Annotated in this window: 41 protein-coding genes; 23 read left to right on the plus strand and 18 right to left on the minus strand. The window is 71.9% G+C overall.

The genetic code is table 11. The features are described from left to right. Positions 1-216 precede the first annotated feature (216 nt). Positions 217-828 (plus strand): ABC transporter permease, encoded by a 612-nt coding sequence (locus KDL01_RS11745; protein WP_307846260.1) that lies wholly within the window; start codon positions 217-219, stop codon positions 826-828. Between the two features lie 120 nt (positions 829-948). On the opposite strand, the gene greA is transcribed toward KDL01_RS11745, so the two are convergent. Both greA and KDL01_RS11755 read right to left on the minus strand, forming a co-directional pair. After that, entirely contained in the window at positions 949-1,446 is a 498-nt protein-coding gene (gene greA, locus KDL01_RS11750; protein ID WP_212528463.1) for a transcription elongation factor GreA, read from the minus strand. A 261-nt stretch (positions 1,447-1,707) separates the two neighbouring features. Continuing rightward, complete coding sequence (locus tag KDL01_RS11755; protein ID WP_212528464.1) at positions 1,708-2,172, minus strand: DUF4307 domain-containing protein; 465 nt, start codon at positions 2,170-2,172, stop codon at positions 1,708-1,710. 167 nt (positions 2,173-2,339) lie between these two features. Between KDL01_RS11755 and mca the strand changes: the two genes are divergently transcribed. After that, positions 2,340-3,209, plus strand: a complete 870-nt coding sequence (gene mca / locus KDL01_RS11760; RefSeq protein ID WP_212528465.1) for a mycothiol conjugate amidase Mca — start codon at positions 2,340-2,342, stop codon at positions 3,207-3,209. An 88-nt stretch (positions 3,210-3,297) separates the two neighbouring features. On the opposite strand, the gene KDL01_RS11765 is transcribed toward mca, so the two are convergent. Next, the gene (locus tag KDL01_RS11765; protein WP_212528466.1) at positions 3,298-5,394 is read right to left on the minus strand and encodes a hypothetical protein; all 2,097 of its coding nucleotides are present in this window, start codon (positions 5,392-5,394) and stop codon (positions 3,298-3,300) included. A 391-nt stretch (positions 5,395-5,785) separates the two neighbouring features. On the opposite strand from KDL01_RS11765, the gene KDL01_RS11770 reads away from it, so the two are divergent. Further along, entirely contained in the window at positions 5,786-6,439 is a 654-nt protein-coding gene (locus KDL01_RS11770; RefSeq protein ID WP_246576302.1) for a glycosyltransferase family 2 protein, read from the plus strand. A gap of 5 nt (positions 6,440-6,444) precedes the next feature. After that, on the plus strand, positions 6,445-6,861 hold the full coding sequence (locus tag KDL01_RS11775; RefSeq protein WP_212528468.1) for a DUF2304 domain-containing protein: 417 nt from the start codon (positions 6,445-6,447) through the stop codon (positions 6,859-6,861). An 80-nt stretch (positions 6,862-6,941) separates the two neighbouring features. Here KDL01_RS11775 and KDL01_RS11780 read toward each other — a convergent pair whose 3' ends face one another. The 3 genes from KDL01_RS11780 to rfbB are packed head-to-tail and all read right to left on the minus strand — an operon-like array spanning position 6,942 to position 9,783. Further along, a complete protein-coding gene (locus tag KDL01_RS11780) occupies positions 6,942-7,880 on the minus strand; it encodes a glycosyltransferase family 2 protein (protein WP_212528469.1) in 939 nt (312 codons plus the stop codon). Positions 7,881-7,912: 32 nt separating this feature from the next. Further along, a complete protein-coding gene (gene rfbD / locus KDL01_RS11785; protein WP_212528470.1) occupies positions 7,913-8,797 on the minus strand; it encodes a dTDP-4-dehydrorhamnose reductase in 885 nt (294 codons plus the stop codon). Continuing rightward, positions 8,794-9,783 carry a dTDP-glucose 4,6-dehydratase gene (gene rfbB, locus KDL01_RS11790; protein ID WP_212528471.1) on the minus strand — a complete coding sequence of 330 codons (990 nt, stop codon included), beginning with the start codon at positions 9,781-9,783 and terminating at the stop codon, positions 8,794-8,796. The genes rfbD and rfbB overlap by 4 nt, the downstream gene beginning before the upstream one ends. 202 nt (positions 9,784-9,985) lie before the next feature. Between rfbB and KDL01_RS11795 the strand changes: the two genes are divergently transcribed. From KDL01_RS11795 to KDL01_RS11805, 3 genes are read left to right on the plus strand one after another with little or no spacing between them, the layout of a single operon-like run. Further along, the gene (locus KDL01_RS11795) at positions 9,986-11,212 is read left to right on the plus strand and encodes a nucleotide sugar dehydrogenase (RefSeq protein WP_307846254.1); all 1,227 of its coding nucleotides are present in this window, start codon (positions 9,986-9,988) and stop codon (positions 11,210-11,212) included. Positions 11,213-11,229: 17 nt separating this feature from the next. Beyond that, entirely contained in the window at positions 11,230-12,030 is an 801-nt protein-coding gene (locus KDL01_RS11800) for a glycosyltransferase (RefSeq protein ID WP_212528499.1), read from the plus strand. Positions 12,031-12,033: 3 nt separating this feature from the next. Then, entirely contained in the window at positions 12,034-13,059 is a 1,026-nt protein-coding gene (locus tag KDL01_RS11805; RefSeq protein WP_212528473.1) for an NAD-dependent epimerase/dehydratase family protein, read from the plus strand. Positions 13,060-13,097: 38 nt separating this feature from the next. Here the strand turns inward: KDL01_RS11805 and KDL01_RS11810 are convergent, their stop codons facing one another. Further along, on the minus strand, positions 13,098-14,588 hold the full coding sequence (locus KDL01_RS11810) for a hypothetical protein (RefSeq protein ID WP_212528474.1): 1,491 nt from the start codon (positions 14,586-14,588) through the stop codon (positions 13,098-13,100). A 72-nt stretch (positions 14,589-14,660) separates the two neighbouring features. Here KDL01_RS11810 and KDL01_RS11815 point away from each other — a divergent pair, with 72 nt between their 5' ends. Then, positions 14,661-15,563 (plus strand): glycosyltransferase family 2 protein, encoded by a 903-nt coding sequence (locus KDL01_RS11815; protein ID WP_212528475.1) that lies wholly within the window; start codon positions 14,661-14,663, stop codon positions 15,561-15,563. Between the two features lie 130 nt (positions 15,564-15,693). Next, on the plus strand, positions 15,694-16,584 hold the full coding sequence (locus KDL01_RS11820; protein ID WP_212528476.1) for a glycosyltransferase: 891 nt from the start codon (positions 15,694-15,696) through the stop codon (positions 16,582-16,584). Here the strand turns inward: KDL01_RS11820 and KDL01_RS11825 are convergent. Then, complete coding sequence (locus KDL01_RS11825) at positions 16,581-17,291, minus strand: hypothetical protein (RefSeq protein ID WP_212528477.1); 711 nt, start codon at positions 17,289-17,291, stop codon at positions 16,581-16,583. The genes KDL01_RS11820 and KDL01_RS11825 overlap by 4 nt on opposite strands. 176 nt (positions 17,292-17,467) lie before the next feature. Between KDL01_RS11825 and KDL01_RS11830 the strand changes: the two genes are divergently transcribed. Beyond that, on the plus strand, positions 17,468-18,802 hold the full coding sequence (locus KDL01_RS11830) for an NsdA family TPR-like regulatory protein (protein ID WP_212528478.1): 1,335 nt from the start codon (positions 17,468-17,470) through the stop codon (positions 18,800-18,802). Here the strand turns inward: KDL01_RS11830 and KDL01_RS11835 are convergent. Together KDL01_RS11835 and KDL01_RS11840 are read right to left on the minus strand one after the other, a co-directional pair. Continuing rightward, the gene (locus tag KDL01_RS11835) at positions 18,767-19,636 is read right to left on the minus strand and encodes an alpha/beta hydrolase (RefSeq protein WP_212528479.1); all 870 of its coding nucleotides are present in this window, start codon (positions 19,634-19,636) and stop codon (positions 18,767-18,769) included. The two genes, KDL01_RS11830 and KDL01_RS11835, sit on opposite strands and share 36 nt — an antisense overlap. Before the next feature lie 31 nt (positions 19,637-19,667). Next, the gene (locus tag KDL01_RS11840; RefSeq protein WP_212528480.1) at positions 19,668-20,105 is read right to left on the minus strand and encodes a YchJ family metal-binding protein; all 438 of its coding nucleotides are present in this window, start codon (positions 20,103-20,105) and stop codon (positions 19,668-19,670) included. An 84-nt stretch (positions 20,106-20,189) separates the two neighbouring features. On the opposite strand from KDL01_RS11840, the gene rfbA reads away from it, so the two are divergent. From rfbA to KDL01_RS44515, 4 genes are read left to right on the plus strand one after another with little or no spacing between them, the layout of a single operon-like run. Beyond that, complete coding sequence (gene rfbA, locus KDL01_RS11845) at positions 20,190-21,074, plus strand: glucose-1-phosphate thymidylyltransferase RfbA (protein WP_212528481.1); 885 nt, start codon at positions 20,190-20,192, stop codon at positions 21,072-21,074. Further along, a complete protein-coding gene (locus KDL01_RS11850; RefSeq protein WP_212528482.1) occupies positions 21,071-21,667 on the plus strand; it encodes a dTDP-4-dehydrorhamnose 3,5-epimerase family protein in 597 nt (198 codons plus the stop codon). Before rfbA ends, KDL01_RS11850 begins: the two co-directional genes overlap by 4 nt. Before the next feature lie 28 nt (positions 21,668-21,695). Beyond that, entirely contained in the window at positions 21,696-21,899 is a 204-nt protein-coding gene (locus KDL01_RS11855) for a hypothetical protein (RefSeq protein WP_212528483.1), read from the plus strand. Positions 21,900-21,953: 54 nt separating this feature from the next. Next, positions 21,954-25,001: an AfsR/SARP family transcriptional regulator gene (locus KDL01_RS44515; protein WP_212528484.1), complete on the plus strand. Its 3,048-nt coding sequence runs from the start codon at positions 21,954-21,956 to the stop codon at positions 24,999-25,001. On the opposite strand, the gene KDL01_RS11865 is transcribed toward KDL01_RS44515, so the two are convergent. The 3 genes from KDL01_RS11865 to KDL01_RS11875 form a co-directional block, all read right to left on the minus strand. Continuing rightward, complete coding sequence (locus tag KDL01_RS11865; RefSeq protein WP_212528485.1) at positions 24,992-25,810, minus strand: ABC transporter permease; 819 nt, start codon at positions 25,808-25,810, stop codon at positions 24,992-24,994. The genes KDL01_RS44515 and KDL01_RS11865 overlap by 10 nt on opposite strands. Continuing rightward, positions 25,807-26,826 carry an ATP-binding cassette domain-containing protein gene (locus KDL01_RS11870; RefSeq protein ID WP_212528486.1) on the minus strand — a complete coding sequence of 340 codons (1,020 nt, stop codon included), beginning with the start codon at positions 26,824-26,826 and terminating at the stop codon, positions 25,807-25,809. The genes KDL01_RS11865 and KDL01_RS11870 overlap by 4 nt, the downstream gene beginning before the upstream one ends. A 123-nt stretch (positions 26,827-26,949) precedes the next feature. After that, positions 26,950-27,390: an OsmC family protein gene (locus tag KDL01_RS11875; RefSeq protein ID WP_212528487.1), complete on the minus strand. Its 441-nt coding sequence runs from the start codon at positions 27,388-27,390 to the stop codon at positions 26,950-26,952. 20 nt (positions 27,391-27,410) lie between these two features. On the opposite strand from KDL01_RS11875, the gene KDL01_RS11880 reads away from it, so the two are divergent. Genes KDL01_RS11880 through KDL01_RS11895 form a run of 4 tightly spaced genes read left to right on the plus strand, consistent with a single transcriptional unit; the run spans position 27,411 to position 31,096 of the window. Then, positions 27,411-29,054, plus strand: a complete 1,644-nt coding sequence (locus KDL01_RS11880) for an alpha-amylase family glycosyl hydrolase (protein ID WP_212528488.1) — start codon at positions 27,411-27,413, stop codon at positions 29,052-29,054. Continuing rightward, positions 29,047-29,331, plus strand: coding sequence for a type II toxin-antitoxin system antitoxin (locus KDL01_RS11885; protein ID WP_246576304.1), 285 nt, complete (start codon positions 29,047-29,049; stop codon positions 29,329-29,331). Before KDL01_RS11880 ends, KDL01_RS11885 begins: the two co-directional genes overlap by 8 nt. Positions 29,332-29,363: 32 nt before the next feature. Further along, on the plus strand, positions 29,364-30,347 hold the full coding sequence (locus KDL01_RS11890; RefSeq protein WP_212528489.1) for an ABC transporter ATP-binding protein: 984 nt from the start codon (positions 29,364-29,366) through the stop codon (positions 30,345-30,347). Next, complete coding sequence (locus tag KDL01_RS11895) at positions 30,344-31,096, plus strand: ABC transporter permease (protein ID WP_212528490.1); 753 nt, start codon at positions 30,344-30,346, stop codon at positions 31,094-31,096. The genes KDL01_RS11890 and KDL01_RS11895 overlap by 4 nt, the downstream gene beginning before the upstream one ends. Positions 31,097-31,155: 59 nt before the next feature. Here KDL01_RS11895 and KDL01_RS11900 read toward each other — a convergent pair whose 3' ends face one another. The 3 genes from KDL01_RS11900 to KDL01_RS11910 all read right to left on the minus strand — a co-directional run bounded on the left by KDL01_RS11900 (position 31,156) and on the right by KDL01_RS11910 (position 34,109). Next, positions 31,156-31,962 carry a citryl-CoA lyase gene (locus KDL01_RS11900; RefSeq protein ID WP_212528491.1) on the minus strand — a complete coding sequence of 269 codons (807 nt, stop codon included), beginning with the start codon at positions 31,960-31,962 and terminating at the stop codon, positions 31,156-31,158. Beyond that, positions 31,959-33,119 (minus strand): CaiB/BaiF CoA transferase family protein, encoded by a 1,161-nt coding sequence (locus KDL01_RS11905; protein ID WP_212528492.1) that lies wholly within the window; start codon positions 33,117-33,119, stop codon positions 31,959-31,961. Before KDL01_RS11905 ends, KDL01_RS11900 begins: the two co-directional genes overlap by 4 nt. A gap of 165 nt (positions 33,120-33,284) precedes the next feature. Beyond that, a complete protein-coding gene (locus tag KDL01_RS11910) occupies positions 33,285-34,109 on the minus strand; it encodes an IclR family transcriptional regulator domain-containing protein (protein ID WP_212528493.1) in 825 nt (274 codons plus the stop codon). 173 nt (positions 34,110-34,282) lie between these two features. Between KDL01_RS11910 and KDL01_RS11915 the strand changes: the two genes are divergently transcribed. The 5 genes from KDL01_RS11915 (at position 34,283) to KDL01_RS11935 (ending at position 40,058) form a co-directional block, all read left to right on the plus strand. Then, positions 34,283-35,143: a DODA-type extradiol aromatic ring-opening family dioxygenase gene (locus KDL01_RS11915; protein WP_212528494.1), complete on the plus strand. Its 861-nt coding sequence runs from the start codon at positions 34,283-34,285 to the stop codon at positions 35,141-35,143. Further along, complete coding sequence (locus tag KDL01_RS11920) at positions 35,140-35,502, plus strand: hypothetical protein (RefSeq protein ID WP_212528495.1); 363 nt, start codon at positions 35,140-35,142, stop codon at positions 35,500-35,502. The genes KDL01_RS11915 and KDL01_RS11920 overlap by 4 nt, the downstream gene beginning before the upstream one ends. 91 nt (positions 35,503-35,593) lie before the next feature. Beyond that, a complete protein-coding gene (locus tag KDL01_RS11925) occupies positions 35,594-37,060 on the plus strand; it encodes an amidohydrolase family protein (RefSeq protein ID WP_212528496.1) in 1,467 nt (488 codons plus the stop codon). 369 nt (positions 37,061-37,429) lie between these two features. Further along, positions 37,430-38,701, plus strand: a complete 1,272-nt coding sequence (locus KDL01_RS11930) for an SLC13 family permease (protein ID WP_307846257.1) — start codon at positions 37,430-37,432, stop codon at positions 38,699-38,701. 76 nt (positions 38,702-38,777) lie between these two features. Beyond that, a complete protein-coding gene (locus KDL01_RS11935) occupies positions 38,778-40,058 on the plus strand; it encodes an amidohydrolase (RefSeq protein WP_212528498.1) in 1,281 nt (426 codons plus the stop codon). A gap of 26 nt (positions 40,059-40,084) precedes the next feature. Here the strand turns inward: KDL01_RS11935 and KDL01_RS11940 are convergent, their stop codons facing one another. Further along, positions 40,085-41,428 (minus strand): RNA polymerase sigma factor, encoded by a 1,344-nt coding sequence (locus KDL01_RS11940; RefSeq protein ID WP_307846258.1) that lies wholly within the window; start codon positions 41,426-41,428, stop codon positions 40,085-40,087. Further along, positions 41,425-41,757: a YciI family protein gene (locus KDL01_RS11945; RefSeq protein WP_212528501.1), complete on the minus strand. Its 333-nt coding sequence runs from the start codon at positions 41,755-41,757 to the stop codon at positions 41,425-41,427. The genes KDL01_RS11940 and KDL01_RS11945 overlap by 4 nt, the downstream gene beginning before the upstream one ends. Positions 41,758-41,906: the final 149 nt, after the last annotated feature.

Raw genomic sequence — 41,906 nt, forward strand, 5'->3', positions numbered from 1 at the left:
CCCTAGGTCGCGCCGCACCCCACCGGCCCGACATTGCTGCGCACGCCGACGAGGAGACGCCCGAACCCGAGACCCACCCTTGTCTGTGGATGGATCGGGGCTCACGCCCCGATCTGAACACCAATCCAGCGTTTTACCAGCTCAAAGGGCTGTAGTACATTGATTCAGGGAAGCGGATCCGGTAGAATCTGAGAACAGAGCAGGTTCCTGCCCGGAATCTTCACCCAGACCCTCGCCTTCACCACCGGCACCACGGCGGTCGGGCTCGCCGACGACCTGAGCAAGGGGCTGGTGGACCGCTTCCGCTCGCTGCCGATGGCCCGCTCGGCGGTGCTGCTCGGCCGCACGGTCGCGGACTGGATCCAGAACCTGCTGGTCCTGGCCATCATGGCGCTGTGCGGGGTGGCGGTGGGCTGGCGCATCCACAACGGCTTCCCCAAGGCCGTGCTCGCCTTCGCGCTGTTGATGCTCTTCGCCTACGCGATGAGCTGGATCGGTGCGCTCATCGGACTTTCGGTGAGCACGCCGGAGACGGCGAACACGGCCGGGTTCATCTGGCTGTTCCCGGTCACGTTCGTCTCCAACGCCTTCGTGCCCACCACCTCGCTGCCCGGCTGGCTGCAGCCGATCGCCGAGTGGAACCCGATCTCCTCGACCGTGCTCGCGCTGCGGCAGCTGTTCGGCAATCCCACCGGGTACGCGCCGGGGGCGATCCCGGACGTGTTCCCGATGCGCGAGCCGGTGCTGGTCTCGTTCCTGTGGTCGCTGGTCATCTTGGCGGTCTTCGTCCCGCTCTCGGTACGCAAGTACCGGTCGGTCTCGGCCTGACGCAGCGGCCCGACGGAGCGGCCCGACCGAGCGGGGTGGACGAACGCCGCCGCCCGCAGCGGTGGCTGCGGGCGGCGGCGTGCGACGTGTCGGCCGTGAGGCGGGCGGCCGGGCGCGGGCTCAGCCGGTGTACGGCTCGGCGGAGAGCAGCTTGACCGCGATCGACTTGCCGTTGGGCAGTTCGTACGAGGTGCTCTCGCCGACCCGGCGGCCGTTGATCGCGGAGCCGAGCGGAGACTGCGGCGAGTAGACCTCGATCGGCGCGCCCGACTCCTCGCGCGAGCCCAGCAGGAACTCCAGCGTGTCGTCCTCGTCACCGTCGAACGCGATCTTCACCACAGTGCCGGGCGCGGCCATGCCGGACTGGGTGGGGGCGGTACCGACCTGGGCGTTCTCGAGCAGCTGGCGCAGCTGGAGGGCGCGGGCGTGCATCTTGCCCTGCTCCTCCTTGGCCGCGTGGTAACCGCCGTTCTCGCGCAGGTCGCCCTCTTCCCGGGCGGCCTCGATCTTCTTCGCGATCTCGACGCGGTACGGACCCTGGAGATACTCCAGCTCGGCCTTCAGACGGTCGTACGCATCCTGGGTCAACCAGGTAACGTTGTCGCTGGTCTGGGTCACGATGCTCCTCGTAGGGTCGGATGGCGGCAGCCAAGCCGTTGCGTGCGCGGGTTCCGTACAGTCCGGTACCCGCCGAAACTACGAGGCTACCAAGCACACCCGACAGATTCCTAGAAATCGAGGTCGTCGGCCTGTTCGCGCGAAGGCCCGCCCAAGGTCCTTCCGACAGTTCCCGCCGCGCCGCCCGGCCTGCTCAGCCGGTGCGCGGGCCGCCGCGGCCCCGCAGCCGCCGCCCGTCCCGCCTCCCGGCGCGCCCGGGGCTCAGCCCTTGACGCAGCTCGAGACCACGACCGTGTTGGGCGCGGCGGTGGTGTTGACGGTGGTCTGCACGTCCTCCTTGGACCGGCCGGCGCTGACCGGCACGTTCGCGGAGCCGACGATGTTGCCCTGGAGGTCCTCGGCGTCGAGCGTGCACTCGAGCATCTCGTCGGTGGGCTTGTCCACCTCGAAGGTCACGGTGACCGAGTCGGTGCTGGTGGTGAAGGACACGACCGTGGCCTGGACGGCAGGGTTGGCCTGGTTCCAGGCGATGTAGCCGACGACGCCGCCGAGCACGCACAGACCCACCACGCCCAAGGTGATCTTGCGGGTGCGCGACATGGCGGGCTTCACGCCGTAGCGCGCGGCGAACTCGGGGCTGGCGAAGGAGGTGGGGGCGGCGTCCTCGGGCCCGTCCACCTCCGTTTCACGGGTCACGGGCTGATCGATCGGGCTGTACTCGGTCATTTCTCGTCCCTCGGTCGTTCCGGGAAGTTTCTGCGGCCCGCTCGCGCTCTGGATTGAGGGCGCGGCGGAGCAGGCGGATGCGGTTTCTCGCGATCCACCCCGGGCGTCCGCCACTATAGAGACTCCGGCGAACGACGCGACGGCCAGGTACGAGGGAGCAGGGACCGGTGGAGGACAGGCTGAGGCTGATGGCGGTGCACGCGCATCCGGACGACGAGTCGTCCAAGGGCGCGGGCACGATGGCCAAGTACGTCGCCGAAGGTGTGGAGGTGCTCGTGGTCACCTGCACCGGCGGCGAACGGGGGGATGTGCTCAACCCCAGGTTGAAGGGCGATCCCGAGATCGAGGAGAACATTCACGAGGTGCGCCGGGCCGAGATGGAGCGGGCCCGGCAGATCCTCGGCGTACAGCAGGCGTGGCTCGGCTTCGTCGACTCCGGGTTGCCCGAGGGCGACCCGCTGCCGCCGCTGCCCGAGGGCTGTTTCGCCCTGGAGAAGGTGGAGACGGCCGCGGAGCCGCTGGTGCGCCTGATGCGCGAGTTCCGGCCGCACGTGGTCACCACCTACGACGAGAACGGCGGCTATCCGCACCCGGACCACATCCAGTGCCACCGGGTGAGCGTGGAGGCCTTCGACGCGGCGGGTGACCCGGACCGCTACCCCGGCACCGGGGCGCCCTGGCAGCCGCTCAAGCTGTACTACAACCAGACCTTCTCCCGGGCCCGGGTGCAGGCGCTGCACGCGGCCATGCTCGAGCGCACCGGCTCCTCGCCGTACGAGGGCTGGATCGAGCGCTGGGACGAGCGCGGGGACCGGATCGAGCGCGAGATCACCACCCACGTGAACTGCGCGGACTACTTCGAGGTGCGCGACCAGGCGCTGCTGGCGCACGCCACCCAGGTGGATCCGGACGGCTCCTGGTTCGCGGTGCCGATGGACCTGCAGAAGGCGGTCTGGCCGACCGAGGACTTCGAGCTCGCGCGCAGCCTGGTGGACACCGCGATCCCGGAGGACGACCTGTTCGCCGGCATCCGCTGAGGCCGGGCCGAACGAGCTGAAGCCGAACGGACTGACGGCCTGTCGGGACATCGTCCCGGCAGGCCGTCGGCGTTTCGGCGGGTGCGGCTCAGTTCGCGGCGGCGGAGTCCAGCGGGGCGTTGATGCCCGGCTCGTACACCACCGAGCTGATCTTGCCCGGGTTGGTCTGGGCCCAGGCGGTGAGCTTGTCCCGCAGCGGCGTGGTGGGCACGATCACGCGCAGCGGCACCGGCGTCTGGGCGATGGACACCTCGAGCTGGGCGAGGTTGTTGAGCAGCACCGGGGTCCAGTCCTGGCCGCCGGTCCCGACCGTGGTCAGGCCGTCGGTGTTGGACATCGCCGCGAGCTGCGCCTGGAGCTGTCCGGCGTCGTGGTTCAGGGTGGAGAGCAGCAGGCTCAGGTTCACGTTGTTGGCCTGGCTGCTGTAGGCGATGACCAGGGTGGGCACCCCGTCGCCGAGCATGTCCCAGCGCAGCAGGTTCTGCGAGGCGGCGATGTAGGCGGGGGAGTGCTGGCCGCTGAGCCAGTACGAGGCCCAGGTGGTGCTCGCGCCGAGCTGCCAGGTCGTGCCGGGGTTGGAGGCGGTGGTGTGCGGCTTGGCCACCTTCGCCGGGCCGTACCAGTAGCTGCCGGTGACCGCGACCGCGAGGACCGCGGCGACCAGGCCCACGCCGATGCCGTACAGGCCGCGGCGCGGCAGCCGGGGGCGGCGCAGCAGGTGTCCGGCCGTGCCCGAGGCCACCAGCATCAGCACCGCCCAGGCCTGCTCGGCCTTGGGGTAGTAGTAGCTGGTGGTCTTGATCGTCTCTTCCTGGTAGACCCGGAAGGCGATGATGGCCACGCCCGAGAGCACCACGGTCAGCAGCCCGGCCCACGCGGTCGGGCGGCGCCGGGCCCGGCTGGTGGCGAAGCCGATCACCACGGCCAGGATCATCACGCCGAGGGCGAGCCGGCTGAACGGGATGGTGAAGCCGATCGACTGCGCCTCGGTCCCGGCCTGCAGCCCGCCCCGGATCGCGGCGACGTACTCGCTGAGTGCGGCCGGGATCCCCACCACGGCGACGCCCACCAGCAGCTTCCAGTGCGGCAGCACGCGCTTGCGGTAGACGAACCCGGTGACCACCACGAGTATGGCGGCGAACGGGGCGAACAGCTCGTAGGTCAGGAAGATCGCCACGCACAGGGCGGCCACCAGCACGATGTGGGTGCGCGGGCCGCGCGGCGGGCGGAAGCAGAAGGCGGCCAGCACGGCCAGCAGGGCCATGCCGAGCACCTGCGGGTCCCAGGTGCACCACACCGCGCTGGTGAAGGTGGCCACCGACAGCCAGCCGCCGATCGCGGTGACCAGGAACATCCGGCGCCAGCCGGCCAGCGAGGGGCCGGCCACCCAGCGGGCGGACCAGGCGACGCAGAGCACGAAGAAGCCGTAGCCGAGGCTGACCCAGATGTTGTAGCGCTGCAGCTCGGCGGCGGAGTTGCCCGGGTTCACGTTGGAACGCAGGAAGATGTCGGCGAGCGCGTAGATGAAGTGCTGGCCGGGCGGGTAGGTCGCGAGCATGCCCGGGTCGACCATGTTCTTCGACGCGCCCTGCTTCAGGAAGGTGTAGCCGCCGACCCGGTGGATGGTGTCGAAGAGGTTGAAGTGGCGCAGCCGGTCGCCGGTTATCCCGGCGTAGGCGACCCGCGTGCCCGCGTCCGTGCCCCAGCTCGGGCCGTAGGCGATGCAGGTCGCGGCGACGAAGGCGCCGAGCAGGGCGAGGTCGCTGCCGAGCACCCGGCGCGGCCAGGTGCGCCACGGCGCTTCGGCGCCGAGCCAGAGGTACGCGGCGACCAGCAGGGTCAGGCCGGTTCCGCCCACGGCCACCGGCTGCAGGCCCCAGGGCCACAGCGAGTAGACGAGTCCGGCGGCCATGGTCAGGCTGATCACCAGCACCAGGGTGGCCATCAGGCGGTCCAGCACGGTCGAGCCGACGCGCAGCAGGCCGCCGGTGCCGAACACCACGACGAGCACCAGCAGCGGATCCGTGCCGGTCAGCTGGGTGAGCAGCGGCAGCGCCCAGGCCCCGGCGAAGAGCCCGAGGACGACCGGAAGCGGGGGGCGTCGCCGTGCGGGGCCTCGGGCAGGCTCGGTGTGCGGTGCGGCCGCCTCGGCCTGCTCCGCGGAACCCAGCGCCTGCGATCCCATCGCTACTCCCCATCCGCGCTCGTGCGCTGCCTGCAGCCGACGCCTTCGGCGGCGGCGACAGTTTAAGGCCAGAGGTTAAGGCCCGGGCAAGAATCCGAGACTACTTCACTGTGCGGGCTCGGGGAATTTTCCCCTCCCCTCCCCGGGGCGCTGGGCGGTCCGGCGGGGCTTCGCGGGCCGCACGGCAGCGGCCGGAACACGGGTGTGCCGGGTTTGTCCCACGCTGCGCGGCTCTGGGTCACGGCCGGGTCCCGGGGCGCGGGCGGAGCTTGGCCACGGCGCCCGCGCGGCTGTTAGGATCCAACCGATCTGCGTCCGCCGCCCGACCGGGCGGCGACCTTCGAAGACCCAGGGTTGACGGGTGCACAACTTTCAAGACGTTTGGCTCGTGATGCCCGTCTTCAACGAGGAGACGGTGATCTCGGACGTGGTCGCCCACGTGCTCGAGACCTTTCCCAATGTGGTGTGCGTGGACGACGGCAGCCGCGACGGTTCGGCACGCCGGATCCTCGATTCCGGCGCCCACCTGCTGCGCCACCCGATCAACCTCGGCCAGGGCGCTGCCCTGCAGACGGGGTTGAGCTACGCGCTCGCCCAGCCCGGCGCCGAGTACTTCGTCACCTTCGACGCGGACGGCCAACACCGGGTCGAGGACGTGGTGCGGATGCTGACGGTGCTGCGGGCCAAGGAGGCCGACGTGGTGCTCGGCTCCCGCTTCCTGGAGTCGGCCGTGGACGTGCCCCCGCTCAAGCGGGCGGTGCTGCGCACGGTGGCGCTCTTCAGCCGGCCCTCGCGCAAGCTGGGCCTGACCGACGCGCACAACGGCCTGCGCGCGCTGAACCGGTCGGTGGCGGAGAAGATAGACATCACCCAGGCCGGCATGGCGCACGCCTCCGAGCTGGTGGACTTCATGGCCCGCTCCGACTTGCGGGTGCGCGAGATCCCGGTGACGATCGACTACACCGAGTACTCGCTCTCGAAGGGCCAGTCGTTGCTCAACGGGATCAACATCGTGTTCGACCTCGCACTGCGCCGAAGGGGCTGAGTGCCGTGCTGATCCAAGTCCTGCTGATTCTCGCGGCGCTGCTGCTCTTCGCCCTCTTCGTGCGCCGCTCGCACACCGCGCGGCTCCAGGCGTTCAAGCGCATAGGCTTCCTGCTGTTCTGCGTCTTCGGCGTGTTCGCGGTGATCAAGCCCGACCTGATGACCTGGCTGGCCAATCGGGTCGGCGTCGGACGCGGCACCGACCTGCTGCTGTACATGCTGGTGGTCGTGTTCGCGTTCTTCTCGCTCAACACCTACCTGCGCTTCAAGGACACCGAGCGGCGGCTGACGAAGCTGGCCCGGGCCATGGCGATCCGCGACGCGGTCGCCCCGGCGCGGGCGCTGGAGCTCGAGTCCGAGCCGGACGAGCAGGCTGTGGACGGGCACGCGCTGGACGAGCAGCAGGACGCGCTCGCCCGCTGACCTCGGCCGAGCCCGACCGGCTCGAGCGGGCGGTGGCGTTGCGCCCCGCCCGCGTCCTCGGCTGCCGAGGCGGCCCGGCCCTACGGCTGCGGGGACTCCGAGGTCGAGGCGGCGTAGCGCACCAGGCGGCGGAAGAGCGCCGGGTTGTGCTGGCGCAGCGCCGTGGGCGCGAGGGTGAGCGCGTGCAGCCGCACGGCGCGGTGGCGGCGGGCGACGAGCGCGGCCTTGTGCCAGCCGATCCGGTCCATCTGCCGCGCGGTCGCGGTGAAGAAGCGGCGCGACTCGTCAAACCGGGAGCCGTCCACCGCGGCCAGCGAGGACTCGCTGGCCGAGTGCCGGCGGTAGCGGAAGGCCGGGACCGAGTCGGCGAGCAGCTCCTCGCCCTTCTCCACCAGCTCGATGATCACCGCGAGGTCCTGGACCACGCGCAGATCCTCGCGGAAGCCGCGGGAGGCCGCGATCGCCTCGGTGCGCCAGCACAGCGAAGGGAAGTAGAGCCAGTTGCCGCGCAGCAGACTCGCGGCCAGCTCCTCGCCGGAGAGCACCGCCGTGCCGCCCTCGCGCAGCAGCTCCTTCGGGGCGTAGAGTCGGCGCTTGATCGTGTCGGCCAGGCCCATGACCGGCGCGCCGTGCTCGTCGATCACCTCGACGCCGGGCTGGATCAGGCCCACGCCGGGCCGGGTGCGCTCGAGTTCGCGCACCCGCGCCACGTAGTTCGGCATCAGCTGGTCGTCGCAGCCGATCATCACAAGGCGCTCGCGCCGGGCCAGGCCGAGGCACTTCTGGAAGTTCCCGGACACGCCCAGGTTGACCGGGTTGCGCAGGTAGGTCACCCGCTCGTCGCCGAGCCCGGCGAACCACTCAGGCACCCCGGCCGCCTCGCCGTCGTCGACCACGGTCAGGTGCCAGTCCTGGTCGGTCTGCGTCAGTACGCTGTGGACCGACTCCTGCATCAGCGCGACGTCGCCGTAGTAGGGCATCAGGATGTCGATGCCCGGCGACGCGGTGGTTCCGGCCATGGCCGCTCCAGCCTCTCAGCTCGCTGCGTTCACTACGCCGACGGGACCCGCGCGAGGTGCTCGCGCAGCGTTTCGTACCAGTCCGGCATCGGCCCGAGTCCGGCCTCGGCCCAGCGCTCGTGCCCGAGCACGCTGTAGGCCGGGCGCGGGGCGGGCCGGGGGAAGCGGTTGCTGGTGGTCGGCCGCACCCGCTCCGGGTCAAGGCCGGTCAGCTCGAAGGCGGCCCGGGCCAGCCCGCACCAGGTCGTCTCGCCCGAGCAGGTGCCGTGGTAGACCCCGGCCGGGGCGGTGCCCGCGTGCGCGGCGTCGGCCAGTTCGATCAGCCGCCGGCCGAGCGCCAGCGTCGAGGTCGGCTGCCCGCGCTGGTCGTCGACCACGTCCAGGTGCTCGCGCTGGGTGGCCGCGTTCAGGATGGTGGCCACGAAGTTCTTGCCGTACGGCCCGTAGAGCCACGCCGTGCGCACCACGTAGCCGGTCTCCGGCAGCAGCTCGAGCACGGCCTGCTCGCCGAGCAGCTTGGTCCGGCCGTACGCGTTGAGCGGCGCGGTCGGCTCGTCCTCGCGGATCGGCGCGGTCGCGTCGCCCGGGAAGACGTAGTCGGTGGACAGGTGCAGCAGCTTCGCCCCGGTGCCGGCGCAGGCCTCGGCCAGGTGGCGCACGGCCGTGCCGTTGACCGCGGCGGCCTCGGCCTCCCGCGTCTCGGCGCCGTCCACGTCGGTCCAGGCGGAGGCGTTGAAGACGACCTCGTGGCCGGCCACCGCGTCCTTGACCGCCCCGGCGTCGGTGAGGTCGAGCTCCGCGCGGCCCAGGGCCACCGGCTCGCGGCCGGCCGCGAGCAGCAGTTCGGTCAGTTCGCGGCCGAGTTGGCCGCGGGCGCCCACGATCAGCGGCCGGAGTACGGGCTGGGCGTCGGTCACAGCGCGGCCTTCGCCTTCAGCGGCTCCCACCAGGCGCGGTTGTCCTGGTACCAGGCGACCGTGGCGGCTAGCCCGTCGGCGAACTCGACCTGCGGGCGGTAGCCGAGCTCCTGCGAGATCTTGGAGATGTCCAGTGAGTAGCGCCGGTCGTGGCCCTTGCGGTCCTCGACGTAGTCCACGTACGTCCAGTCCCGGCCGGTCGCGGTCAGCAGCAGCTCGGTGAGCTCCTTGTTCGTGGTCTCGACGCCGCCGCCGATGTTGTAGACCTCCCCGGCCCGGCCCTTGGTCAGCGCCAGGTGGATGCCGCGGCAGTGGTCGGACACGTGCAGCCAGTCGCGTACGTTGCCGCCGTCGCCGTAGAGCGGGACGTGCCTGCCGTCCATCAGATTGGTGATGAACAGCGGGATGACCTTCTCCGGGAAGTGGTGGTGCCCGTAGTTGTTGGAACAGCGGGTGACCACCGTGTCCATCCCGTGGGTGCGGTGGGCCGCGAGCACCAGCAGGTCGGAGCCGGCCTTGGCGGCCGAGTACGGCGAGTTCGGGTTGATCGGCCACTGCTCGGTCCACGAGCCCTCGTCGATCGAGCCGTAGACCTCGTCCGTGGACACGTGCAGGAACCGCCCGATGCGGTGCCGGCGCGCGGCGTCGAGCAGCGTCTGGGTGCCCAGGACGTTCGTGGTGACGAAGTCGGTCGCGCCCAGGATCGAGCGGTCCACGTGCGACTCGGCCGCGAAGTGCACGATCGCGTCGTGGCCCGGGAGCACCTCGTCGAGCAGCGCGGCGTCGTTGATGTCGCCCTGCACGAAGGAGAAGCCCGGGTGCGAGCGCACCGGATCCAGGTTGGCCGGGTTGCCCGAGTAGGTCAGCTTGTCGTATACGGTCACGGTGTCGCCCGCCCCGGCCGAGCCGGGCAGCCGTTCGCTGAGCAGGGCTCGGACGTACTCGGAGCCGATGAATCCGGCGCCGCCGGTGACCAGGATCTTCATGGCGGACATGCTATCCGGTGCCCCCCGGGGCGAGAAAAGCCCGGACTCGAGCTGAATAACGAAACGGCGACTATTTCTGTGAGTGAGTCTCAACTCGAAGACCTTCCTTGGTGCCGGAAGGCGGGACACGATAGCCTCGCCGATGAATCCGTGCCACGCGGCGAGGGCCGGACCGGTAAGGGCGGATGGGAATACAGCGATCGTGCGTGAAGAAGCCTTGTCGGCGACACGTCCAGACCGCTTCAGCCGCGACGTGGTCGTCATCGGCGGCTGCGGTCATGTCGGACTGCCGTTGGCCATCGCGCTCGCAGCGCGAGGTGCCTCGGTGGCGGTCTACGACATCAGTGAGCAAGCGGTAGCGACGGTCAATTCAGGAAGGCTCCCGTTCGCCGAACCCGGCGCGGCGGAGCCGTTGGCCGAGGCGGTGGCGTCTGGACGCCTGGTAGCAAGTACGGATCCGGAGCTGGTCTCCACCGCGGAGCACGTGGTGGTGGTCATCGGAACTCCGGTGGACGAATATCTGAACCCGGACCAGACGGCCATTCCGGAGGCCGTCGGTGCGTCCATCGCGCACTTCCGCGAGGGACAGCTGGTGGTGCTTCGCTCCACCGTGTTCCCCGGGGTGACCGCGCTGGTGGAGAAGACCTTCGCCGAGCACGGGGTGGCGGTGGACACGGCGTTCTGCCCGGAGCGGATCGCCGAGGGCAAGGCCATGACGGAGCTTTTCGAGCTCCCGCAGATCGTGGCCGGGCGCACCGTGCGCGCCACCGAGCGCGCCTCCCGGCTGTTCCGGCTGCTGACCGAGCAGATCGTGCCGGTCACGCCGGAGGAGGCGGAGTTCGCCAAGCTGTTCACCAACGTCTGGCGGTACATCAAGTTCGCCGCGGCGAACCAGTTCTACATGATGGCCAACGACCACGGAGTCGACTTCGAGCGGGTCAGGCACGCCATCACGCATGACTATCCGCGGGCCAGGGACATGCCGGGCGCCGGCTTCGCAGCCGGTCCCTGCCTGTTCAAGGACACCATGCAGCTGACCGCGGTCACGGCGAACAACTTCGCCCTCGGAGTGAGCGCGATGCAGGTCAACGAGGGTCTGCCGCTGTACGTGGCGAACCGGCTCGAGCGCGCCTACGACCTGCAGGACGTGACCGTGGGCATCCTCGGCATGGCGTTCAAGGGTGACAGCGACGACATCAGGTCCTCGCTCGCCTACAAGCTCAAGCGGGTCCTCGCGTTCAAGGCAGGCGCGGTGATCTGCACCGATCCGCACGTCACGGTCGACCGTACGCTGCGCCCGCTGGAGGAGGTCCTCGACCGTGCGGATGTGTTGGTCATCGCGGCGCCCCACACCGAGTACCGTGGTCTGCGCGTCGACAAACCGGTCGTCGACCTCTGGAACCTGCTCGGCAACGGCGTACGTATATGAGCACTGAAGTGGTGGGCATGCGCGAGTCCGCGACCCTGTCGCGCCCGGCGCGCCTGACCCCCGACCTCCCCGGGCCGCGGGTCTCCATCGTCATCCCGGCCTACCGGGAGGCGGAGAACATCGTGCCCGCACTCGACCGCATCTTCGAGGGCGTCGTACTGCCCGCCGAGGTGCTGGTCGTGGTGGACAGCCCGGACGACTCCACCGTCGCGGCGGTGGAGGACTACCGGCGGCGCGAGCCCCGGCTGCGCTGGCTGCACAACACCTACGGGCGCGGCCCGGCCAACGCCATCCGCTTCGGCATCGACTCGGCCGCGGCCGGGGTCGCCGTGGTGACCATGGCCGACGGCTGCGACGACCCGCAGCAGATCGACGACCTGGTGCGGCTGGTGGAGCGGGGCGTGGCTGTGGCCGCGGCCTCCCGCTACATGCCGGGCGGCGCGCAGGTGGGCGGACCGCTGTTCAAGGGCCTGCTCTCCTCGCTGGCCGGGCGCTCGCTGCGGGTGTTCGCGCGGATCGGCACCCGGGACGCGACGAACTCGTTCAAGGCCTACTCGACCGAGTTCGTGCGGCTGGTCGGCATCGAGAGCCGGGCCGGATTCGAGATCGGGATCGAGCTGACCGCGAAGGCGCGCCGGGCCAGGCTGCCGGTCGCCGAGATCCCCACCATCTGGCTCGACCGCCGCGCCGGCGAGTCCAACTTCCGCCTGGCCAAGTGGATCCCGAAGTACCTGCGCTGGTACGTCTTCGCGTTCGGCCGTCCGTTGACGCTGAGTGCGCTGTCGGCCCGCGTTCACCCGGACGAGGAAAAGGAATAGCACGTGCAGAAGGTTCTGGTCAGCGGCTCCGCCGGATTCATCGGCGGCTACGTCGTCGAGGAACTCCTCCGACGGGGCTATGCCGTGTCAGGGATCGACAACTATTCGAAGTACGGCAGGGTGGTCAAGTCCTACGACTCCCACCCGGACTACCACTTCACCGAGGGGGACGTGCGTGACACGGCCCTGATGACGGAGTTGTTGGCCGACTGCGACCACTTCGTCGCCGGCGCCGCGCTCATCGGCGGTATCTCCTACTTCCACGCCTACGCCTACGACCTGCTGGCCAACAACGAGCGGATCATCGCCTCGTCCTGCGACGCCGCGATCGCCGCGCGCCGGGCCGGCTCGCCGCTCTCGAAGGTCACCTACCTCTCCTCCTCGATGGTGTTCGAGTCCACCGAGTCCTGGCCGAGCGTGGAGGGCGACGAGCGCCGCGTGCCGCCGCCGCTGTCCTCCTACGGCTTCCAGAAGCTCGCGGTGGAGTACTTCGCCCGGGCCGCCTGGGACCAGTACAAGCTCCCTTACACCATCGTGCGCCCGTTCAACTGCGTCGGCATCGGCGAGTCGCGCGCCCTGGGCGACGAGGAGATCCTCTCCGGCAACGTCAAGCTGGCGATGTCGCACGTGGTGCCCGACCTGGTCCAGAAGGTCCTCAAGGGCCAGGACCCGCTGCACATCCTCGGCACCGGCGAGCAGATCCGCCACTACACCTACGGCGGCGACCTCGCCCGCGGCATCGTGACCGCGATGGAGCACCCGGACGCGCTGGGCGAGGACTTCAACCTCTCCACCCCGGTCGGCCACTCGGTCACCGAGCTGGCCGAGGTGATCTGGCGCAAGATCAAGGGCGACGCCCCGCTGGCCTTCACGCACGACGAGGCCTTCGAGTACGACGTGCAGCGCCGCGTGCCGTCCACCGAGAAGGCCAAGCGGGTCCTCGGCTTCGAGGCCGACACCCCGCTCGAGGTGATGCTGGACGAGGTCATCCCGTGGATCACCGAGGCCGTGGAGAACGGCACCCTGTAGGACTCGGGCAAGCAGGCAGCGCGAACGCGCCGCGGTTCCTAACGGACCGCGGCGCGTTCGTCGTCGAGGGCGGGCGCGGTGGGGGCGACGGGCCCGGCGCCGGCGCCGCGGGTGTGCAGCCAGGCGTCCACCGCCATGACGACCATGGTCACGAAGGGGCCGATGACGGCGGCGGCGGCCGTGGTGACCAGCAGCCGGTCGCCGGTCAGGAAGACCGGGACGGTCACGGCCACGCCGACGCACCAGGCGATCAGGACCACGAAGTGGCGCTCGAGCGCCAGCAGCGTCGACTGGATGATCATCGCGACCATGACGCAGCCGGTGCCGAGGGTGAGCAGGGCCAGGTAGCTTCCGGGCAGCACGTCGTGGGCCCGCATGATGTTCTTGAGCACCCAGGGGCCGACCAGCCAGGCGCAGGCCGCGGCGAACAGGGCCACCCCCGCGCACAGCGAGGTCAGCACCCGGGTCCTGGCCCGTACCTCGGCGTAGCGGCGGTGTACGGCGGCCGCGGTCAGCCGGGGCAGCAGCGGCGCCTGCAGCGGCACCAGGATCAGGATCCCGAGCCGGGTCAGGCCCACCGCCGAGTTCACCGCGGCGGCCTTGTTCGCCATCTGCGTGGTCACGTGCGCGCCACTGTCGTAGCGCGCGGCCACCAGCAGCGGGATCGCGTTGTAGAGCAGCTGGTTCGCCAGCGACGCCGCGGTCAGCAGCGACAGCCGCGCCCCGCCGCGCTCCGGCTCGGCCGCGATGTCCGCCGCGTCACCGGGTTCGGCCGCGGCCGGGGCGCCCGCGGAGAACTCCACCTCGATGCCGGCCGGCACCTCGGCCCGCTCCAGCGCCCGCGCCTGCTCCTCGCGCGCGTACGCGCTGGCCGCGTCGTAGCCGTCGCGCCCGGACCAGCGCGGCGCCAGCACGCCGAAGACGGCGGCCAGCGTCGGGCCGCCGAGCGCGAACACCAGTCCGTAGAGCCAGACCGAGCTCCAGCCGAGCACCAGCACGACGACGGCCGGGATCAGCCGGGTCAGGCCCTCCACGATCAGCGTGCCGGAGAAGAGCGGATAGTCGCGGCGGCCGGTGAGCACGCCGCGGATCGGGAAGATCGCCAGGCCGCCGATCAGGCCGATCAGCAGCTCGCCGAACAGCACCCAGTTGTGGCCGAGCGAGCGGGAGACCAGCACCGGCGAGAGCAGGCAGGTGGCCAGCATCGTCCCGCCGATGAGCCACGCGGCGTGCCGGGACTGGCGCGCCACCACCGGCGCGGGGTCCTGGCCGAGCGCGGCGGCCTTCGTCACCTGCCGGGCCATCTCCTGCTCGGACCCGGCCATCATCCCGGTGACGATCGTGGCCAGCAGGAAGTTGAGCCCGGACAGGGCCAGGACGGCCTGCGAGCCCTCCTGCGTCTTCGGGAAGCTGGCGTTGATGATGGCCAGGAACGCCGAGCCCGCCGCGCCGGACAGCCCGAGGCCGATGGCGAGCGTCACGGAGGGGCGCCGGATCAGCGCGTACAGGCTGCGCGGGCTCAGTCTCATAGCCGGGCCATCCTAGGCCCTGGGCGCGACACAGATCCAGGCGGGAGCGTGCGGGCCCGATACCCTTGCGCCGTGACCCAGTCCCCGCACTCCGCCGAGCCCGCGACGCTCGCCGCCGTCGTCACCGCGTACCACCCGGACAAGCGCCTCGCCGCGGTGATCGACGCCGCGCTGGCCAGCTGCGCCGCGGTGATCGTGGCCGACAACACCCCCGAGGGCTCCCCGTCCCTGGCGGACGAACTCGACGACCCGCGCGTGCTGGTGCTGCGCTCCGGGCACAACCGGGGTCTGGCCGGCGCGCTGAACCTGGGCCTGGACCACCTGCCGGCCGACGCCGAGGCCGTGCTGTTCCTGGACCAGGACTCGGTGCTCCCGGCCGAACTCGTCACCGGGCTGCTCGCGCACCTGCAGGACCCGGCGATCGGGGTGGTCGGCCCCACCCCCGTGGACGCGGAGACCGGCGGGCGCTACGAGCGCGGTGCCGAGCGGCACGAGACTTTGGACGACCGGCCCAGCATCATCACCTCCGGCATGCTGGTGCGCCGCGCCTGCCTGGACACGGTGGGCCGCTTCCGCGAGGACTTCTTCGTGGACTGCGTCGACACCGACTTCTGCCTGCGGGTGCGCCGCAGCGGCAGCCGGGTGGTGCGTGACGCCGCGCTGGTGCTGCCGCACTCCATCGGCTCCGGCCGGGACCACCGCGTCGGCCCGCTGACCGTGCGGGTGCTGCACTACCCGGCCTGGCGCCACTACTGGATCGCGCGCAACGGCCTCGTGCTCAGCCGCGAGTTCGCCGGCGAGCGCTCCTTCGTGCTGACCAACGCGCTGTTCACGGCGCGCTGGCTGGTGGTGACCGCGCTGTTCGACGAGCGGCGCCGGTCCAGCGTGCCGGCCGTGCTCCAGGGCCTGGCGCACGGACTGACCGGCCGGGTCTCGCGCCGGCGGCTGCCGGCCGGGGCCGAGTACGCCGGCTGAGGCCTCGCGACCGCGTCGCCGTGGCCGCGCCGTCGCGCTGCAGCCTTTTCGAAACGAAGCTGCGACGGGACTGTCACAGAGGCGTCAGCGGCCGTTCGGGCGCGCTGGGGAAGGCCGCTAGGCTGGGCGGGTGCAGATCACCGCGATCGTAACGGCCTATCATCCGGACGCGTTGCTGCGGGGCGTGGTCGAGTCCGCGCTGGCCGTGTGCGACGCGGTCGTCGTGGTGGACAACACCCCGCGCGCCGACGGCGCCGAGGCGGCCGATCCGCTCGGCGGCCTGGTGGACCCGCGGGTGACCGTGTTCGGCGACGGCGGCAACCTCGGTCTGGCGGCGGCGCTGAATCTGGGCATCAGCGCGCTCTCGGACAAGACCGAGGCCGTGCTGCTGCTTGACCAGGACTCGGTGCTCCCGGACGGGCTGATCGAGTCGCTGGCGAAGGACCTGGACGACCCGAGCATCGGCATCGTCGGCCCGAGCCCGGTGGACGCGGCCACCGGCAAGCACTACGAGACCCTGGCCGGGCGCCACCAGCAGATCGACGACCGCGACCTGGTGATCACCTCGGGCATGCTGATCCGCCGCGAGGCCCTGGCCAAGGTGCCCGGCGGCTTCCGCGAGGACTTCTTCGTGGACTACGTGGACGTCGACTTCTGCCTGCGCGCCCGGCGCAACGGCGTGCGCATCGTGCGCGACATGTCGCTGGAGATGCCGCACTCGATCGGCGACGTGCGCACCCACCACTTCCTCGGCAAGCAGGTGCGGGTGGGGCACCAGGCCGAGTGGCGGCACTACTGGAACACCCGCAACGGCACCATCCTGATTCGCGAGCACGTGCGCCGCAATCCGGTGTGGGCCGTGACGAACGCGCTGTTCCTGGCCCGTTGGTTCGTCTTCATCGTGCTGTTCGAGCCGAAGCGGGTGAGCCACGGCAGCGCGTTCCTGCGCGGCTTCGCCGACGGACTCACCGGCAAGCTCAACCGGCGGTTCATCCCGAAGGGCGCCGAGTACCGCGGTTAGGCGGTGTCCGGTTCCGGCGGCTCGTGCCAGACGTCGTCGCGGTCGGCCGGGCCCTGGACCTGCGCGGCGAGCACGGCGCCGAGGTCCCGGACGTAGGCGAGCCTGGCCCGCAGCTCGGCCGGACTGTCACAGTCCTCGTACGTGTGATTCGGATGCGTGCCCTGCATCCGGGCCGTGTCCCAGGTGATCCGCACCCGCCACGGCGCCCGCACCCTGATCCGGCAGCGCAGCCGCCGGCCCGCGCCGCCGTGGTGGTAGGCGTCGGCGTGCACGGGGCCGCTCAGGCTTCTGCGCCACTGCTCGCCCAGCGGATGGCTCGGCAGCACCCCGCCGGGATCGCCGACCGTGATCGTCAGCAGCCGGTGCGCGGGGTCGAACTCGGTGTGCAGGAACAGATGCGTGCCGATCGGATGGTCGTTGATCAGCAGCCAGGCGGCCTGCGCGTAAGCGAGCCGGGCGACCCGGGATCCGGCCCACCGGATCTCCCAGCGCTCGGCCGCCGCGCCCACCGCCTCGGCCAACGCGGACGCGCCGCGGGCATCGTCGTCGAACTCTTCGATCAACCGGTACGCGTCCGCGGGCGGCGCGCAATCGGCGGCGTCGGAGTCGGCGGGCCGCACGAGCCGTACCCGTTTTTGTCCGGACTGCGCGGCGGGGGGCGTCCCGATCGCGGTGGTGGCGGTCCGCAGAACACGGTCGTTACACATGGGTGCAATCCTGCGACGGTCGCATGCCTTCGCCTTCCTGGGAAATCCGAGCCCCCACAGCGTCGCCGATAACGCACGGTGCCAACAGTGCCACGGTGGGTAAGGCGCGGCGGTAGACTGCTCCCGGCGGTCTGGATACGTGTGCTCACTGTTCGGATCGTGGAAGGACCCCTCCTGTGCCACGCAACGCGCCACCGGATCACCTGCCCACCGAAGTGCGGGACCGCTCCGACGTCGCCCGGGCCTGCTCGGACTGGGACGTCGGCCGGCTGTTCCGGCTCGTGAACAACCTGACGGACGGACCGCACCGGTTCACCGCCTCGCACATCGCCCGCCGCTGCGGCCTCTCGCCCAGCCGGGTCGCCGAGTACATGAAGGGGGAACACCGCGTCGCCTCGGCGGCCGTGGTGCTGCGCGTCGCCGACGGGCTCGGCATCCCGCGCGAGCGCTTCGAACTCGACCGCCGCGCCCAGCCGGCCGAACCGCCGTGCGCCAGACGCGAGGGCCCGGGGGAGTTCCGGCGCCGGGCCATGCTGGTCGGCGGCCTGGCCGCGACCCTGCCCGTGCTCAACCTGGACGAACTGGTCCGCCTCGCCGCCGCCCTCGACGACGCCCGGCGCTACATGGACGGACCGGTGTCCGAGTACTTCCATCGGCAGCTCGACGCCTGCGCGCGGTCGGACGGCGCGGCCGGACCGAGCCGGACCCTGCCGTCCGTCCTCGGCATCATCGCCGCCGTCGAGAGCGGCGCCCGGCAGGCCAAGGCGAAGGCGCGGCGCGAACTGCTGGGCGTGGCCGCGCGGGCCGGGGAACTGGCCGCGTGGCTCTACCGCGACCTCGGCGAGCTGGTCTCCACCGCGCACTGGCACGAGCGGGCGACGGAGTGGGCGCAGGAGTGCGGCGACGCCGCGATGCAGGGCTACCTGCTGCTCAAGCGGAGCCAGGCGGCCTGGGACGAGCGCGACGGCGCGCGCATGCTCGCCTTCGCCGAGGCGGCGCAGCACCGGTGCCGGCGGCTGCCGCGGCGGGTGCTGGCCGAGGTGACGCAGCAACAGGCGCGGGCGTTGGCCATGACCGGCGCGTCGTACGCGGCGGTGGCGCGGAAGCTGGATCAGGCCCATGCGATCCTCGGCCGGGTCCCGGACGGTCCGGGCGGCGAGGACGGGTCCGGCCTGTCGGCGCACTACTCGCCCGCGCTGCTCGAACTGCAGTCGGCGATCTGCCAGGTCGAGGCCGGCCGCCCCGAGCTCGCGATCGAGATCTACCGCGCCCGCCTCGACTCCGGCCGCTTCTCCCGGCGGGACCAGGCGTACTTCTCGGTCCTGATGGCGCAGGCGCTCGCCGCCGCCGGAGAGCCGGACGAGGCGGCCAGGCTCGGCCGCGGCGCGCTCGAGGTCGCCGTGGCCACCCGCTCCACCCGGACCCTGGGCGAACTCGGCCGGCTGACCCATCAGCTCCAGGCCTGGCGGGAGTGCTCAGCTGTGCAAGGGCTCTGCGACGCCCTCGGCTGAGCCGGCCTCGGCCGGCGCCGCGAGCCACCGCGCGACGTGCTCGACGACCTGCCGCTGCCAGGCCCGCGTACGCGGATCCAGGTAGCCCGGGTCGTCGGGTACGGCGATGCCGTGCTGCGCGCCCTCGATCTCCAGCAACTGTGCGCGGGCACCGAGGCGCGCGGCCAGGGCGCGCGAGCTGCCCACCGGGATGAAGGTGTCGCCGGTGCCGTGCACGATCAACACCGGCCCGCGCACCCGGTCAAGCGCCTCGTCCGGCCGCAGGTGGAACACCTCGTTGAGCAGTGGGCGGCCGAGCTTGAAGGTGGGGCTGTGCGCCAGGAATCCGCGCGCCGCCAGTTCGGCCCCGGCCTCCTCGTCGATCTGGCCGTCCGCCCAGTACGGCTTGTCGTCGACGAAGCGCTTGCGGTAGTTCAGCAGGGGATTGATCAAGACCAGCCGCTGCACCGCGCCGTCCGCCGTGGCCACCACCGTGTAGTACGCGCTGATCCCGCCGCTGAAGCTGGCCGCCAGCAGATGCGCCGCGACCGCGCCGGTCTCCTGCCGCGCCGCGCGTACCGCCGCGCCGATGTCGCCGAGCACGCCGGCGAGGGTGAGCTCCTCCTGCCGCCCCTCGCTCGCCCCGTGCCCGCGCAGGTCGAAGCGCAGCGAGGCGATCCCGGCCGCCGCGAGCCCGTCGGCGAGCCGGGTGAAGAAGCCGCCCTCGTCCCGGGTCACCCCGCCGCCGTGCACGAACACGGTCACCGCCCGCGCCGGGCCGGCCGGCCGGACCAGCGTCCCGCGCAGCCGGAGCCCGTCCGGTGACCGGAACTCCGTGTCCTGTATGGCGACCACGCCACCAGCCTAGCCCCGGACGCAACCGGTCTCAGAGTGCTGAGAGGTAGACCCAGGCGCCGCCCTCGCGGACGAACTCGCTGTTCTCCCGCATGATCTGCTCCGGGCCGCCCCAGTCGCGGTAGTGGGCGCGGAACTCCACCGTCCCCTCGGTGTGGAAGGGCCCGCCGCCGGTGGTCCCGAGCACCTCCAGGCGCGTCCACCGGGTGGCCGGGTCGAGCTCGAGGTGGCGTGGGCGGGTGCTGGGGTGCCAGGTCCGTTCGAGGTACCCCACGTCGCCCAGTGCGAAGGCGCTGTACCTCGAACGCATCAGGGTCTCGGCGCTTGCTGCCTGCGCGTGTCCCTCGTGCAGCGGACCGCAGCAGGCGGCGTACGCCCGGCCGGAGCAGCAGGGGCACTCCACCGGGGGAGCGGACCTGGTGGCGGCCTTGTTGGCGGACTTGGCGGCGGGAGTGCTTCGACGGGCCATGGTCCGATTCTCCCGCCTTATGCCGGCGCCCGGCCGCACGGGCCGTGGCGTAAGGCCCAGGGCCGCGGGCTAGACTCTCGGACCATGCGCGGAATCATCCTTGCGGGCGGCACCGGCTCGCGGCTGTGGCCCATCACCAAAGCCATCTCGAAGCAGCTGATGCCCGTCTTCGACAAGCCGATGATCTACTATCCGCTGTCCACGCTCGTGATGGCGGGGATCCGGGACATCCTGATCATCACCACCCCGGAGGACCAGTCCGCGTTCCAGCGGCTGCTCGGGGACGGCTCGCAGTTCGGGATAAACCTCGAGTACACCGTCCAGCCGCGGCCGGAGGGACTCGCCCAGGCCTTCGTGCTCGGCGCCGACTTCATCGGCTCCGACACGGTCGCGCTCGTGCTCGGCGACAACATCTTCCACGGCGTCGGGCTCGGCTCGCAGCTGCGCGCGAACGCCGAGATCAAGGGCGGGCGGGTGTTCGCCTACCCGGTGGCCAACCCGACCGAGTACGGCGTGGTCGAGTTCGACGACGCCGGCCGGGCCGTGTCCATCGAGGAGAAGCCGGCCAAGCCCAAGTCCCGCTTCGCCGTGCCGGGCCTGTACTTCTACGACAACACCGTGGTCGAGGTCGCCCGCGACCTCAAGCCCAGCGCCCGCGGCGAGCTCGAGATCACCGCCGTCAACGACCACTACCTCCAGGCCGGCAAGCTCAACGTCACGGTGCTCGACCGCGGCACCGCCTGGCTGGACACCGGCACCTTCGTCTCCCTGGTCCAGGCCTCCGAGTTCGTGCGCGTGATCGAGGAGCGCCAGGGCCTGAAGATCGGCTGTGTCGAGGAGGTCGCCTGGCGCTGCGGGTTCCTCAGCGACGACCAGCTGCGCGAACTCGCCCAGCCGCTGCTCAAGAGCGGCTACGGGCACTACCTGCTGAACCTGCTGGACGCCGAGGGCAAGGAGAAGTCGCAGTGAAGGTCACCCCGCTCTCGATCGAGGGAGCCTGGAAGATCATCCCGGTCCAGCACGGCGATCCGCGCGGGCTGTTCATGGAGTGGTACCGGCACGACGTGCTCGCCGAGGCCGTCGGGCACCCGCTGCACCTGGCCCAGGGCAACCTCTCGGTCTCCGCGAAGGACGTGGTGCGCGGCATCCACTTCGCCGACGTCCCGCCGTCCCAGGCCAAGTACGTCTCCTGCGTGCGCGGCGCGGTCCTCGACGTCATCGTGGACCTGCGGGTGGGCTCGGACAGCTTCGGCTCCTGGGAGTTCGTCCGCCTCGACGACGAGGAGCGGCACTCGGTCTACCTGTCCGAGGGCCTCGGCCACGGCTTCGTGGCGCTGACCGACGACGCGACGCTGCACTACTGCGTCTCGGCCACCTACAACCCCACCGCCGAGCACAGCGTGCACCCGCTGGACCCGGACCTCGGCATCGAGTGGCCCACCGACACCCCGCTGCTGTCCGCGCGCGACGACGCCGCGCCCAGCCTGGCCGAAGCCGTCAAGACGGGGCTGCTGCCGAGCTACGCCGAGTGCGTTGCCTACACTGCCTCATTGTCCGGATGATTTCTCAGTATCGAGGGGAGCCGTTCCTATGATGGAGATGGCCCTGAGTCTCGACCCGAACCAGGTCTCCCCCGGCCTGCTCGGGTTCATCATCGTGTGCATCCTGGGCGTGGCCGTCTGGCTGCTGTGCCGCAACATGGGCAAGCGCCTGATCAGGTTGGACGCCGAGCGCGAGGTCGAGCAGGAGGTCGCCGAGACGGGCGAGGCGATCCCGGCGCAGAACCGGCGCTGAGCGACCCGCCGCGGGCCGTCCCCGTGCGCCGCGCCCATGGGTGACAATGGCTCCATGGGTCGAGTCACGGACGTGTCGGTGCTGCGCGGCGTCACGGTCACCCGCGACGGACGCTCCGTGGAGGTCACGGGCACCCGGCTGCGCGCCCTGCTCGTGCTGCTCGCGCTCACGCCCGGCCAGGTGCGCCGGGCGGAGTACCTGGCCGACCAGCTGTGGAACGGCGAACCGCCCAGTGCCAACGCACTCCAGGCCCTGATATCCAGGCTGCGCCGCGTGCTCGGCCCGGAGACCCTGCCGTCCCGGCCCACCGGCTACCTGCTCGACGTGGACCCGGCCGCGGTGGACCTGTCCCGGTTCGAGCGCCTGGCCGAGCTCGCCACCCCCGCCGCCGCCCGCGAGGCCCTCGCGCTGGCCGGGCTCGAGCCGCTGGCCGAGTTCGTCGACGTCCCCGACCTGGCCGGGCTCGCCCGCGTCATCGAGACCGAGTGCGCCCGCCTCGGCGCGCTGGCCGCCCGCGCGCTGGAGTCCGCCGTCCCCGTCGTGCCCACCGCCGCGCGCGGCCGGCTGTCCGTGGCGCACCGGCTGATCGGCCGGGACGCGGTGCTCTCCGAGATCCACGACCGGCTCGGGCGCACCCGGCTGCTCACCCTCACCGGCGCCGGCGGATCCGGCAAGACCTCCCTGGCCAAGGCCGTCGCCTCCACCCACGGCGCGGTGCACATCGCCGAACTCGCCCCGGTCACCGCGCAGGCCGTGGACGCCGAGGTGTTCGCGGCCGTCGGCGGCCGCGAGACGGTGCTGACCGACCGGGCCAGGCGGGCCGAGACCCGGGACGAGCGGGCCCGCCTGGTCGACGCGCTCGGCGACCGGGCCGCGCTGCTGGTGCTGGACAACTGCGAGCACGTGATCGACGCCGCGGCCGGCCTGGCCGAGTCCATCCTGGCCGCCTGCCCCCGGGTGACGATCCTGGCCACCAGCCGCGAGCCGCTCGGCGTGCCGGGCGAGCAGCGGCTGCCGGTGGCGCCGCTCGAGGTGCCCCCGACGGGCTCCGCGATGGACCGGCTCGCCGGCTACTCGGCGATGCAGCTGCTGCTCGAGCGCGGCCGCGCGGTGCGCCCCGAGCTCGGCGCGCAGGGGGAGGATGGGGCGGCGCTGGCCGAGATCTGCCGCCGGCTCGACGGCATACCGCTCGCCCTGGAACTCGCCGCCGCGCGGTTCAACGTGCTCACGCCCCGTCAGGTGGCCGGCCGGCTCGACGACCGCTTCCGGCTGCTGACCACCGGCGCCCGCACCGCGCTGCCGCGGCAGCAGACCCTGCGCGCGGTGGTGGACTGGAGCTGGGACCTGCTGGACGGGGCCGAGCGCGACCTGCTCGCGGTCTGCGGGGTCTTCGCGGGCGGAGCGGCCTTGGCGGACCTGGAGGGGGTCGCCGGTCTGGACGCCGTGGACGTGCTGGACCTGATCGACCGGCTGGTGTCCAAGTCACTGGTGCTGGCCGAGGCCGTGCGCACGCCGGACGGCGGGGACGGCGGTATGCGCTACCGGCTGCTCGAGACCATCCGCGAATACGCCCTCGAACGCCTCGAGGAGCGCGGCGAGCTGGACGCGGTGCGCGCCCGGCACTCCCGCTTCTTCGCCGACCTGGCCTTCGAGGCGGACGGCGAGCTGCGCCAGGCCGGACAGGTGCGCTGGATCGCACGGCTCGACGACGCCGAGGACAACCTGCGCACCGCGCTGGACTGGGCCGTGGAGCACGGGGAGGCCGCCGTGGCGCTGCGGCTGTGCTACGGCGTGAGCTGGTACGGCATGATCCGCGGCAAGCAGTTCGACCGCGCGCGCACCCCGGACGTGCTCGCCCTGGCCGAGCGCAGCCGGCTCGAGCCCGGCCCCGAATACATGCGTGTCCTGACATTCAACGCCCTCTACTCGTTCGAGCGCGGCGCTCCTCCGGTGGAGGCGGCCGCGCAGCTGCGCGAGGCCCTGGAGCTCGGCCGGCGGATCGGCTGGCGCGACGCGCTCGCCTCGCTGGTGGAGGTGATCTCGGCGCTGTTCACCGAGCCGACGCAGGTGGAGGCGGCCTTCAGGCGCGAGGCCGAGCGGCTCGAGGCCCGCGGCGAGGAGTGGAGCCTGGCCGCGGTCCGGATGTTCCACGCGAAGGTGCGGGTGGACGAGTCCGAGGTGGCCGAGCGGCTGACCGCGCAGGCCCGCGCGGTGTTCGAGCGGCTCGGCGACCAGTGGGGGATCGCCAACTGCGGCCAGACCCAGGTGATGCTGCACAGCCAGCGCGGCGACCACCGCGGCGCGCTGGCCGCGATCGAGGCGGCGCTCCCGGCCGCCCGCGCCCTCGGCGCGATCAGCGACGAGGTCGTGCTGCTGGTCATGGCCTCCAACGAGTACGCCAGCCTGGGCGAGCAGGACCAGTCCGAGGCCGCCCTTGACCGGGCCGGGGAGATCTCCGAGGTGCACCCCGAGGGCCGGGCCAACCTGCACCTGCTCACCGCCCGCTCGGTCCGGGCCCGGCTGCGCGGGGACCTGGAGGCGGCCGAGTACTGGCTGGACGAGATGGTCAAGGCCGCGGGCAACACCTTCATCGGCCCGGTCCAGGCCCTGCTGCGCACCGAGCAGGCCTGGCTCGCGCTCGCCCGCGGCGAGGTGGAGCCGGCCGGGCGCCTGGCCGACGAGTCCTTCGCCCACTCCATCGGCTTCCACTACGACCGCCCCGACGTGGCCGCCGCGATCGAGGTCAAGGCCGCGGTCGAACTCGCCCTGGGCGACCCGCGCCGGGCCGCCTGGCTGCACGGCCTGTTCGCCGCGGTGCGCGGCCGGCGGCTGCCGCTGAGCGCCACCCCCGACCTGGCCCGCACCGCGGAGGCCGCGGTGGCCGCGATCGGCGCGCAGGAGTACGAGGCCTGCTTCGCCGAGGGGGCCGCGATCGAGCCCGGCGCCGTGGTCGAGACCTGCAAGGAGGTCTTCGGCCACGAGGGCGAGGTCGGGGCCGACTGGGGGGCGCCGGGCGCCGCCCACGGCGCGGGTCCGCGGGCCGAGGAGGCTTCCGCGCCCTCCCCGGCCCGCGGCCGTGTCGATCAGCCTGCTCAGATGTGACGGTTGTAGGCGCGCAGGCCCAGCGGGGCGAACACCACGCTCATCCCGACCGCCCAGGCCAGCGTGACCCAGACCGCGTTGCCCACGGTGAACTGCCCGCCGACCATCAGGGCCCTGGCCGCGTCGGCGGCCGTGGTGAGCGGGTTGACCTTGGCGAAGGCCTGCAGCCAGCCCGGCATGGTGCCCACCGAGGTGAAGATGGACGAGCAGAACATCAGCGGGAACAGCGCGATCTGCAGCACGCCCTGCACCGCCTGCGGGCTTCGCACCACGGTGCCGACGTACAGGCTCAGCCAGGACACGCCGAAGCCGAGCGCCAGCAGCAGGCCGATCCCGCCGAAGAAGTCCACCGGACCGGTGTGCACCCGGAAGCCGAGCAGCACCGCGACCACGAGCGTGATCAGGCTGGCCAGCAGCAGCCGCAGCACGCTGGAGACCAGGTGGGCGGTGAGGACCGAGACCCGCGCGATCGGCAGCGAGCGGAACCGGTCCATCAGGCCCTTGTCGAAGTCGGAGTTGAGCTTGATGCCCACGCCGATCGAGCCGAACGAGAGCATCTGCACGAAGATGCCGGGGATCAGGTACTCGATGTAGTTCCCGCCCACGCTGTGCTTGAGCCCGCCACCGAACACATAAGTGAACATCACTGTCATGATGATCGGGAAGAAGGTGACGTCGAGCAGTTCCTCCGGCGTCGCCTTCGTCGAGAGCAGATTCCGGCGGATCAGCGCACCGGTGTGGCGCAGTGTGTCGCGCAGCCCGGTGCGCTCGCTCAGGTTGGCCGGTGCCAGGGTGCTTGCCGCGGTCATCGGGCCGCCTCCACCTTCGTCGTCTGGGTCGGAACCTCGTCGGCCGGCTCATCGGCCGGCTTCCCGGCCGACTTGTTCGCGGTCAGCGCCAGGAACACCTCGTCCAGGGACGCCGTCACGGTGCTGATGTCGGCGATCGCTATGTCCGCGGCCGCCACCGCCTTGAGCAGCCTGGCCACCTGGTCGTCCTCGGCGACCGGTCCGCCGACCGTCCCCGGCGCGACATCCTCCACCACCCCGAGCACGCTCTGCAGCACGGTGCGCAGCTCGGGCAGGTCCGCCAGGACGACCGGGCGCAGCCGGATGCTGCGGCCGGCGATCTTCACCTTCAGCTCGTCGGCGGTGCCCCGCGCGATGAACCGGCCCTTGTCCATCACCGCGATGTCCTGGGCCAGCGCCTCGGCCTCCTCCATGTACTGCGTGGTCAGCAGCACGGTGGTGCCGGTGGAGGACAGGTCCCGCACGATCTCCCACAAGTCGTTGCGCCGGGCCGGGTCAAGACCCGTGGTCGGCTCGTCCAGGAACAGCACCCGCGGCCGCCCCACCAGTGACGCGGCCAGGTCCAGCCGCCGGCGCATACCGCCGGAGTACTGCTTGGCCGTCTTCTTCGCGTCCTCGTCCAGGCCGAAGGTCTCGAGCAGCTCGAGCGCCCGCGCCTTGGCCTGCTTGGCCGGCAGGTCGAGCAGCCGGCCGATCATGTAGACGTTCTCGTAGCCGCTGAGCGACTCATCCACGGCCGCGAACTGGCCGGTCAGGCCGATCACCCGGCGCACGGCCTGGGCGTGGGCCACGACGTCGAGACCGGCCACCCGGGCCGTGCCCCCGTCCGGCCGCAGCAGCGTGGAAAGCATGCGTACGATCGTGGTCTTGCCCGCCCCGTTGGGTCCGAGCAGGCCGAAGACCGAGCCGGCGGGCACGGCCAGGTCGACGTGGTCCACCGCGGTCTGCTCGCCGAACTTCTTCACCAGGCCCTCGACCTGGACCGCGAGCTGCCCGGATCCGTTCTGTATCTCCATGACGGCCACTGTGCCGTCAGGGACTGACACCGCGCTGACGCCGCTGACTCCGGCTGACGTCAGGCTGACGCCCGCGGCCCGCCGGCCGGGCCGGCGGGCGGATCAGGCCTGGTCGCGGGCCGGTCAGCCGACGCTGTCAGCGGACTCGGCCACGCTGCTGCGCACCGGCGTGCCGCGCTCCACGGTGCGGCTGACCGTGCACAGCCGGTCGTGCGAGAGCTTGACCGCGCGCGGCAGGATCGCCCGCGCCTTGTCGCCCTCCTCGCCCTCCGGGAACGCCACGTGGAAGGTCGCGGACAGGTTCTCCATCCGGCTGCCCTCCTCGTCGTTCACCTTGTCGCCCTGTACGGCCACCTCGAACCGCAGCGGCTCGGTGTGCCGGGTGGTGGCCACGTCGGCGTCGATCGCGGTGCACCCGCCGATCGCGGCCAGCAGCAGTTCGACCGGGGTGAACCCGTCCCCGTCGCCGGAGCCGAACTCGATCCGCCCGCCGCGGGAGTTGACCGCCACATAGCGGCCGGATCCGACCCGTTCGACCGTCACAGTACGCAAGGTGTCGCTCATGCCCGCTAGCCTAGGACGTCGTGGCGCTCCTCACCTCCCCGCCGGCCTGGCTGGCAGACGCGGTGCTCTACCAGATCTATCCGCAGTCCTTCGCCGACTCGAACGGCGACGGCGTCGGCGACCTGCCCGGGCTGCGCGCCAGACTCGACTATCTGAGCGAGCTGGGTGTCAACACGGTCTGGCTCAGCCCCCTGTTCGCCTCCCCCTTCTTCGACGCCGGCTACGACGTCTCCGACTACCTGCGCGTCGCCCCGCGCTACGGCACCGAACAGGACCTGGTCGAGCTGGTCCGCGAGGCCGGGCAGCGCGGCATCAGGGTGCTGCTCGACCTGGTGGCCGGGCACACCTCGGATCAGCACCCGTGGTTCCGGGCGAGTGCGGGCCTGGGCGCGGCGGACCCCGACGACACGCCGGAGCACGCCGCCGACCGCTACATCTGGTCCGAGGCCGCCGAACCGCCGGGACCGGCCTGGGTCCGCTCGCCCGGCACCCGCTCCGGCTACTTCCTGCCCAACTTCTACGCCGTCCAGCCCGCCCTGAACTTCGGCTACGCCCGCACCGACCCGGCCGAGCCCTGGCGTCAGCCGGTCGACGCGCCGGGACCGCGGGCGAACCGCGCGGCACTGCGCGAGATCATGGCCTACTGGTTCGAGCGCGGCGTCGCCGGATTCCGCGTCGACATGGCGTCCTCGCTGGTCAAGGACGACCCCGGCCGGGTCGAGACGGCCCGGCTGTGGGGCGAGATGCGTGCCTGGCTGGACGAGGCGTATCCCGACAAGGTCCTGATCTCAGAGTGGGGCGACCCGAAGGCCTCGGTCCCCGCGGGCTTCCACGCCGACTTCTTCCTGCACTTCGTCGGCCGCCCGCTGCGCTCCTTGTGGGGCAACGCGCAGGGCAGCCACGACCCCGAGTGGGACACCGAGGCTTGCTACTTCGCCCCGGAGGGCGAGGGCGGCCTCGGCGAGTTCCTGGCCGCGTGGCAGGAGGCCGACACGGCGATCGACGGCAACGGCCACATCGCCCTGCCGACCGCCAACCACGACTTCTCCCGGCTCACCTGCGGCACCCGCACCCGGCACATGGTGGCGCCGGCGTTCGCCTTCCTGCTCACCTGGCCCACGCTGCCGGTGATCTACTTCGGCGACGAGATCGGCATGCGCTACCTGCCCGGCCTGCCGGACAAGGAGGGCAGCCAGCTGGGCACCCAGGCGCGCCAGGGTTCGAGGACGCCGATGCAGTGGGCTGAGTCCGAGCCGAACGCCGGGTTCTCGGCCGCCCCGGCCGAACTGCTCTACCTGCCCCTCGATCCCGCGTCGGACCGTCCCACCGCGGCCGAGCAGGAGGCGGACCCGCGCTCGCTGCTCAACCGGGTGAGGGAGCTGATCCGCCTGCGCGCCGCGCATCCCGAACTCGGCACCGGCGGCATCGTGCGCCTGGTGCACGCCGGATACCCCGGCGTATTCGTGCGCGGCGAGCGGTACGTGGTCGTGGTGAACCCGAGCGCGCGGCCGCAGACGTGGGCGCTGCCCGGCGACCTGTGCGTCCACGGCCCGGTGCTCGCCCGCGGCGTCGAGGTCGAGGGCGTGGGCGTGCGGGCCGAGCCGTTCGGCTACGGCGTCTTCGAGCTCGAAGGGGGACCGCCGGGGCGGCGGGCCGATGGCTGAGCGCAAGAACATCCTGCTGCGTCTGGACCCGGCCGTGCACGACGCCCTCGCCCGCTGGGCCGGCGACGAGTTGCGCAGCACGACCGCCCAGATCGAGCTGGTGCTGCGCCGCGCTCTGGCCGACGCCGGGCGCCTGCCGTCCAACGTGGGCGGCCTCCCGCGCCGCGGCCGTCCGCCCAAGGCCGAGCCCGGGTCCGAAGCCGGGCCCGAGGCGGCCGGGGCCGTCGCCGAGGGCTCCGTCCCCACGCCCGCCCCGCCGTCCGTCAACGAACATTGACCCCCCTCCAGTAAAGTGATATCACTTAATTCGTGAGTGAGATCGGCACGTCCACACCCGTCCCGTCCTCGGCCCCCGCGGTCGAGGTGGACGGGCTGACCAAGCGTTTCGGCGCCCGCACCGCGTTCGAGGACGTCTCCTTCGCCGTCCAGTACGGCGAGGTGTTCGGCTTCCTCGGCCCCAACGGCGCCGGCAAGACGACCACCGTGCGCACGCTCGGCACGCTGCTCGAGCCGACCTCGGGCCGGGCCACCGTCGCCGGTCTCGAGCTGCGCCCGGACAACGGCGTCGAGATCCGCCGGCGTATCGCCGTCATGCCCGAGGCGCCCGGCCTCTACCTGCGCCTGAGCGTGGCCGAGAACCTCGAGTTCTTCGCCGGGCTCTACGAGCTCGACGACCGGCGGGCCCGGATCGAGCGGGCGCTGCGGGCGGTGAACCTGACCGACCGCGCCGACGAGCTGTGCCGGACGCTCTCGAAGGGCCTGCGCCAGCGCGTCGGGCTGGCCCGCGCTCTGCTGAGCGACCCGCGGGTGCTCTTCCTGGACGAGCCGACCTCGGGCCTTGACCCGGTCGCCGCCCGCGAGGTGCACGACCTGATCGAGACCCTGCGCAGCCGCGGCGTGACCATCTTCCTGACCACGCACCGGCTGGCCGAGGCGGAGCGGCTGTGCGACCGGGTGGCCATCATGAACACCACGCTGCGCCTGATTGGAAGCCCCGCCGAGCTGCGCGACCGGCTGTTCAGCAAGTCCGTCGAACTGCGCGTGCGCGAGCCGCTGCCCGACCCCGAGCGCGTGCTCGGCGCGCTTCCCGGCGTGGAGAGCTGGAGCGCGGGGCCGGACGCGGCCGGGACCTACCTGCTCGCCGTCGCCGACCCGGACCAGGCCGCGTCCGCCGTGGCCCGCGCCGTCGTGGACGCCGGAGCCGACCTGCTCGCGCTCACCCCGTCCCGCCACTCGCTCGAGGACGTCTACCTCCAGCTGATCGACACCGATGTGGAGGCGAGCTCGCGATGACCTCGACGACGCCGATGAGGCTCAGCCATACCCGTATCCGGGCGATCGTGCGCAAGGAGCTGCGCGACTACCGGCGCAACCGCTTCGTCACCTCCAGCATGGGCGTCATGCCGCTGCTGTTCGTGGTGCTGCCGATCATCGACATCTTCAAGCTCGGCTCCGGAGCCTCCGGGCCGAAGCTGGACAACGTGATCGGCCTCGCGCTGCTGTACCTGCTGCTGATCCCCGCGCTGGTGCCGGCCGTGGTCGCGGCGTACTCGGTGGTCGGGGAGCGGGAACAGGGCACGCTCGAGCCGGTGCTGACCACACCGGTGCGCCGGGAGGAGTTCCTGCTCGGCAAGGCGCTGGCAGCCTTCCTGCCGACGCTCGCGATCGCCTACCTGATGTTCGGCATCTTCCTCGCGGTGGTGGGCCTTTTCGCGCACCAGGAGGTGGTCACGGACGTGTTCAAGACCTCCCGGATCCTGCCGCAGGTGCTGTTCACGCCGCTGCTCGCGGGCTGGTCGATCTGGGCCGGCATCGCGATCTCCTCCAGGGTCAGCGACGTGCGCGTGGCCCAGCAGCTGGGCACCCTGGTCAGCCTCCCGCCGCTGGCCGTCACCTCGCTGATGGGCTTCGGCGTCATCCGGCCCACCGTCGGGCTCGGGCTCGTGCTCGGCGCGGCGCTGCTGGTGATCGACATCGGCGCCTGGCGGGTGGTGTCCATGCTCTTCGACCGCGAGCGCATGATCAGCGGCATCAAGGCGTAAGGCGGCTGCGACGCCTCGGGCGAGCCGGCTGAGCCGGACTGAGCCCGACTGAGTCCGGCTCAGCCCGGCTCGCCCGGGGCGACGTAGCGGGCGTTGCGATCCACCGTCAGGTAGATCGAGTTCGCCACCGGCCTGCGCATCTCCTCGGCGATGTGTCCGATCAGCCCGGCGCACCGGGCCAGCAGCACGGTGGCCCGCAGCAGTTCGGGCGGCAGCCCCAGGTCCGCCAGCGCGGCCCCGCTCACCCCGGCGCCGTTGAGCGGCAGCCGCTTGCCGAGCACCTGCTCGTGCACCCGCCCGATCGCCTCGAACAGGGCGAGGTGTGTGCCGTAGGTCCCGGCCTCGTGCGCGATGCCGATCAGCCGCGGCGTACGCGGATCGCCGACCTTGTGCACCGGATGCCCGAGTCCCGGCACGAACCGGCCGGCCGCCCCGCAGTCGGTCACCGCGCGCAACGCGAGCGCGTCCCAGGCCGCCTCGTCCTCGATCGCGGGCAGTCCGTCGGGCGTGTCCGCCGCGTCCGCGAGCACGTCACCGAGGAACCGGCCGGTGTCCTCGGTCACCCCGAGGAACCGCGAGCCCCCGCCGAGCAGGCCCGCGGCCACCGCCCCCTGCACCGCGTCGGGCGCGCTGAGGTAGGTGAGGCGTGCGGCGATGGCGGTGGGGGTGAATCCGTGGTCGGCCAGACCAATGAGTACGGCCTCGAACACGCGCGTCTCACCGGGTGTCGGCTGCCGCTGCGTCAGCAGCCAGAAGGCGAGCTCCCCGAACGAGACCCGCCCCATCAGGTCGTGCGCCAGATCCTGCCCGAGCAGGCTGATGCTGTCGGCGTCCGAGGTGCCCAGCGATGTCGGGAACGTGGTCACGACTGCTCCTTCGTCTCGAAGCCCAGCCACGCGCGGATCTCGTCTCCGTGCTCGTCCAACCCGGGCGGCGCATTCGTATACCTGGCGGGCGTGGCCGAGAGCGAGATCGGGTTGCGTACCGTCGGCACGTCCCCGGCCAGCACGACCGGCTCGAGGCCGAGCTCCTCGGCGAGCTGTACCCCGCCGCGTACGTCGTTGATGGGCCCGCACGGCACGCCCGCGTCCGAGAGCACCCGGAACCAGTCCTGCGCCGAACGGGTGGCCAGCCGCTCGAGCAGCAGGGGTCGAAGCTGCTCGCGGTTGTCGTTGCGCTGCCCGACGCTGGAGAAGCGCGCGTCCTCGGCGAGCTCCGGCAGGTCCAGCGCCGCGACCAGCTTGCGGAACTGTCCGTCGTTGCCCGCGGCGACGATGAGCGATCCCTCACCGGTCGGCAGCGGCTCGTACGGGAACAGGCTCAGGTGCGCGTTGCCCATCCGCTGCGGTACGACGCCGCCCGCGACGTAGGCGGAGGTCTGGTTGACCAGCGCCGACAGGGCGGTGGAGAGCAGGTTCGTCTCCACGTGCTGACCCGCGCCGGTCTGCGAGCGGTGGTGCAGCGCGGCGAGGATGCCGATGGCCGAGTGCAGCCCGGTCATGACGTCGAACACGGATATGCCCGCGCGGTACGGCGGCCCGTCCGCCGACCCGGTCAGGCTCATCAGCCCGGACATGCCCTGCACGAGCAGGTCGTAGCCCGGCAGCGAAGCGCCGCCGGCGGTCCCGAACCCGCTGATGGAGCAGTAGACGCAGCCGGGATTGAGGGCACTGACGGCCTCGTAGCCGAGCCCGAACCGGTCGAGCCCGCCCGGCTTGAAGTTGTGGATGAACACGTCCGCCCGCGCGGCCAGCTCCCGCGCCACCGGCAGGTCGGCCTCGGCGGACAGGTCGAGCACGATCGAGCGCTTGTTGCGGTTGACGGACAGGTAGTAGGTCCCGGTGCTCCCGCGCCGCGGCGGGACCCAGTGCCGCGTGTCGTCCCCGGCCGGGCTCTCCACCTTGATCACGTCCGCGCCGAGGTCGGCCAGCAGCATCGTCGCGTAGGGCCCGGCGAGCACCCGGGAGAAGTCGGCGACCAGGATGCCGGAGAGCGGGCCCGAGCCGGGCGGCGAAGTCTCCATCAGACGCTCCTTAGGCCTCAGGTCCGCTGGGATCGGTCGGCTGAGCGGGCACGTCGGACTGCGGATCACGCTCACGACCGCCATACGGACAACTGTCCGAAACTCTCGTCCGCGTGCCGTGAGTTGTCAAGCCCTGGTCGGGGCGAGGGAGCGCGGCCTGGTTTTCTAGGCCAACTCCGCCTGCGGCCGGGAGCGCCACAGCGCCCATTCGGCCGAGACCTCGCCCGCGGTGTGCAGCAGCTTCGGCAGGTGCTCGCCGGTCAGCCGCTCCAGGCTGGTCTCCGCGGCGTGCACGGTGACGTTCATGGCCGCGCGCACCCGGCCGTCCCCGTCGCGCACCGGCACGGCCACCGAGCGCACGCCCGGGGCCAGCTCCTCGTCGGCCAGGGCCCAGCCGCGGGCCCGCACGGCGCGCAGCTCGGCCTCGATCCCGGCCCGGTCGTGCCCCCAGTCCCGCTCGGCGGCGCGGCCGGAGGCGGGGGGCAGGCCGGCCCGGCTCGGCTCGGCCAGGGTCGCGGCCAGCTCGTCCGGGCCGAGCGCGGCGAGCAGCACCTTGCCCTGCGAGGTGCGCAGCGCCGGAAAGCGCGTCCCGACCTGGACCCGCAGCGCGATGATCTTCGGCACGGACACCCGCGCGACGTAGACGATGTCCGAGCCGTCGAGCTGGCTCATCGAGGAGGACTCACCGGTCTGGCGGACCAGGTCCTCCAGGTGCGGGCGGGCGATCTCCCACAGCCCCTGGGACCCGACGTAGGCCATGCCGAGCCTGAGCACGCGCGGGGTGAGCCGGAAGCCGCCCGCGTCGGCCCGGACGTAGCCGAGCTCCTCGAGCGTGAGCAGCAGGCGGCGGGCGGTGGGCCGGGCCAGGCCCGCGGCGGCGGCCACCTCGCTGAGCGACATCTGCGGACGGTTCTCGTCGAAACAGGCCAGCACGTCGAGGCCGCGGGCCAGTGCTTCGACGAAGTCGGGGCCGGTGCCTCGTCGCGTCATCGGGGTTCACGCACGCTTTCTGGTTCTGGCCGGGGGGACGGGCTCGGTCCTGGGGTGCCCGCGGGGCGGGCCCAAGCCTATTGACAGCGTGCCCCTGGCGGAGCAAGGTTCCGATAGCGCCGTCCTGCGGACACTTGTCCGCCACTTGTCGGCGGGAAGGAGGGCCGCGTTCCGTGGCGAAACTCGTGGCTATTCTGGCCACCACGCACCATCCGTTCTACTACCGCACCAGCCGGCTGCCGACCGCCGAGGCGCCGCCGTTCGCGGCCGAGTGGGTGCGCAAGGTCGCCGCCTACCGGGAGACGCTGACCCGGATGCGCCCGGACGTGCTGGTCATGGTCGGCTCCGACCACTTCCACCAGCTCTGGCTCGACAACATGCCGCAGTTCCTGGTGGGCAAGGCGCCCTTCTACGACGCCAACTACTACAACGAGGAGCGCGAGTTCGGGCTGCCGCGGCTGCTGCTCAAGGGCCACGAGGAGCTCTCCGCGCACATTCTGCGGGCCGGGCTGGACGAGGGGTTCGACCTCGCGTTCTCCAACGAGCTGCGGGTGGACCACTCGATCACCTGCCCGATCCTGACCGTCCGGCCGGACAACGACCTGCCGGTGGTCCCGATCTACACCAACATCTTCGCCCCGCCGCTGCCCCGGCCGGAGCGCTTCGTCGCGCTCGGACGCACCCTGCGCACGCTGATCGACTCCTGGCCGAGCTCACTGCGCGTGGCCGTCATCGGCACCGGCCACCTCTCGCTCGAACTCGGCGGCCCGCGCCAGTTCGGCCCGCACGGCCCCGACCCCGAGTTCGACGCGCGCGCGGTGGAGTGGATCGCCAACGGGGACATCGACGGATGCCTGGCCGAGGTCACCCTGGACAGCCTGCACGCGCCCGGCAACGCCACGCACGGATTCATGGACTTCATGCTGATGATGGGCGTGGCCGGCTACGCCAAGGCGGACTACGCCGACCATCTCGACCTGTTCCACACCATGGAGGCCTACTTCACCTGGTATCCGAACGGAGTCGACGCGTGAGCAGGTATCTGGTCGACAAGTTCCTCTACACGATCGACCGCGACCCCGGCCTCGTCGAGCGCTACCGCGAGGACCCGGGCGGCACGGTCGAGTGGTGGGAGCGCGAGCAGGCCGGGCGCATCCTCAACTGCCCGGTCGACGAGGCGACCACCTGGCTGGCCTTCACCGACGAGGAGCGCGCCGCCCTCGCCGCGCACGACCACGTCGCGCTGTTCGGGCTCGGCGCGCACCCGTTCCTGACCCTCACGCTCTGGATCGCGATGTTCGAACGCGACTTCCCCGAGCCGCTCGGGATGCAGCGGGACTACGCGGCGCGGCTGAGCCACCTCGGCCTGCCCTATCCCGACATCAGCACATGAACATCGCCTCTCCCCGGCTCCAAGCGGTCGCGGCCGAGCCCACCCCGTAACCGTCCCCGACCCGACCCTTCCCTCAACGACGAGGTGTGGCATGAACGAATCCGACACGCGTCCCGACTTCGCGTCCGGACGGCCGGTCGTCTTGCGCGGCGCGACCATCCTCACCATGGACCGGGCCGGGGTGATCGACGGCGGCGACCTGCTGGTGGTCGGCGACCGGATCGCCGCGATCGGGCACGGCCTTTCGGTACCTGACGGCACGGCGGAGATCGACGCCGCCGGCGGGATCCTGATGCCCGGCATGATCGACACGCACCGGCACATGTGGCAGACCGCGCTACGCGGGCTCGGCGCCGACTGGACGCTCACCCAGTACTTCGTGTTCTACTACCTGACCTGGGGCAAGATCTTCCGCCCGGAGGACATCCACGCGGGCAACGCGCTGGCCGCGGTCGAGGCCGTGGACGCCGGGGTGACCACCACGCTGGACTGGTCGCACGGGCTGCAGACCGTCGGCCACGGCGAGGCGGCCGTGGACGCGCTCAGGTCGGCGCCCGGCCGGTACGTCCTGGCCTACGGCAACCTGCTCGGCGCCCCGTGGGAGTGGACGCGCGACGCCGACTTCCGCGCCTTCGTCGAGCACCTGGCCCACTCCGCCGACGAGAAGCTCAGGCTCCAGCTCGCCTTCGACGTCACCGCCGACCCGGCGTTTCCGGAGCGGGCCGCCTTCGAGGCCGCGCGCGAGCTCGGCCTGCGGGTGAGTACGCACGCTGGCGTATGGGGTGCGACCAACGACGCGAGCATCCAGCTCATGTGGGACCACGGCTGCATGACCCCGGACGTCACCTACGTCCACGCCGCGAGCCTGAGCGACGACTCCTACCAGCGCATCGCCGCGTCCGGCGGCACCGTCTCGGTCTCCACCGAGAGCGAGCAGAGCGCCGGACAGGGCTACCCGCCCACCTGGCAGCTGCGCAAGCACGGCATACCGGTGTCGCTGTCCATGGACACCAGCGTGTGGTGGAGCGGCGACCTGTTCTCGGCGATGCGGGCCACGCTCTCCGCCGACCGCTCCCGCGAACACCTCGAGGCGCACGCACGCGGCGAGACCGTCGTGCACAACCGGCTGCGGGCCGAGGAGGTCGCGCACTGGGCCACGATCGGCGGCGCCCGGGCGCTCGGCCTTGACACCACGCTCGGCAGCCTGGTCGAGGGCAAGAAGGCCGACATCGTGCTGATCAAGAACGACGCCTCGCCCGCCATGTACCCGCTGCTGCACCCCTACGGCAGCCTCGTCTTCCAGGCCGGCCGCGGCGACGTGCACACCGTGCTGGTCGACGGACAGGTCGTCAAGTACGCGCACCGGCTGCTCGGCACGGACCTCGACGCCGCGAAGGCCGAGGTGGCCCGCACCGTCGAGTACGCGATGGACACGATGGGACCGGACGCCTGGAAGGAGAGCGTGACCCCGGCGCTGCCCGCCGACGAGCGCGTGCCGAATCCGTACACGTACACCGACTACGACGGCGGCGAGGACCGGCACCGCGCCCAGTCCTGAGGATGCGCCGGCGCTGCGGTCGGCATCCGCCGCAGCGCCTCGTCGGGCTTCCGGCCGGCCTTGGCCGCGGCGCGGCTTCCAGGTCGAACCGGTCCAGTGGCAGCGGCATCATCAGCACCCGCATGCCGTCGCGGGCGCAGCACAGGTGCGCGTCGAAGTACTGCTCCATCTAGGCGACCGGGTCCCCGGCGAATTCACCCGCGGCCACGAGCGTCACCCTGGCGGCGCCGCCCGCGCGCACGGGGGCCTTCGCCACAGACGCATCTGACGTGCCGTCTTGTCCGGCCGGACGCACGGTGAATGAGATGATCAGCGGGTGAGCAGCCACCTGCACCCCGTCCGGCGCACTCGGAAAAGTTGAGCCGAACCGTGGACGAAGCCGTCTCCATCATCCTGCTGATCGTCGTACTGGCCTTCGCGGTGGCGCGTCCGCACGGCTGGCCCGAGGCCGCGGCCGCCGTGCCCGCGGCCCTGATCGTCATCGCGATCGGGGCGGTCTCGCCGAGCCAGGCCGGCTCGGAGCTGTCCGCGCTCGCGCCCACGGTCGGGTTCCTCGCCGCGGTGCTCGTGCTCGCGCAGCTGTGCGCGGACGAGGGCCTGTTCGCGGCGGCCGGTGCGGAGATGTCCCGGCTCGCGCACGTGGACGACGGCAAGGGCGGCGGCCGGGTCAGCGCGGTGCGGCTGCTCACGGCCGTGTTCGCGGTCGCGTCGCTGACCACCGCCGTGCTGAGCCTGGACGCGACGGTGGTGCTGCTCACGCCGGTGGTGCTGGTGACGGCCCGACAGGTCGGGGTGCGCCGGGAGCCGCCCGTCTACGCCTGCGCGCACCTGTCCAACTCGGCGTCGCTGCTGCTGCCGGTCTCCAACCTGACCAACCTGCTGGCCTTCGCCGCCAGCGGGCTCACCTTCAGCCGCTTCGCCGCGCTGATGGCGCTGCCGTGGCTGGTCTCGATCGGGCTCGAATACCTGATCTTCCGTCGGTTCTTCGCCTCCGACCTCGCTGCCGAGCCCACCCCGTCCGGCCCGCCCGAGCAGGTCGAGATGCCCGTGTTCACGCTCGTCGTCGTCATCGCCACGCTGTGCGGGTTCGCGGTGACCTCGCTGGCCGGGATCAACCCGGCCTGGGCCGCGCTCGGCGGCGTGATCGTGCTCGCGACCCGGGCGCTGGCGCAGCGCCGCTCGACGCCGAAGGAGCTGGTGATCGCGGCCGGCCCGCTGTTCTGCCTGTTCGTGCTCGCCCTCGGCGTGGTGGTCAAGGCGGTCACGGTCAACGGACTCGGCACGGCCGTGCACAACCTGATGCCGCAGAACACCGACTTCGCCGCGCTGGCCGCGTACGCCGTGGCCGGCGCGGTGCTGGCGAACGTCGTCAACAACCTCCCGGCCGTGCTCATCCTGCTCCCGGTGGCCGGCGCCGTCGGCCCGGGCGCGGTGCTCGCGGTGCTGCTCGGGGTGAACCTCGGCCCGAACCTCACCTACGTCGGCTCACTCGCCACCCTGCTGTGGCGCCGCGTCCTGGGCACCCACGACATCCAGGTCGACCTCGGCCGGTTCACCCGCCTCGGGCTGCTCGCCGTCCCGGCGACCCTGATCGGGGCCACGGTCGTGCTCTGGGGCGCCCTCGAGGTCATCGGCCCCTGACAAGGGCCGGGATCATCGCGGTACGCTGCGGCGGCAGATCCGAGGTAACAGGCACGAGGCAAGAAGGAGGCTGGACATGGTGGTTCAGTCGGTGACCGCGGGGCTCGAGAAGATCCGGGAGGAGCTGGCCGAGCTCTACCGTGACCTCCATCAGCACCCTGAACTCTCGCTCCAGGAGACGCGCACCGCCGGGCTGCTCGCCTGGCGGCTGCGCGAGGCCGGGTTCGACGAGGTGCTCGAGCAGGTCGGCGGGACCGGCGTGGTCGGCGTGCTGCGCAACGGAGACGGCCCGACGGTCATGCTCAGGGCCGACTTCGACGCGCTGCCGGTGCGGGAGAACACCGGCCTGCCCTACGCGAGCGACGTGCGCGCCGTGGACCACGAGGGCCACGAGGTGCCGGTGATGCACGCGTGCGGGCACGACATGCACGCCACCGCGCTGGTCGGCGCCGCGCATCTGCTGGCCGCGGCGCGCGAGTCCTGGAGCGGGACGCTGCTCGCGGTCTTCCAGCCGGCCGAGGAACTCGCCCGCGGTGCCCGCGACATGGTCGAGGACGGCCTTTTCGAGCGCTTGCCCAAGCCCGCGACCGTGCTCGGCCAGCACGTCGCGCCGCTGCCCGCGGGCTTCATCGGGCACGGCAGCGGCCCGATCATGGCCGCCTCAGACCACGTGAAGGTCACCCTGTTCGGCCGCGGCGGCCACGGCTCCCGGCCCGAGGCCGCGGTGGACCCGGTGCTGATGGCCGCGAACGTGGTCACCCGGCTGCAGGGCATCGTCGCGCGCGAGGTCCCCCCGGCCGAGGCCGCGGTGGTGACGGTCGGGCGGCTGCAGGCGGGCACGAAGGACAACATCATCCCCGACACCGCCGAACTCGGCATCAACATGCGCTCCTACACGCCGCAGGTCAGGGACCTGGTCCGGGCCGCCATCGAGCGCATCGTGCGAGCCGAGTCCGCGGCCGGCAACGCGGTGCGCGAGCCCGAGCTCGACTGGGCCGCCAGCGCCCCCGCGCTGGTGAGCGAGCCCGAGGCGACCGCCGCCACCCTGGCCGCGTTCGCCGAGCACTTCGGCCCGCAGCGGCTGTTCCCGATGCCGCTGGTGACCGCGAGCGAGGACGTCGGCGTCTTCGGCGCGAGCCTCGGCGTGCCGACGGTGTTCTGGTTCTGGGGCGGCCTCGAGCCCGACCTGGTGTTCAAGGCCCTGGCCGAAGGCCGCATCGACAGCCTCCCGGCCAACCACTCCGCGCAGTTCGCGCCGCTGATCGAGCCGACGCTCAGCACAGGTGTGGAAGCGCTCGTCGTGGCGGCACTGACCTGGCTCGGCCCGGTGCGGGCCACCGGCGAGTCCGAGGCCTGAGCTTCGCCGAGGTTCGTCCCCCGCCCTCAGTCGGTGACTTCCCCCAGCCGCCGGGCGATGTAGCCGCGCTCCGACTCGGTCGCGGCCAGCACGAGCGCCTCCCGGTACGCACCGGCGGCCTCGTCGCGGCGGCCGAGTCGGCGCAGCAGGTCCGCGCGCACGGCGGGCAGCAGGTGATACCCGGTCAGTTCGCCGTCCGCGGCCAGATTCTCCACCAGCTTCAGGCCCGCCTCCGGGCCGTCGGCCATGGCCACCGCCACCGCCCGGTTGAGCTCCACCACCGGCGAGGGCGAGACCTCGGCCAGCCGGCGGTACAGATGCGCGATCGCCGCCCAGTCGGTGTCCTGCTCGGACGCGGCGGTCGCGTGGTACGCCGCGATCGTCGCCTGGAGCTGATACGGCCCGACCTCGCCGTGGTCGAGGGCCGCCTCCAGCACTTCCACGCCCTCGTCGATCTCCTCGCGCCGCCAGCTGTCGCGGTCCTGTTCCGCCAATGGAACCAGCTCGCCGTCCGGTCCCGTACGCGCCTCGCGGCGGGCGTGGTGCAGCAGCATCAGCGCGAGCAGCCCCTGGATCTCCGGCTGATCCGGCATCAGACCGACCAGCAGCCGCGTCAGCCGCAGCGCCTCCGCACACAGGTCCGGACGCAGGTCGGGGCTCGGGTCTGCGCTCTGATCGGCGCTCCGATCCGCGCTCCGATCCGCGCCCTGATTCGTGCTCGTGGCCGTGTAGCCCCCGTTGAACAGCAGGTACAGCACCGCGAGCACGCCCGGCAGCCGCTGCGGCAGCAACTCCGCCGACGGGACGCGGTAGGGGATACCCGCGCTTCTTATCTTCTCCTTGCCGCGCGTCAACCGCTTCGACATCGCCGCCTCGGAGACGAGGAATGCCCGGGCGATCTCCGCCGTGGTCAGCCCGGTCAGCGTCCGCAGCGTGAGCGCCACCCGCACGTTCAGCGGCAGTACCGGGTGGCAGCAGGTGAAGATCAGCCGCAGCCGGTCGTCCCGGAAGCCGTCGCCGGGGGAGTGGGTGCAGTCCTCGTCGTACTCGAGATCGCGGGCGATCTCACGCAGTTTCACCGCCTCCACCCGGCTGCGCCGCAGCCGGTCGATGGCGCGGTTGCGGGCCGTGGTGACGATCCAGGCGCCGGGCCGGGTGGGTACGCCGTCGCGCGGCCACCGCGCCATGGCCTGAGCGAACGCGTCCTGTGCGCACTCCTCGGCCAGGTCCCAGTCCCGCGTCGTGCGGATCAGCGTCGCGACCACGCGCCCCCATTCGGCCCGGAACGTCCGCGCGAGCGCGTCCTCGACGTCCGCCGTGTGCGCGGTGTGCTCGACCTCGTGCACGCTCCGGCCGTCCTCGACGCTCACTCGCGAAACGGCCGGATCTCGATCACGCCGAACCGGCTGACGGGGTGGCGCCCGGCGATCTCGACGGCCTCGGCCAGGTCCGCGCAGTCGATGATGTCGTAGCCCGCGATGACCTCCTTCGTCTCGGCGAACGGACCGTCCGCCGTGAGCACCTCGCCGCCCCGCACGCGCACGCTGACCGCGTCCGTGTACGGCCGCAACTCGTCCCCGTCCAGCCGGATGCCCGCCGCGTCGAGCTCGTCGGCCCACGGCATCGGCTCCCCGGGGTCACGCGGCTCGGCGTCCTCGTATGCGGCCCGATCCACACAGACGAACAGCATGAACTTCATCGCGTCGTATCTCCAGACATCGCGCTCTCGCTCGTCGCGGTCGTCGTCATCGCGGTGCGCCTCGCGGGCACGCGGCGCAGGGCCGCGGAAGCATCTCAGCTTCCATACTACGGGCGCCCCACCGACACCCGCGAGCAGAACGCGGATAC

Source organism: Actinospica durhamensis (assembly GCF_018139695.1).
GTDB lineage: Bacteria > Actinomycetota > Actinomycetes > Streptomycetales > Catenulisporaceae > Actinospica > Actinospica durhamensis.

Excerpts from the sequence above, each read along its gene's own strand:
- KDL01_RS11905 (WP_212528492.1), bottom strand. The coding sequence starts at position 33,119 with ATGGAGACTTCGCCGCCCGGCTCGGGCCCGCTCTCCGGCATCCTGGTC.
- KDL01_RS11910 (WP_212528493.1), bottom strand. The coding sequence starts at position 34,109 with ATGACGCGACGAGGCACCGGCCCCGACTTCGTCGAAGCACTGGCCCGC.
- rfbB (WP_212528471.1), bottom strand. The coding sequence starts at position 9,783 with ATGAAGATCCTGGTCACCGGCGGCGCCGGATTCATCGGCTCCGAGTAC.
- KDL01_RS11885 (WP_246576304.1), top strand. The coding sequence starts at position 29,047 with ATGGCTGAGCGCAAGAACATCCTGCTGCGTCTGGACCCGGCCGTGCAC.
- KDL01_RS11770 (WP_246576302.1), top strand. The coding sequence starts at position 5,786 with ATGCCCGTCTTCAACGAGGAGACGGTGATCTCGGACGTGGTCGCCCAC.
- KDL01_RS11825 (WP_212528477.1), bottom strand. The coding sequence starts at position 17,291 with ATGTGTAACGACCGTGTTCTGCGGACCGCCACCACCGCGATCGGGACG.
- KDL01_RS11865 (WP_212528485.1), bottom strand. The coding sequence starts at position 25,810 with ATGACCGCGGCAAGCACCCTGGCACCGGCCAACCTGAGCGAGCGCACC.
- KDL01_RS11765 (WP_212528466.1), bottom strand. The coding sequence starts at position 5,394 with ATGGGATCGCAGGCGCTGGGTTCCGCGGAGCAGGCCGAGGCGGCCGCA.
- rfbA (WP_212528481.1), top strand. The coding sequence starts at position 20,190 with ATGCGCGGAATCATCCTTGCGGGCGGCACCGGCTCGCGGCTGTGGCCC.
- KDL01_RS11855 (WP_212528483.1), top strand. The coding sequence starts at position 21,696 with ATGATGGAGATGGCCCTGAGTCTCGACCCGAACCAGGTCTCCCCCGGC.
- KDL01_RS11780 (WP_212528469.1), bottom strand. The coding sequence starts at position 7,880 with ATGGCCGGAACCACCGCGTCGCCGGGCATCGACATCCTGATGCCCTAC.
- KDL01_RS11810 (WP_212528474.1), bottom strand. The coding sequence starts at position 14,588 with ATGAGACTGAGCCCGCGCAGCCTGTACGCGCTGATCCGGCGCCCCTCC.
- KDL01_RS11895 (WP_212528490.1), top strand. The coding sequence starts at position 30,344 with ATGACCTCGACGACGCCGATGAGGCTCAGCCATACCCGTATCCGGGCG.
- KDL01_RS11755 (WP_212528464.1), bottom strand. The coding sequence starts at position 2,172 with ATGACCGAGTACAGCCCGATCGATCAGCCCGTGACCCGTGAAACGGAG.
- KDL01_RS44515 (WP_212528484.1), top strand. The coding sequence starts at position 21,954 with ATGGGTCGAGTCACGGACGTGTCGGTGCTGCGCGGCGTCACGGTCACC.
- KDL01_RS11935 (WP_212528498.1), top strand. The coding sequence starts at position 38,778 with ATGGTGGTTCAGTCGGTGACCGCGGGGCTCGAGAAGATCCGGGAGGAG.
- KDL01_RS11870 (WP_212528486.1), bottom strand. The coding sequence starts at position 26,826 with ATGGAGATACAGAACGGATCCGGGCAGCTCGCGGTCCAGGTCGAGGGC.
- KDL01_RS11925 (WP_212528496.1), top strand. The coding sequence starts at position 35,594 with ATGAACGAATCCGACACGCGTCCCGACTTCGCGTCCGGACGGCCGGTC.
- KDL01_RS11840 (WP_212528480.1), bottom strand. The coding sequence starts at position 20,105 with ATGGCCCGTCGAAGCACTCCCGCCGCCAAGTCCGCCAACAAGGCCGCC.
- KDL01_RS11875 (WP_212528487.1), bottom strand. The coding sequence starts at position 27,390 with ATGAGCGACACCTTGCGTACTGTGACGGTCGAACGGGTCGGATCCGGC.
- KDL01_RS11945 (WP_212528501.1), bottom strand. The coding sequence starts at position 41,757 with ATGAAGTTCATGCTGTTCGTCTGTGTGGATCGGGCCGCATACGAGGAC.
- KDL01_RS11800 (WP_212528499.1), top strand. The coding sequence starts at position 11,230 with ATGCGCGAGTCCGCGACCCTGTCGCGCCCGGCGCGCCTGACCCCCGAC.